The following is a 57,671-nucleotide window of genomic DNA, read 5'->3' as shown; positions in this document are numbered from 1 at the left end:
AGAGTCTAGCAAAAAGGAGCCAAGTGAATATATGGAGCCGCACGGGGTATGTAACGAATAGGGGGTTTGTTGGGTGTATTTCTTATGGTCATTGATACAGTTTGAATAAGATATCCGAAAATGCACTGGGATACATAAGTGGAAAAAATAATTGTGGTTCCTGAAACCCCCGGTAGAGTAAAGAGTTCGTTTACCGGGGAAGGAGCCTTTTCTCTTGATGCATTTTCATTAATGAACGCAAAATTCAATACTAACAATATGAAATCAAAGGCAAAGGAAGCGTCGTCATAGTTTCCTAATCAATAATCGAAATAATCGGCGGCTTTTCTAAGTATTGAAAAAAGTTCTGCCCATCTTCTTCTGCTAGTTTTGCTTCTGGGCTTGCAAATGCTTTTTGTAGCTTCTCCATATTTTCAAATTCTAAAATAGTTATAAGGTATAAGTTTAACTGAGTATTTTGCGAGCCAACTACTCGATGCACAGAATCTTTAATAATATTTGGGATATTCCTGCCAAGTGGAACATGCACATTAAAATAATGCTCGTCAAATTTTTCCTTATCCTTTGGTTCCTCATACATAATCACCATTTTTGCCATATCCCATCACTCCTTTTATAGGTAAAATATATTACTTAGAAATCAATTTATTCCTCTTTCAGTAACACTGATGGGTGGATCTGAGGACCGAGGGGACGGTTCTCTTGGACTCAACTTAATGTTAAATAATTTCTATTCCATGAGACCTTCCCACTATTAGATAGATTCTAGGGGGACTAAAAGAAATTATAGGAACCATCGCTATGGTTTTCCTAATTTTTTTGCAATTAATTCTGCTGGTTTTTTTGGATTAAAACGGTATAAAAAGTCCATTAGTTTAGCATCTGTTCCTGCTAATACTCGGAACTCTTTATTTTCCATTCCTCTAATAATGATCTCAGCTTCTTCTTTTGGGCTCAGCAGTTTATAATAACGATTTTGACTTTCATCTCTTTCTCTTTCAGCGCCAGTATTTTCTACAATGTTTGTGTGTACCCCACCAGGAATAACGGCGGTTACGCCAACTTTCGAATGTTTAAGTTTAGAGTGAAGTCCTTCTGTAAACATCTTTACTGCAGCTTTTGAAGCACAGTAAATCGCTTGACGTGGCACCGGAAGAAATCTACCCATGCTAAATATATTTGTAATGTGGGCTTCTGGTCTCCGCAAAAGGTGTGGTAAGAAGGCTTTACATATATAAAGAGTACCGTAGGAAAAGTGGCCCAATGAGGAAGAAAATCCTATGGGCCTACTAGTTTTTATTTCTCTTTATTATCTCGATCCATTTGATCCCAACGAGGCTTACCTTCAGACTCAAGCATTTCATTTAACGCTCGCCAGGATGCTTCTAATTCTCACTTTTCTTCAATTTTAAAATATACAAAATCAAATAATAAGGTTGCTACTAAACTTCCTAAAATTGCCCAAACAAATATCATGATGTTTTTGCTCCTCACTGTTCCAATTAATACATGGAACCAATATTTCACATGACCCTAGACAGCATTTTGATTATAAAAATATGGAGGAAAGTTACAATTTTTGTATTACCTGAAAAAGGGGAATACGCCACGGTGGAGACATGAAAATGTCGGAACACATACAGGAATATATCAACTACGATCATGACTAAGGTATCAATTAATAAATGAAATAAACATAGAAGTATCTTTTGTAAGAACATTGATCGTTCCTTGCTGAATTAGAAAAACACGATTATTTCTTCTCAGTCATTTTTTCAATAAAACACGATTATTGGCATTATTTGTCGAATAAAAAATATACTTTTGACACTTGCAGGGGTTGTCTTATGAGTAACTTTGTATTTAAATCGTTTCTCGAAGAGGTTGAAAAGATATTTTATAGGAATCAAAACTTGGATGAACCGGAAGAGTTAATAATGGGACCAATATCCAAGAAATGCCAAATAATGAGTGGACCATGAGATATAATTATGGGGAAAAAGACGAAATATTATGTAGTGTGGAAAGGTATTAAAGAGGGGATATTCACAACTTGGGATGAATGTAAAAAACATACACATGGTGTCCTAGGTGCATAATTTAAATCATTTTCAACACTAGCTTTCGAAAATGGGTGGTAGAGTAATTCTGCAACCTAGGGAAAGGTCGTAGAAAAAGATCAGCAAGCTTTGAATCTATTAAAGGATACAACGTTTATTGAGGAAAGTATTTGCGTTGATGCAGCCTGCAGTGGGAATCTAGACGCAATGGAATATAAAGGTGTTTATACAAAAACTGGAAGGATGTTTTTTCACTAAGGACCAATTCTTGGATTAATAATATTAGTGGATTTTCTTAAAAAGGGAAACTGTTGGTGGGGTGAAGTGAAGGATGATGTTGGAGGAAGTAGACAATAAATAATATCAATAATTGGATAGATTGAAAGAGTGAAAAAAGGAAATTTGGATATACTCACCTTAATAAAAAAATATTAAAACTAAAATCCTGTTCTTGCTAAAGTATCGGTTCGACCCCGACCACCGGTATTTTTAGTTTAATATGAGATAATTTATGAAATGAAAAACACTTGAAAAATGTTGATATAACAATATTTATGGGTGTTTTTTGTTTACCAGAAACAAGCTAAAAGATAAGATTTGAATTTGATTCACATATTTTTTCCCATGAAAGGTTGTTGGTTCGTGAAAGGTGAGTAATAAGTGGAGTCGTTTTCGGAATAAATACGATTTAGATGTTCAAAATTTGGTGAACGTGTCCCCTGTTGCGTTAAAAACTTTAACACTCCGGAGGCACGCCCAAATTTTAAAACTAGAATACTTCAATATCGATGATTATTAATACTCGTAGCTCCCATTTCGCCTTTTACTTGTCATATAAGCTTCATAAACTTGGTCTTCTTCGTATTCCCTCTGTTCTAAAGCTATTTTAAGCTTTAACTTTAGTTTTTTTTTTCGACGTCGGGACGTTTAGCACTGGTTCCTTTTATTAAGAATTCGTTTAATCCAGCTAAGAATGGTACCACGTTTTCATTGTTAATATCCATGATGTTAATTTGGCTTGAACGTCCCTTTGAGGAGAAGTCAATGTACTCTATTAATAGATTATGTTTAGTTGTATCAAACTGGTCATCCTCGTGCTCAATAGAAGTTATTTGGGCTTTAGATATGTCAGTTAACGGAATCCTATTCAAACTATATTCTTGATATATTGTCCCTTCGTTATCTAGCTTTGAATTTAATGTTATCAAATTTAGATATTGGTTATAAAGTAAGAACAGATACACCCCATCATACTTGAGAATTAGGTAATCTAAAATATTTTCATCAAGTATAAGTTTTTCAAAATTCTGAACAAATACCCCTTTTGGATTCAATGGGTTACTATCTTCAAAAACTTCATTCAACTTTAAAATCAGTTCATCCATTAATCCATCTTCATTTAACACTTTATCTGGCATACTACAACTCAACTCCTATTAATAAAATGATTTCTTTATTATTTATCTCTATTACATTAATGAATTTTTATGAGTAATATTACCTGATAGTTTGCAATAAAATAAAATATATATGTTATATAAGGAGCATTCCTGTTAGAAGGATTTTCGGGGACTTGAACAAAAAAGAGCCCTCTTGGTATGATATGGGGTGTCAAATCGTGGCGAAATGACCCCTAATTTGTTAACCAAGGAGGACTCCATAATGGATTTTAAACAAAATCAAAAAATAAATCAAGTCACCGAAAAAACACTCGTAGTCGGTATCGACATTGCGAAGCGTACACATTTTGCTTGTTTTGTGGATGAACGAGGACGGGTGCTCCAAAAATCATTCTCTGTTTCTCAATCTCGTGATGGCTTTGAACTTTTCTATCAACGGATTCTGACAGCGATGAAGGAAGATGAGAAAACAGAAGTCATCGTTGGAATTGAACCTACTGGACATTATTGGCTCAATTTAGCCTATTTTCTTGAGGAACGAGGCATTCCACTTGTCATGGCGAATCCGATGCACGTCAAACGGTCAAAGGAGTTGGACGATAATCTACCAACCAAACATGACCGTAAAGATGCGTTGGTAATTGCTCGTCTTATAAAAGACGGACGCTTCAGCTATCCACGGATTTTAAAAGATGTGGAAGCAGAGTTGCGCGTTGGATCCACGTTTCGAGGCAAGTTAACTGAGGAACTAGGTTCTGTCAAAAACATGATGATTCGATGGTTAGATCGCTATTTTCCTGAATTTACTCAGGTATTTCCGAAGTTCGGTAAAATGGCACTGGCTGCACTCGAATGTACCCCTTTTCCGAGTGATCTTCATCAGAAACAGCCCGAGGAAGTGCTCATTAGGTACCGCCAAGTAGAGGGGATGAAATCTCCACAGAAACCGAAAGCTACACGTTTGATTGAAGTTGCAGCTGACTCCATCGGAGTAACAGAAGGACGAGAGATGGCCCGTTTTGAAATCGCCACACGCGTTCGTCGTTTCAATCAGTTAGAACAAGAAATCGAAAGCATTACACAGCACTTAGTTGGGCTGGTAAAAACGTCTGTAGAGTACGAATGGCTATCAACGGTTCCAGGGCTTGGAGATACTACGATTGTTGACCTATTAGCTGAAATCGGAAGCTTTTCACACTACGAAGATCCACGCCAACTAATCAAACTTGCGGGATTAACGTTACGAGAAAATTCCTCCGGTCTGCACAAGGGGCAAAAACGCATCTCTAAACGGGGCAGAAGAAAGCTACGTGCCCTCCTGTTCCGAGTAATGATGCCGATGATCCGTCACAATGAAGCCTTTAGAAAGCTACACGAGTATTACACAAACCGTCAGGTTAATCCGTTACGCAAGAAGCAATCCATCGTGGTTCTATGCGGTAAGCTATTAAAAGTATTACATGGAATTAGCACTAAGCACAAAGCGTTTGACGCACAGCGAATGATGAGGGATATTCCTAGTCTCGCAGAGGCTATGTAAGTTCTACATCCCCTTAAATGACCTAGACAACAGGATGACACGGAGAAGCTGGCACTATTATTTCCATTCGACCTTGAGTCCCTAAAGGAGCTTCGCTAGCCTCTGCCTTATGACTAGACCGAACGAAGGAATGTAGGCACTTAGATGCCCAGAGACATGGGAGGGTACGTCATCATAAGTTACGCAGAGATCCATTGTGCATCGCATAATTCACTAGCACTACTTACCATCTTTTTCCAGTAGTGACCACGAAGCGTACCCAGATGTTGGAATAGATTCACATAATATGAAAGTATTGTTAGGAAGCGTGTCGAAAAATATTTTTTTGACACCCCACGAACGGGTCAAACCGTTGATAAATCAACATTTATAGAGGGAGGAAGTAATAATTTGAGGATTAGTGGACATACCCTTCAAAAATTTATTAGTTTAGAAAACTATGAGAGATTCCTTTGGTTTAAAATACATAAAAAGGAAACAGAAGAAGAGTATAAGAATTTTGGTTTGGATTTTGAAGAGGAAATGCAGAAAGACAGCTTAAGTAAACTAATTGAAGATATAGGCAATTAGGTTGAACAACATATCATAGCATTTTTAAAAATGACGAGTGATAGGCACCAAATGGATGGTGCTTGACACTTGATTTCGGCAACTTGAAGTCTTGATACTAAAGTAAGAAGGAGATATTGCTCATTAAAATTATCGTTCTTTATTAACCAAAGTTTATCATATTACAAAATCCTCATCTTTTTCATATTTCTACCATTCTTTTTGAAAAGAATTCCAATAACTGATGAATGTTTGCTATCATAATATAATAGATTATTTTCATATCATATCATTTTTAAAAAACACTAGGCTAAATTATTTAGTAAGTATGGGTTGAAACTTTTAAGCTTAATAAAAAGATTAAAGACTAAGACTTATATTACAGAAGAATTTCTAGTAAACATAAATTTTGTTAAAAAGACAATTTACTTCAAATAGCACTATAACTACTTTTAATTAATAGGGAGAAAATTTATGAAAGTTAAGAATATGTCAGCTGGTTTTAAACTGTATAAAAAAGGAGCAAGTCTAGGTGGAGACACTAGTTTCTTTGAAATGGTGTCTGGTAAGAATACTGAAACAAAACAAACTAAAAGTTTAGCTTATATACTTACTCACTGTCCGGAATTTCGGCAACAGTTATTTTCACTACCACAAATAAAGGGGAAAATAGGAAAATATATTAAAGATTGCGATTATATTAGAATTGATGGGGAGATGTTGTCTATTGATGGAAAATATAGGAGAGACATTACAATCACCTTCTATAGATCTGATCAGCCCCAACTAACAATTGTTATTGAAGCTAAAGGCTTAGATGTTACTGCGAAGGGAAAAACTATTGAAAAACAACTCTCAAAATATCTAACTAAAAAAACTTTCCAGACTTTGCAAGTAAGCCCAAAATCGTGATTGCTTTAACTAAAAATAAATTATTACTCAAAAAAAACTTTCTAAGTTTAACCTGGACTGAAATTGTAAAGGTTTTAGTGGAAACTAAAAATAAGATTAAAAACAAAGTAGAATCTATACATGAATATACTCTTTTGGATGAGTTTCTAAAATCGATTATTGGAGTGAAAAAGATCATGTTTTTTTATGAAGAAGAAGTACTTTCTGTTGGTGCAAAGAATACAATAAAAGCAATACTGAAGTATAATATTCACTCATGTCCAGACTCTTATAGTTATAAGGATGCTATGTTTATTACTTTCAGAGCAAGAGGAGGTGTAATGGACACCCTTTATAAGATTGATGATATTCTTATAATTGATGTAGATTTACCTTCATTTAGTACTATAGTAAAAAGAACATATCCCATGTATGCCGATAGAATAATTGATTATTATGAAATGATAAAAAAGGAAAAATGGGCTAGGGTAAAGCTACACTTTTATATATTATCAAATGACGAGAAAGTAATCTTGAGTCATAAACCTAAAGCACCAAGGCGTCAAAGCCATACATATTTTAAGTTATACGAATTATTAGATAGTAGTAAACTAATACATTAAAATAAAAATTATTAGATGTTGATTGTAAACGAGCACAATATTCCAGATACTCTTTTCCAATTTAATTCGTGAGGAAATCTGAAATAATATTGTGCTATTTTTTCATTTAATTTCGGAATGTACAAAATCTTTCTAATGCCTTGGTTGTTATGGCTAATCCCGGCAGCTGCAGCCCCAATATCCTAGCTTATACCTCTCAGATTAATCAAGATAATGTTAGAAATGTACCTTATGTACCAGTTAGAACTGATCCAACACAACAGCAATTAATGAGGCTGATGAAGCTAAAGAACAGGAATGTTATCTTATATGTAATTTTAGTGACCTGTGTGCGGGTAATATGCTTGAATTGCAGAGAAGCTTAGCCATGTAAAAAATACTTTTTCAAGATTCACTCCTATTTTCCGATGATAGAGCTACTGAAAGGGAGGTTCTGTTTCGCATACTCCTGCAATAATCATTCTAGCATGGAGGAAGCATCCAAAATTTAGATGCTTCCAATTAACTATATTTATTACTTTTTGATATGAAATTTCGCAAAACAGTTCGTAATTAGACTACCGATCAATTATACCCTGCTTACGGATTGCAAGCATCGAACATTATGTAAAAGACAATGAACAAATCCCATTCATCGTGGATGATATCCTCGTCCACTTTGACGACGAAAGATCAAAATAAACATTAAAAGTATTACTGGAACTATCAAAACACACGCAAATCATATTCTTCACGCATCATTATCGCTTGATAAAACTAATGATAGCAGTAACGACTGATAGTTCCTTTTATTAGTTAAAAGAACTAAACGTTGTAACCGTCTAGTGTGTACTGTACAAGTACGATTGGCATAATTTCTTTACAAGGAAGCATCTGCCGGTTGGCAAATGCTTCCTTGTAGTTATTATTTATACAATAGGGAGGAATAATAGCTGTCTGGCTGATCATCTATTATTTTCCTCTTAAGAAAATGATAGTAGTCAAATTGACTGCTATCTTTGTTTTTTGGGTCTGTATTAATTGTATTAACGAAGATTATTGGAGGAAAACTGGAAATAACTGAAAAATAGATACTAAATTAGGTAGACCAGCATATATTCTTAATAGTCCATTTGTAGGAGTATTAAGTCAAGGAGGTCTGTTATGGAAATATTAATAGGATTAAAGTGTGGTAATGATTGTAATTGTGAAAAGCAAATCACCTACTATTCAAATAGTGGAGTAATAATTGAAAAGAAATATTATTGTAGAACGGCTTTACTTCGTGTGGAGAGCGTTCCAATGACAATTAAAGATATTTGTTATGCATTAGAACAACATGCAATTTCTTATCAGACTAATGATTTGGTGGAAGTTATTTGCAATGAGGATAACTTTTATCTCCAAATCCCACAACCGTTTTATGAACAATGTGAAAAGGAAATAAAAAGGTATATTGGAAATATTCCACAATCAATTCATGAGTTATTAATATCAAATATAAAGGATGATTTCGCTACGGATAATATCCGCATTGTAAGAAGTTGGAATAAACAAAATGCCGAAGAGATCGTGAATGAGGTAATTGCCGATGTATTGAATAGATATGATGAACTTGTTACTGCAAAGGTTTAAGTTGGTCTTCCAAAGAAATCAATGGAAAATAAGGAGAATATATGCTAACAAAAACAGATTATCTAGCGTTTAAGCAATGCCCCAAAGCCTATTGGTTAAAGAATAATCCCGATCAATGCATATCCAAAAACAATTCTTCTAATTCTACTACTATAGATAAAGGGAATATGGTTAATAGAGTTGCACGAGGTTTATTTCCGGGTGGGAATCTTGTTAATTATCAAAGTCATCAAAAAATGATGCAAGAAACAAATGAACTTATTAGTAAGGGTGTGTCAATTATCTACGAGGGAACTTTCGTCTATAATGGCTTACTGGTAAGATGTGATATTTTAACTCGTAATAGTGATGGTTGGCACTTGTATGAAGTCAAATCTTCTACCCGAATGAAGGCAAAGTTCCTGGATGATCTTGCAATTCAAACTTTTGTTCTTCAAAACAATCTTCCGATTAAAAGTGTCAATTTAGTCTACCTCAACAAGGAATATGCTAGAGAAGGTAAACTTGATTTAAATTCACTATTTACCATTGCTGACGTTACAGATGAAACTGCGGCACTACTACCAACAGTAGACAAAGATATTGTTACGATGAAAAGCATCGTAGGCCAGCGCAGCTATAAATATGATATTGGTAACCACTGCGAGAAATATGCGAAAGATGATAATCCATGCATTTTTATAGACCTATGCTGGAGTCACATCCCTAGTTATTCTGTATTTAACCTTGCCAGAATCGGCAAGAAAAAATTTGATTTGTATCAAAGCGGAATATTAAAAATTGAAGATATCCCAGATGAATACAAATTAACTAAAACACAACAAATTCAAGTAACTGCTCTAAAAGAAAATAAAGACATAATTAATAAAGCGGTAATCACAGAATTTATGTCGCAATTTCACTTTCCATTATATTTTCTGGATTTTGAGACCTTTCAGCAGCCCATCCCATTATTTAAAGGAGTCAAACCCTATCAACAAATACCTTTTCAATATAGTCTACATATATTGGAAGATGAAAATTCTCTTGAAGAACATAGAGAATTTCTTGCAACAGCTGGGAAAGATCCAAGGAGAGACCTTGCTGAAAGATTAGTAGAAGATATTCCACTTGATGTTTGTTCTATTGTCTATAATCAGAAATTTGAAAAAATGGTTCTAAAAAACTTGGCGGAATCCTTTCCAGATTTGGCCGATCATTTGATGAACATTCATGATAATATCGTAGATTTAATGATTCCATTTGAGAAGAAGTGGGTCTATAGGAACGAAATGAAGGGGAGTTCTTCTATTAAAAATGTTCTACCGGCACTACTTCCTGGAATTGCAGAGCTCGATTATCATAAGTTAACTATACAAAATGGTTCGATGGCAATGGAGGTTTATGAAACATTACATTTGCGAACTCCAGAAGAGATTGAAACAATACGCACAGACCTGCTTTCATATTGTAAACTCGATACTATAGCTATGGTGCGATTATGGCAAAAATTAGCCGAAATCAGACACGATGAGTGATATATATTTTTAGTGATATATATTGATCATAATACTTTTTTGGAAAGAGAGTGCTAACTTGGCAACTTCAATTAATGGAACGATCTATACCGTGAGTTCAATTACTGAGGCAATAAAAAATGTAATTGATAAAAAAAAGGAATTTCATGAAGTAAGTATTCAGGGTGAAATCTCGAACCTAAATACCCATTCCGGCCACATGTACTTTACATTAAAAGACAAAAATAGCAAACTTAGTGCAGTAATGTTTAGTGGGAAAAATAAACACTTAACATTTGACCCAAAGGATGGCCAAGAGGTAATAGTGGAAGGGAAAATTACGGTTTATAAACCAACAGGAAATTACCAGATCCTCGTTAATAAAATGTCTAGTACAGGTAATGGTAAATTATTTAAGGAGTATTTAGATTTAAAGGAAAAGCTAAAAAATGAGGGATTATTTGATGAAAATAGAAAACGAGCCATTCCGAACTTCCCAAAGAAAATTGGGGTATTAACATCACCAAAAGGCGATGCGGTTAGTGATATTGTCAAGACAATTCTAAGAAGAAATAAGATGGCAGAAATTATCCTTTTCCCTATAACCGTACAAGGGAGTTCAGCTCCAGCATCGATTATTGGTGGTCTTAAGATAATGAAACAATACAATGACATTGACCTTCTTATTTTGGGACGTGGTGGTGGTTCTATAGAAGATTTATGGGCATTTAACAGTGAAGAAGTTGCAAGAGAAATTTCAGAATCACTTTGGCCAGTAATTTCTGCAGTTGGTCATGAATCGGACTATACAATATCTGATTTTGTTGCAGATATTAGGGCATCTACACCAACGGCTGCTGGAGAACTTGCCACACCCATAACATATAATGATTTAACCGGGCAAGTAAAGACTCTTTTTTCTAAAATGAACAATGGAAAAAATAGAATACTAAAAGCAAAAGAAAACCAATTAACAAGTTTTAATCGAATGTTAAAAATCTCTCATCCTAAAATGATAGTGAATAATGGTGAGAAGTCCCTGCAGAATACCTTAAACAAATTGAACAATCAAAAGAAACAAATCATCCAAAAGAAACAGGCTAATGTAAGTTTATTAAACCATAATTTTAAACTAGTAAATTTGAAAACCCAAATACATTCCTCGCAAGAAAAAATGCAACAAATAGCTAAAACGTTAAACATAACAATCCACCAAAGAATAAACCATTCTCAAGTAAAAAAACATGAGACGTTAAAAAAAGTAGCATTATCACATCCTGAAAAAAAGCTCTCAAATGAATACGAGAAACTTAAAATATTAAACGACTTTTTGGAAGTGACATACAATCATGTAATGAAAGAAAAAGAACAAAATCTCAAAGAATTAGGTTTAAAATTTGATGGCCTCAGTCCATTTAAGATATTAAGTAAAGGCTACGCTTTTGTACAGAAAGATGAATCTATTATTAACAATGCTTCAGGATTAAAATCTGGAGATCGAATAAAAATATCATTCGAAAATAATTATGCAATATGTAAGGTTGAAAAGGTAGAAGGAGGAGAAACGGATGAATAGTGATATTAGTAGTTTAACGTTTGAAGAAGCATTAAGGGACATGGAAAAGGTAGTGGAAAAACTAGAGGAAGAAAATGTTACTCTAGAGGACTCGATTGATTTATATCAAAAAGGAATGGAACTATTTAAAGTATGTAATCAAAAACTCAAGGAAGCAGAAAAAAAAATATCACAATTAGTTGAAGAAAATGGAGAAATAAAGAAGGTAAGCGTAGGGAATTAACCACAAAGTTTTCAAAAGTAATACAAAATTAGATTAGAAGCTCTTGTGGATGCATCTATTGTTTCTAATTATTAAAGTGCTTCGATAAGGTTCTATAAAAAAATGGCGGTGAATTTTCATGAAAAAAACCCTTGTAGTTGAATACTTCAGTAAAATAGAAGATACCTTAATCAATCAAGTAATTTTGGAAATAGAGAAGGCAGCAGTAAATGGATTTGAAAGGGTTGTTCTATTAATTGCTTCTACTGGTGGCGATACAGATGCTGGCATAAAAGGATATAATTACCTTAAATCGATGATAGATAAAATTCAGATCATTACTTTTAACGTTGGATTTGTTGAATCTGCAGCTATCTCCTTATACTGTGGGGGGGAAGAGAGATACGCGGTACCAACCTCTCATTTTCTCATTCATCAAGCTAGACAGAATTACTCTAGTTACACAGTAAATAAAATAAAAAATGAAATTAAACTTATCAAGGAAAATAATAAAAGAAGTATTTCGGTCATAAAAGACAATGTAGTACAAAGTAATCGTAAAGTTTTGGAAGCATATTATGCTGGAACAACTTTATCCCCTAAAGAGGCTGAAAATTGGGGATTGATCAATGCGCAAACGAATGGGATAGATGATAATTACTTTAAAGCTATTGGTTCCAACTACGAATATTTTAGTCTATACAAATAGTCTGGAGGATACAAAATGAAAGATCTTTTTATTGATTTCAATGCAAATTGTGAATTAAATTCTATTTATAAACTTTTTGAAATAATAAATAAAAATCCTTCCACTAAGATCGTTCTTAGAATTAGTAGTATAATAGGCAACTGTTTTGCAGGTATTCTGGCCTTTAATAAACTTAATGCTATTTCACATAACATTGAACTTGTGACCTATAATTCTAGCTCTATTTCAGCATCTGCATTGCCAATTTATTATGCAGGAAATAAAAGATATGCTGCTAGTACATCTAGTTTTCATATAGGTTTTAATCAATGGTCATCTGAAAATAGAGATGTGGATGAATTGGTGGAAGATTGTAATCGATTCATGGCTTTTGATGAAACAATCATGCGAATCTTCAAAATTCGCAATGATTTAGTGAATTTTGATATAGAGAATAAATTCTATAATAGTGAGACAATATCAATTGAAGAAGCACTAAATACAAGATTGGTTCATGAAATTAGAGAAAATATTAATGACGAGCTTGTAAATATTGATTATTCCCATTTTATTATTAGTCAAGATATTAATGATAAATTAGTTGTTGATCAGTTAAGATAAATTCCTAGTTCAATATCGTCAGTTGAAAAATTGGAGTGTTTTTTAAGAAATGCTTACAGTCTAGAAGTGGCAGGATACCTCCTGCCACTTCCTATCTTGAGAAACCGGTTTTACATTAGTTTATTTTTTATCAGATTATCTATTTCCTTAATTACTAGCTTTTTGGCTTTTTTCGGGTCCTTTTCCGCTAGGGACCAAAATAGTAGATAGATAGTTTTTTTTCCAATGGTAAATTTAATTTCTTTATCAATGGTTGTTTTACTAAATGCAATAATAATCCCTAGTTCGGCATGAAAGATATCAATATACGCAGAAAGCTGATACAAATCAGATTCGGCTACTATTTGATTGGTATTGATGTCATATAATTTATATTTAACATCAAGGACAAATTTTTTATTCTTGTACTCAATTAAAATATCAGGGGTCGCATTTTTGCTTGCTTTAGTATCTATTTTGTCATCTATTATGGCATTTATTTGTTTTGTTGATTTTGAAACTTTTAGGGTTTTTGTAGTTTTAAAGGATTCCTTAATCATTTCTCTTAGCCCGTCTTCGATTAGGATAGGACTATCAATCAAGAAAGATACAAACGTATTATTTCCAGAATGATGAGGATAAAAATATGTATGTTTTAGGATAATAATCGATATATCAATAATATTTTTTAATAGTATGTTATTTGACTTTCTTGCAAGTGTTGTTGCTTCCGAAAAATCGGAAATCTCTAACTTATCATCAACATCATTAAAATGCTGCAATATTCTGGTTGTAAACAATTTCTGGATAGCTGTTTGCACAAACTCTGATTTCCTAAGTTTGAAAAGGACTTGCCTTATTAATCTGTTTACGGGAGTATTACCGGTTAATTCAAAAAAACTTACATTAAATTTTGTTTGACCTCCTAGTATATCTAAATAGGTATCTACATAATTAATCTTTCCCTTAAGAAAATGACTTTTTTTATAAACTTTCTCATATTTTGTATGAATGCCCCATGACCTGATATATTCATTTACGGAATTTAAATATACTTTTATTAAATAATTCAGGAGAAGGCTATTTTGATTATGGTCAGTATATTGTACCTTTTCATTTTTACTTCTCAGACGAATTTGTAATGATCGATCAATAATAAACATAAAATGTGTTTCATTTATTTTAGGGCGAATGGAGATGGGTTGTTCACCAGTGTGTAATATTCCAACTTTATTTTCAGTTTTAAGTTCTATATAAGGAGTGCCATCATGTCTCCTAATATTTTTTATTATGATAAAGTTTGAAGTATCAGTATTAAATTTATTTTTACTAAAGAAATTGGTAGAATTAATAATCTGTTTATTAGAACCCAAATAATAGTTAATTTGTTGAATATGTCTTATTTCATCATCAGAAAGTGATAATTCACCAAACTTATTTTCTATTAAGAATAGATCATTCATTGTTATCACTTTTATTTTTTCCATAAATTAGTAAATCATCTTTGTCGATATTATTGATTACTTTGCTAAAATCAATCCCAAATCGAGACACATATTCCTTCAATAGGGGTCTAATTTGGTTTTTGATTAGTCTTTGTAGTAAAAATTTAGAATCTGGACCCTTGTGATATTCAGGTTTCATAAAAAAGCTATGTCCAATTCCTATCTCCTCTCCTTGCTCATTGGCTATAATTCCATTTAAATCATCAAGTAAATTTATGTCCAATTTAGAATCAGTACGAAGTTCGTTAATAATCAAGTAGGTTTCTAATTGTTCCTTTGACGGTTTGCATTCGATAAAGTCAAACCTTCTTCTCAATGCAAAGTCTATTTCAACTGTAGATTTATCAAGTGGATTCATAGTTCCAATAAAGAATAAATTTTTGGGAATAGAATAATTAGGTCTATATTGCGTATTAATAGACTCTCCACGGTATTCCAGTAAATAATAAAGCTCTCCAAAAATAGTTGGAAGGTTTGCTCGATTAATCTCATCTATGATCATTATGTAATTCTTATTTTCATCCTTATTTTTTGGGCTAAGAATTTCTTCAATAAATTCGGTTAATATACCAGGTGTAACTCTAAAACTAATATTATTCTTTTTATTTACGTGTCTTCCTCCTTTTGAAGTAGTTGGTTTCATAGCCATGTCAGGCTTGATACCATATATGAATTCCTCGTATCCGAAACTAGGATGAAACTGAACTGTTTTATGAGCACCAATATCTTTTGAAAACTTAACTACCTTCTGCGCTAGATATGTTTTACCAGATCCTGGAGGACCAGTTAAAATAACTTGTCGGTTATCTCGTAGTGTATCAATAACATCAACAAGTAATTCAAAATCACAACCGATTTCTTTATAGATTAAAATTAATAATGTATGCAGTAGATCTATCGTATCTTTGATGATTTTCTCAAAGTTTGATTCTATTTTACTCATTTTTTCATAGGAAAGAGGGATTAAAAAAGGACTATTTAAGAAATATTTGTTGTTGTGCTTTTCTGAGTCTGGATGTTTATTTAAATCGAACTCAGGGAAAAGAAACATGTTTATATCCTGAGATGAATTAAAGTTTTTATTGATATATCCAATAATTTTTTTGAATTTTTTTTCAAGTGGGCTTTGATTTTTAATGATTGCTGACATTGTAGCTTGTTTAAGAATATCTGTGGCAATATTCTTCTGATTTGAAGACTTTTGATCGCTACCAAAAAACAACCCCGCAAAAAAATTACTATCCTCACTAAGGTCATCCGGTCTACGAATAGGAAAAAAGCCTATGTATATATCTTTAGATAATATATTTTTATGACTGTTAAGTTTGAAAATAAAGTAAAACGGAAGTGGTGGATGTCCCTGCTTAGCAAAAACAGATTTATGATTATTCAATTTAAATTTATCTAGGTCACCCTTTAAAATATTATATATTGCTCCAGAATATTCTTTATCTTTATGTTCCGTATATTTATTAAAATAAAAATCAAATTTCTCTTTTAAGTTATTACACTTGGAAATTTCTTCAAAGGTGTAATCCTTTGAACCATTCATTACTTGGGTACTTTCTTTGACATTCCCAGCAATTAAATTGTTAATTTGAAGTACCGTTTTATTTTCTAATTGCTCTTCACTATCTTTAGGTATATCTTTCTTTTTTTTTGCCATAAATGGTTTCCCCCAATTGAAGATTTATCACTATATAATAAATATTATAAATATTCCTTCTTTTTGTATACCATAAATTAATAGAAAGTAACAGTAATAAGATGAGACATAATCATGTAAGCAAAGAAAGGATTCGTCTCTATAATTATTAATTATTTTAGGGGGGGCTGCATGCCTCAAGGAAGAAAGCAGGGGATTTCATAGAAATGTAACAAGGGTTTAAAACAAAAAAGTAACAGTTCAAATCTGGGAATATATCCATTGCTACGGCTTTTTCTTGTGCCAAGCACCATCCATTTTTCGGTTGGTACCTAGCATGTTTTTGGTCTTTATCATGGAAGTATCTTAAATTTCGGACTGTTGGCTAGTATGAAGAATGAAATTATTAGTGATATAATTGGGTAAATGAACAAAGTGGCTTGTTATTTATTAAAGTTTAGAACTTTCATTAACATAAGAATGGTACTGACTAAAGGAGGAGAAATGAATAACTACATTGTCATGCAAGGTCACACGTATCACGAGGAAAAAGAATTAGGAATCATTTGGTCACCGCAACAAGATAAAGGTGGGAATGTTCCACACTCTTGGCACCGTATGAAAGAGGTGCAAAAAGGAGACCGAATTTTTCATTATGTAAAAGAGTTTATTGTTGCCATAAGTATTGCAACGGAAGATTATAAAACGGCGCCTAAACCTTCCATTTTGCAAAATCATAGCAATTGGAATGATGAGGGCTATATTGTGAAATTGGATTACCATGAGTTAGACGTAGCTTTATATTTGAAAGCGAATCTAAGTGAAATACTTTCTCTTCTTCCAATAAAATATTCCCCATTCCAACAAAACGGGGATGGGAACCAAGGCTATTTATACCTTTGTAATGAGGAACTCGCGATAAAACTGCTTGAACTGATTAGTGAGTTAAATATCTATCAAGTAAACCAAGAACAACTTGAACTATCGATCGATAATGTTAGAAGAATTGAACGAAATACCTTAATACCTGTTATTGCTGAAACAGAATCAGAAATGAAAACTAAGGTTCGTATAGGTCAACAGAAATTTCGCAAGGCACTTATGCCATTGTGGAATTCTAAATGCGCACTTTGTAGTATGACCTACTTGGATTACTTCGAGCGAGCCACTCAAAGCCGTGGAAGTATAGTACGAACGAAGAACGGTTAAATCCGTATAATGGGATACTGCTTTGCTCTAACCATGATGCACTTTATGATAAAGGATATAACGCTTTTGATGGACAGGGGGGACTACACATATCCTCTTTGATAGAACCCGAGAACTACTTGAAATATGGATTAATGCCAAGAACAAAAATAGATATTCAGCCTGAAAATATGAATACAGAAGATAGATTATTGGAGGAATCCCAGGAGTTATTCGTAGCGAAACAAATAATTAAAAATAAACTAAAAAAACTAAGAGAACAACAAGATGAAAACAAAAGAAAGTGGAAGGAACATAGTTCTATAAAAAAATAACAACCGAAAGATACAGCCCACTTGCAGCTGTGTCTTTTTTTTGTTTTTATACTGATAAAAACTTGCAAAACAAGCTGATTTTTGTATGTTTTTGTAAAAACAATATTACTTTATTATGGTATTATGGAGATGGAAATAATGTTGAATATAAGGTAAGGAGATTATTTCATGCCAAAAGTTGCAATTAAATCATTTAAAGATGTTCTTGAATATTTACGATCAATCTCAACATCAGAATCAGATAAAGGTACACGATTTGAATTATTGATGAAAAAATACTTTGAAACAGATCCAATCTATGCAGATATGTTTGAAACTGTATGGACTTGGAATGAATTCCCATTAAACGGTGGGAAGCATGATACTGGAATTGACCTGGTTGCAAAAGAACGAATTTCAGGAAATTACTGTGCTATTCAATGTAAGTTTTATGATGAAAACTATTCGATTCAGAAAAAAGATATTGATTCTTTTTTCACCGAATCGGGAAAGAAAATCTACGAAAACCGGATCATTGTATCTTCAACTGATAAGTGGAGTAACAATGCAGAATTATCACTAGAAAACCAATCGAAGCCTGTTGCTCGTATTCGATTACATGATTTAGATAAATCGGCGATTGATTGGTCTACTTTCATGATTGATAAAATAGATAGCATGGGATTAAAGAAAAGACATACATTACTACCACATCAACAAGAAGCACACGACCATGTTTTAGAGGGCTTAGCAAATGCTGACCGTGGGAAACTCATTATGGCTTGTGGTACAGGTAAAACATTTACTTCTTTAAAAATTGCAGAGAGTGTTGTAACTCATAAGCAAGGGAATAGTATAATTTTATATCTTGTGCCTTCCATTTCGTTATTATCACAAACATTAAGAGAATGGAATAACCAGACGACTACGCCTTTTCATTCATTTGCAGTTTGTTCAGACAGAAAGGTGTCACGGACTTCTGAAGATATTACAGCAATTGATTTGGGCTTTCCAGCTACAACTGATTCTGAAAAGATAGTAGAGAATTTTAAATCACTTTCAAACACAAGTAAAATGACAGTTGTTTTCTCTACGTATCAGTCTATTGAAGTACTTCATGAAGCACAGCAAAAAGGTTTCCCAGAATTTGATTTAATCATTTCAGACGAAGCTCACCGCACAACAGGGGTGACACTAAGCGAGGGACAAGAAAGTCATTTTGTACGTGTTCATGACAATGAATATATTAAAGCTAATAAACGATTATACCAGACTGCAACACCTAAAGTATTTGGAGAAAAGACCAAGAATAAGGCTGATGAGAAGGAAGCGTTACTATCATCAATGGATGATGTATCGTTATTTGGAGAAGAATTTCATAATCTAGGGTTTGGAGAAGCCGTGGAACGCGGATTATTGACTGACTACAAAGTAATGGTTTTAGTAACGGACCAAAACTATGTCGATATCGCTCTTGCTAATGAAATAAAAAGCGAGTCTAACACACTTAATAGTAAAGACTTTGCCCGCATCGTTGGTACATGGAACGGACTATCCAAACGTAAAAGTCATTCGGATGAAGTTGTAGGAAAACCTATGAAACGTGCTGTGGCATTTACGTCTACCATTGAAACCTCTAAACAAATTACACAAAACTTCCAAGATGTTGTCGATACGTATGCATATAATAGTGACATAAGTACAGGTGCAAAAGTAGAGATTCAGCATGTAGATGGAACAATGAACACACTAGAACGGAATAGAAAATTAGACTGGTTAAAAGAAGAAACAGATGATGATAACGTTTGTCGTATTTTATCTAATGCTCGTTGTCTAACAGAAGGCGTAGATGTACCTGATTTAGATTCTGTTATTTTCTTTAACCCTCGTAACTCAGTAATTGATGTTATACAAGCTGTAGGTCGAGTTATGCGTAAAGCGGATGAAAAAGAATATGGGTATATTATTTTACCTATCACGATTAACAAGAGTGACGACATCGAAACAGAACTTAATAACAACAAAGAATACAAAGTTGTGTGGCAAGTGCTTCAAGCGTTACGTTCCCATGATGAACGTTTTAACGCTATGATTAATCAAATGGAATTGAACATGAACAAACCTGCAAATGTTGAAATAATCGGTCATACCGGTGAAAAAAATGATACAGATGGAAACGAAAACGATTCAGTTAACACAACAAAATCAGGAGAAATCACAAAGAAATCCGAACAAATATTCATGACGTTTCCTGATTTGGAAGAATTGCAAGACGCTATTTATGGACAAATTGTTGATAAAGTTGGAGATAAAAGATATTGGGAAAACTGGTCAAATGATGTTGCTGAAATTGCAAGGAGACATTTTGATCGCATTAAGTTAATGCTTCGTGATAAAAAAAGTGAACCATATCAAGCTTTTCAACAATTTCTTTCCGATTTGCGGAATAACTTAAACAATTCCATTGAAGCGGATGAAGCGATTGAAATGTTATCGCAGCACCTTATCACTAAACCTGTCTTTAAAGCTTTGTTTGAGGAGTACAGTTTTGTAAAATATAACCCAGTATCACAAGCAATGGAGAAAATGCTTAGCTTATTAGAAGAGGAAAATCTTGAAAAGGAAACCCGGTCACTTGATAAATTCTATGAAAGTGTAAAAACTCGTGCGAGTAAGATAGATAATTTAGCTGGAAAACAGAAAGTAATTATAGAATTGTACGATAAATTCTTTGGTACAGCCTTTAAGAAAACTACGGAACGCTTGGGGATTGTTTACACACCAGTAGAAGTTGTAGATTTTATTATTAATAGTGTTAATGAAGCACTTAAAAAGGAATTTGGGACAAGCCTAAGTGATAAAAATGTCCATATTCTTGATCCTTTTACAGGGACAGGTACATTTATTGTACGATTAATACAAAGTGGATCAATTCGTCCAGAAGACTTATTACGTAAATATACTCAGGAACTTCATGCTAATGAGATTGTATTATTAGCATATTATATAGCCACTATTAATATTGAAGAAGCATTTCATGATATAACAAACGGGGATTATGTTCCATTTGAAGGTATTGTATTAACAGATACATTTCAAATGACTGAAGGCACGAAATCATTCGAAAGTATGATGTTTCCTGAAAATAACAGCCGAGTAGTAAAACAGAATAATACAGGAATACAAGTAATAATAGGAAATCCACCATATTCTGTTGGTCAAAAAAGTGAAAATGATGCAAATCAAAACGTCAAATATCTTGAATTGGATAGATCGATAAAAGAATCCTATGTAAAATATTCCACTTCCCAGAATAAGAACAGTCTATATGATGCATATATTCGTGCTATACGGTGGTCTACCAATCGAATTAAGGATAAAGGGATAGTTTGTTTTGTAACAAATGGTGCATTTATAGATAACAATTCAATGGATGGATTTAGGAAATGCATTTTAGATGAATATACTTCAGTTTATTGTTTTAACTTGAGAGGAAATCAACGTACATCTGGAGAAACCTCAAGGAAAGAAGGCGGTAAAATATTTGGGTCAGGAAGTAGGGCCGGTATTTCAATTACAATGCTTATTAAAAATCCAGATAGAAAAAATGAAAATAAAATCCATTATTATGATATTGGTGATTATTTATCAAGGGAAGACAAACTACACATTATATCTGAAAAGAGATCTTACTCCAATATAGATTGGGAAATAATTACACCTGATGAACATAATGACTGGATAAATCAAAGAGATACCAATTTTGATACTTTCATGCCTATTGGAGAAAAAACTAAAAAAGGAATTAATTCCGTTTTTGTGAATTATTCATCAGGAGTCCAAACATCTAGAGATGCATGGGCACATAACTACTCATTTGAGAAGTTAGAAGAAAACATGAAAACCATGATTGATAATTATAATAATCAGGTTGAGTTAATTAGTAGAACTGGTGCAGATAATGTATTGGATATTGTTGATAATGATCCTACGAAAATTAGTTGGTCTAGCAGTTTACGGAATTATCTAAGTAGAGGGATGGAATTTGAATTTGATCAAAACTTTATTGTTGAATCAATGTATCGCCCTTTTAGTAAACAATGGCTTTATTTTGACAAATATTTAAACCATCGAACTAGCCAGATTCCGAAAATATTTCCAATTGGAGAAAAAACCAATAATTTAGCTATTTATATTACTGGTGCTTCTTCTAGTAAAGATTTTTCTGCTTTAATATTAGATTGTATACCAAGTTACGATTTGATTGAAAAGGGTCAGTGTTTCCCTCTTTATACATTAGAGAAAGTAGATAATACAAATACGTTATTTGAAATAGATGAAAAACAAACTAAATTTGTACAAAAAGATAATATTTCAAATTTGACTCTAAACCAATTTAAAGAAAAGTATGGAGAAGACGTTGAAAAAGAAGATATATTTTACTATGTATATGGGATACTTTATTCAGAGGAATATAAAAGTAAATATCAAGCAAATTTAAAAAAGGAATTACCAAGGATACCTTTTGTAAAAGATTTCTGGGCTTTTAGTAACGCTGGAAGAAGTTTAGCTGAATTACATTTAAATTATGAATCAGTAGAACCTTATCCTTTGAATGAAACAATAACTGGTCAAAATGATTTAAAGGTTACTAAAATGCGATTTGGTAAAACCAACAAAGTAACTGATAAGTCCATTGTTATTTACAATAATGGTGTTGCCCTTTCGGGTATACCTCTTGATGCATATAATTACGTAGTGAATGGAAAATCTGCTATAGAATGGTTATTTGACCAATATCAAATAAAAACAGATACTGCAAGCCAAATTAAAAAGAATCCAAATGATTGGTCGGATAATCAACGCTATATTTTGGATTTATTAAAGCGTGTAGTTGCAGTTTCAATGGAAACAAATAAGATTGTAAATATTTTGCCTGACTTAGAAATAATTGAATAATTATATTCAGCTTGAACCACTTGTCTTTTGACAGGTGGTTTCTTTTTTAATAAATATATTAATAAAGTAATTTCCTCTAATTTAAGGGTGAAACCTCATAGAAACTTTGTACTCTCAATGTGTCTTTAGCTTATGCAATTTTATCTCCCTTCTCCTTATTCTTATGTAACTCCTCTATGCTATAAGTGATAACTTCGGATGGTTCTTCAAAGTCCCTCCAACCTTTGTTAATTCCGGTAATAGCTGAAACGGATGAAAATGGAGTCGTTACTAGTTTAGTAATTGATGTTAGTCAATTTAGTTTTATACATTCTTTGGTGCTGAAACAGAAATTGATGAAGATGATATTATTTTAAAGGACGGAGTTCTCTGTGAATCTAATATAGAAGAAGAAGATGTAGATTAAAAAGAAACCGCTGACTAATTACAGTTTTGTATACTAATTCTTGGTCTGGTAACTAAAGATTAAACACTGTATAAATGTAAGAAACAAACCAACTGAAAAGAAATGAAATGAATATGAAAAAACTTACAATAGAACTAAATGAAAATACATTATAAATGCTAGAAGAAATCAACAATTTTTATAAAGCTGATGATGGAATCAATTCAAGTATTGAAGATTTAATTGAAGGAATCATTTATGCACATTATGTAGTTGAAGTAGGACCATAAATAGACAGCAAACTTAATAATCCAAAAAAGCCACTGCTAAACTGAGGGCACTGAAAAAGTCCTCAATAAATGTAAAAAAGGTATAATACCTCAGTTTTGAGGGAATTATACCTTTTTTGCTGTATAATTATAGTATCAATCAATTTTTAACGGGTAAAACATTTTTAACCTGTGATATTGCAAAAGAACATATGAATAACTCCAAGAAGTTGTAATTTTTCACTGTGGGTCTTTAAACGATGGTCATCTTAGACTAAAGAATAATTACTCTTGGCAAATTTCATCTGTAAAATACCTTGATTCCTATGAGTTAAGCGATTATGAACTTGTCATACTAGATGAAGCATAATATATAAGAAAAATGCAATTAGATTTATTTTTATTGAGAGTTAAGGAAACGGACGTAAAATGTATTTTCTCTTACGATCCTAAACAATGCCTTGCAAGTAGGGAGATTAAGAACAACATCCCTGATTACATTATGACGCAAGTTTCTCCTAAACATTTCAAATTAACTGACAAAATTAGATCTAATAAAGAAATTACATCATTTATAAAGAATCTGTTTGATTTATCTAAAATAAATCGAAATCAAAAATACTCAAATGTTTTTGTTCAATATTTTTCGACTACAAATGATGCAAAAAAATATTTAGAAGTACTTAAAGACGATAGATGGAAAATAATAAATGATACACCCTCCATGTATGATAGATATCCATATGACAGTTATCAAAATAGCATTGATTCTAGTGCTCATAGTGTTATTGGACAGGAATTTGATAATGTAGCTGCTGTTATAGATGAACACTTTTACTATGCAGACAATGGTAAGCTGTCGACTAAAGGATGGAATACCATTTCATATTATTATCCAACAAAAATGCTATTTCAAATTGTAACAAGAGCTAGAAAGAAACCTAACATAATTATCATTAATAACGAGTAATTCTGGAAGAATGCTTGAAAATTTTGCAATAACAATATGCAGGAAGAAAATATAATATTTTTCCGTCTTAATTAAGGAGTAGAAAATATGGCTGTTAAATTTGTTCCGGTAGAGCTAAAAGAAGAAATAAATCAATTGTTGGATTTCTTTGATGAACATGAAATAGCGCATGACTTTGAATATTTGTCAAATGATTATGAAGAGAAAGAAGAAGAGGAAGATACTTTCATAGACGAAGATACAGAAATTCAGGTTTGGCTACCGCGTGGAGAATATGAAGACAGTTCAATTGCTATAGGCGACGTAATTGAGATGGTAGGGGAAGCTTTAAAACCACGAAAAATGGATGAATATAAGTTCATTGGGAACAGGTTGGCTTTATTTCGTATTGACAGTTATAGTAGAGAATTGTTAAATAGAGCTGCATATGAAATACCTACTGTAACAGAGACTATAGAAGACCAGGAGTATGAGCTTAATATCATTTCAGGCTTAACTAGCTATGGTATTAAGCTTGTCATGGATAAAATGTATAGTAAGTATGTGCCACCTGTCGTTTTTGATGACGTCTTTATAGAAGTCTCTTCCGAAGATAAGTTAGATGAAGAGGTACTTGAAAGCTTAGTAGAAGCGTATTTGTTTGAAATAAAATCTACATTAGGTATAGAAGTTCATCCTTCTCCAAGAATATTCTCTGATCCATGGGAAGAAGAGGAATTTCAATTAAAGGCAAAACCCTCAAGATTAAGACCTTTGTTGTTGGGAAAAGGTGTGCCTGAATTACTTAAATTGTATAACTCATCTTTAGCCACTCAAAATGCCGAAATTCTTATTTTGACTTATACAAAGGTAATAGAATATGTTTCTCAAACAGTTATTCAGCAAGATCTTATTCGTTCTGTTTCCAAGAAACTATCAAGTCCTAAAGCTCTTACCCCTGATGCAAATTACATACTTGAATTAAGTAAAACTTTTGAGGGAAATAGAAATCACAAAAAAGACCATTTAGCAATAAAATTAACAGTTGAGACATGTTGTGACCTTCTTGAAATTGTTTCTATTGCCCCACAATTTTTAAACTTTACTAAGAAACTTACAATGGATAGTAAGCCAGAAGAATTACAAAAAGCCTTTGATGAAGTAGCTAATGCTATTAGTAACACAAGAAACATGTTTGCTCACGCAAAAACAAATTACGAAAAAAAAGGGAAAGAATGTCCAGAAGACCAGTTAGATGATTTTGCAAAATGCTTAGACATAATTGCTCAGCAAATTATTAGATGTTTCGCAAGAGAGCATGAAGACAATAGAATTGTTTGATTTAATTAAAGCAGTAACTCGTATATATTAAGTATGTAGTCAGTAAGGAGGGGATTTTATGTCTTTTAATTTTTTAAAGGCAGCAGGGGAAAAAATGTTATCAGATCACGAAGCTGCTAAAGCTATAAAACACAACGGACAAAAAGGTGCAATCCGTGAAGGAGCCCTTAGAGAAGTTCTTATAAAGTATTTACCAAAGAAATATGGTGTTACAACAGGAGTTATTGTAGACTCTAAAGGGACACAAAGTAACCAACAGGATATTATTCTATATGATATTGCTACTTGTCCTGTATTAGTAAACGAAGAAGAACTTAGAATGATACCAGTCGAAAGTGTATATGCAACTATTGAGGTAAAATCATCATTAGATTCAACAATACTATCTGAAGCGTACGAAAATATTAAGAGTGTAAAAAATTTATACAGAACGCCTTCAACTAATGGTGACCAACTATTTTCAATTCCACTTGGATTTGTATTTTCATATTCTGCAAATACAAAAATAGACACACTAGCTCAGCGTTTTATTGAAATAAACAAAAGCTCATCCAGAGAAAGCAAAGTAAATGCAGTGTGTATTCTTGATCAAGGGATTATAGCTTATTTTGGAAAAGATGGATTTAATAAGATGTCAGTAAGACCACTAGAAGATTATTTCGAATGTTCAATGCTTGGAACAGAAGGTGAAAATTTTATTACTTTTTATTTAGCTATGTTGGCTGGCTTAAAACATCAATCAGTCTCCTTCCCTAACATCTTAGACTATGCAATCAATGCTGGATATTTAAATAATGACAAATATATTGGGGAACAAGAAATGCCAGAAGATGCCTTTTATTTCAATGAAAAGGGAGGAAAAATATTTTTACACACAGAGAAAGAATATAGAAAAAGAGAGGATTTATAATTTTTCCTTTTTTGTTCATTCAAAAAGAAAATAAGACCACTGAAGTTGTTCTTATTTTTTTATTTAAAAATAGAACATTTGTTTGTATAGTGATAACGAAGGGGATGATTCGAAATGGTGATTCGTGACCGTGGTAAAATGAAATGGCAGTCTGCTTCTTTTTTGCCGTTAGCATTCGAAATGACAAGCGATATGTTCAAGGATCAAGCTCGGATTGCTAAGCCAATATTAGACGAATATCAGAAGGAAGAGTTCGATCTGCGTATAGCATACGCCACAGAATACAACTATGGGGTAAAGCTAACGGTTTGGGATGATGGATTTACTCACGACATTACTGGTCTTGTTCATTATGCGGATCCAATAACTCATGAGCTACGGCTTAAACTAAAGCATGGCGAATTTGAACGAGTAGCATTCGAGAGTGTAGTTGGAGTGAAGGTTTTGAATTAATCGGACAATATTTATTGAGTCAGCCTTTTATGGTCAAAAAAAGCAAAGAGCAACCTCTTTGCCTAGAATGATTTAAATTAAATAAAGGTCAGTAAAGTCTCTCTTTTTTAGGTTTCAAGCGTGCGAGATAGCCAGACCTCAACATTCTATGCAGCTCGTCAATTGCTTTTCCTTTTAAGACTGATTTTGCATAAGATTGATCCAGGGTGATTCCTTTGGCATTTGCTTTCTTAACAACTTTTGTAATGCTGTTCGTGTAAGCATACTCCTTGATAATCCATTTTTCTAAGGTATCTGCTCGATATTCCTCTACCAAAGTTGTGTAGTGTTGCAGCCTTCTTATTTCTGCTTCAGCTCTTGGAACAGTAATTAGTTTTGATGCCATAAATTCACCTCCTTATTAGATTAATTTCGACAATGTTCATTTTATTCCTTTCGACAAATTTATGAACGAAATATCTGCTTTAATTGATTCTCTCGAAAATTTACATCATGTATAATAAAAAAGTAAATCTATTTATTATTGTGAAAAGTTTGAATCAATAGGGACTGGAGTAATTTAAAATGAACTATTTTCTTGTTTTCCAAAACAAAAGTTATAAAGAAGAACGTAATGGTGGGTATTTATGGGCACCTCAAAAAAATAATACCGGTCAAACGTTTCATCATTGGACTGATATGAAAATGATTAAAAAAGAGGATATTGTTTTTAATAGTTATAATGGGAACTTAGTTTCTGTTTTAATTGCAAAAGAGAATTGTACAGAGCATGAAAGGCCGACTGGATTAGACCAATTAGACCTTTGGGAAAAAGATGGTTGGTTAGTTAATGCTGAATACATTGATTTAAAGGCACCTATTACATATAAGGATTACATGGAGGATATTTTAAAGCTCCAAGATAATAAATATGCTCCTTTTAATAAATCAGGCAGGGGGAATACAGGTTATCTTTTCAGGGTGTCTGAAGAACTGGCAAACTTCCTCTTTGAAATAATTGAAAGGACAAATGGCGTTTCAAGGGAGAGGTTTCAAATTGAAAACAATCTTAAAGAAGAAATCATAAAACAAATTGAGAATGATTTAGATTCTGCTATTATTTTAGACAAAACAGAAAAAGAAACAATCATTAAGTCCAGAATTGGACATTCGGCTTTTAAAAAAGCACTTCTAGTAATTGAAAAGAAATGTAGAATATGTGGTGTAACAGATGAGCGTTTCCTAGTTGCAAGCCATATCAAGCCGTGGAGTGAATCAAATAACCTTGAGAGGCTAGATGTGAATAATGGATTGTTATTATGTCCAAATCATGATGCTTTATTTGACAAGAGGTATATTAGTTTTGATGAAACAGGACAAGTGATGATTAAGAAAAGTTTAGATGATACAACGAAAATTCTTCTTAATATCAATGAAACAATGCGAATTGGCATGAATGAGCGGCAACAAAATTATATGAAGTGGCATAGAGAGAAATTTTTGAATAAATAAAGGTAGATTTCCGGGGCCAAAAGAGGGGGATTCAAAGATAAGTTATTGTTATTGGAAGTTGAAGAAGGTAAATAGAAAATCTATTGGGAGATAGGGGAAATACAATGGCAAATGTATATAAAGGTTCTGATGCCGCGAACAGTGCGATTCGTGCTCTTTTAAAAAAAATAGGGGAGATTTATCTCACTGAAGAACCAGAATTAAAACAAATGTTCAATAAAAATAAAAGAAAAAATTTTTGGGAGAAAATAAAGAAAGAATTTGGGCACTGTTGCGCTTATTGCGGACTAAAAGTAGGTGATAAGAAATCAGTTAAAAATAAGAAAACAGGTACATTAGAAGAAGTAGTCATTAAGCTTGAAAGAGAACATCTTCTTATGACAAATAAAGACGAATGTGGATTAGATCATCCTGGAAATATAGTTCCATCGTGTGGCCCGTGTAACGTTAATAATCGAAAACTAGGTTGGAAAGAACACCTTTTTGAACAATGTGCCGGAGATTTTAATTTGTATCACCTTCGATTAGAAAAAATAGAGAGTCACATAAAAAAATATAAATACCCCGAAATACCGGAAGAGATTCAGCGTGAAATAAGAAAAAAATGTGATGTTCTCTACAACTATGTTACGAAGAGTGTCTCGGAATCTGAACAGTATATTTCAGACATTGTTGTAAATAGCTTAAAAGCACAAAAATTTGAACTATAAGTTTAGAATTGTTTTTTACATTGGCTAAAAGCGTTGACCTGATAAAAGTTTCTATCGAGCAAAAAACTTTTACCTACATTAAATAATTTCAATCTACCGTTTCTTTTATGTTCTTGGTTCTCCGTTACTGCTATTGGATAATATAATAAATTGTCATAAGTAAATATTTATTCTAGAATGGAGACTGTAGAGGTTGAGGGGTAATGGTCTAAAAAACTAACAAGAGACTGCCGAGACCCCTTGATATTACGGGGAAATTTGTAGCTGATTTGACCACTGGTCCCATACACAGTCTTCAAAACTGCTTGAGACCCGTGTGCCAGGTCTGGTGGATTTGATTCCCACGCAGTCCCGCCAACGTTCTTACTCCCGCGAGGGTTGACGCTGATTGACCGGAGATTGTGACGGATTACATACACAGTTTTCGGCAGTCTAATGCAAGACTGTATAAGGGTGAGACGTAAGACTGTGTCGATAGTCGCGCGGAAACTGTTTAAGTTATTCATTCGTCCTCTTACGCTAATTTTGACTTGCGTAAGGGGATTTTTATTTTGCGGAAAAAATTTAACAACACGGAAGCGGACATAAACGACTGAATTACTGCTAAGCATGACGGTGTGAAATGTTTGAGGAATTTATGCTGATTAAGAAGGGTGAAGGTCTATCAAAACGGACGATCACCGAGCATAATAATAACTTCGGATTTTTTAAGGATTATTTTAAACCGCGAGCTACTAGCGGATGAAATGACGACGGAGTTATTTATGGGATGGATTACGTTTATGCCCGATGAAATGGACTACTCGCCGAGTCGCCGCAACAACACCAAGAATGAGTAGAGATACTGCAATTGACCTTATACGAGGAACTGAACAGTTTAAAGCGTATCATAAACATCTCCTTGGAATTGAATTAAAGTCTTTTGTTACAGATGATAGCTAGATCAAAAAAGTGAAGAATTGGTGGAAACATTTTCATCCAAAGGAATTTATAGATAAACTAAAAGGGGCTGCTATTTAATTTTGCGGCTCTGTTTTAATTAGGAGACTTAACTTCTTTTACCTTGAAATATGAACCATTATTATTCAATAAGTTGGAAAAAATGTGAAATTATATCGAAAATTGTAATTTATTCTTGACATAGAATGTATATCTATGAAAAAATTACATTATAGAATATTTTACATAATACTTAAGGGAATCTTTAAGAGATTATTTAAAGGAGGATTATATGGGTTTGGTTGAAAAATATGTTAAAGATCGAATTGCTGAACTTGATTACGCAAAAATCCCAAAACCTATTAAGTTTTCTGTCTCAATAGATAATGATACTAATTTTAGGTTGCAATACATAGCCAAAATTTTAGAAACTAGTAGGGCTACTTTATCAGCGGATTTCATTCAAATGGCCATAGTTGATGCTGAAAAGGCACTTGGATTAAATCCTTTTGATTTTGAAAGTGAATATAGCAAAGCTTTAATGGAAAGCTGTGGTGGCGCTTTTATTCATGATGACACTGGGTATTATCGTGTTACTTCCAGTGGAGAAAAAATTAAGGTTGTAGATACCGATAGTGAGGATGAAATCAACTATAAAAAAAATTCTATACAAAATGATAAAGAGGAGAAATGACAATGAAAGAAAAAGAAGTGGTTATAAAATTAAGCGATCATTATGGTGGGGGAATTGGAATATCACCTAGAGGGATTGAATCTAACTTTGAAGAAATTGAAGTTGATGAAGTAACTTGGATTGGGGATCAATGTGAAATAAAGACCATTGCGACCATTACTGGTTACTTGAATGCCAAAATTGAAATTGTTGTTAAATGGGATGATGATAAAATAGAGAAATATAAAGATAATAAACTCGTGTTTGCTTTAATTGAGCAGGGTAAAGAACTTATTCTGGGAAACCTAAAAAGCATGGCTGCACATGATGGTATGTATTTAGATGATGAAGACGATGATTTCTATGAAGTGGAAAGCAATGAAGACGGGTATAGTAAATTTGAACTTTCAGCTCAAGATCGTATAGGGAATGATATCCTCATTTCAGTAAATGGTGTCGATGATAACGAACTAGCCCACTTCGGTGGATTAGATTTACATATTAAATCTGTAAAAACTCTTATTAGTAACACACATGGTATTGATTTTGCCAGGGATAATGGAGATTTTGCTATTGAAGGGAAAGTTTTCGCTTTATATCTCAATGAAATTGGAGAATTAATGAGAAACCTTTCTCCAGAAAGAAATTTGTTAAAAGATGTTTCTAATATGGATTTAGTTAAGCATTTTATAAATCATTGGAGCGAAGATAAGGAATTGGTAGCGATTATTGATAAGGATAATAAAGAAATTAGGAAAGAAACTGAAGCAATAAGAAAAGAAGAAGATGAAATATGGAACAATATGCAAAAACAAATAAATAACAAATTAAACTAAGACGAAATCTTCGGCATTTTGTTTGTTTACTCTGTCAATTTTAAAAAACATTAGGGAATAAAATTCCTGTTTTATTATCAAAAAAGGACCATTTAGGTCCTTTTCAAAATACGTTCTCTTAGTTGTTCTAGCGTTAAGTAGTCACCATTTTCTTTTCGATGAAGCATTGCATGGCAGTTAGGACAAACAGGAATGAGGTCTCGAATGGGATCTACTTCATATCCTTGTTGTATATCGTGAAGAGGTACTATGTGATGGACATGAATAAAATCTTTCCCCACTTCTCCATATAGGTTTTCAAAATATAAATCACATACTTTAAATTGAACACCATAATGTTTTATAGATTGCTTGCGAGCAATAGGGTTACGCTCATATACGTTGACTATAACAGATTTACGCTTCCCTTCTTCTAACGATTCAGGGACTTCGTCAGGATAATAATCTTTTGTTAAATCATGATCAAAGAACAACATGATATAATCTCGGAGTTCGCCAGTAACTTTCTGTGGGCCTTGTATATTTCCTTTCACACCATGTTCACGTAAGTGGGCTAACGATAATTCAGTAGTATCAACCTGATCTATTAAGCGAAAACGTGACCAATTCCATGTTTTTGATTGCTTAAATTTCTCTTCATCTTTCCAAAACATTTTATTGTATTGGACTTCATGAGGTAGTACTTATCATTTGACTACTTCAACTTTATAACGTACTTTTTGTACGTTGTTAGAAACGTAAATAAATATAATATCGCCATTTTCATAATTACCGGACCTTCTCCAGTGTATTGTATCAAAACGACTAAATGCACCCGCTAAGTCAAATTCTTCTGGATTAGATGGAACAAACCAAAAACGACGAGCATTATGATGGTCTGTTTCCTCAAGTTCTTTCCGTCGATTGGCTGCAATTTCTTCTGGTGCAACAAAACAAAACTCGTCTTCATTCACATAGTAAGGAATGTTATATACATAGCCACGTTCGATTGGATCATAGCACCTAGATATTGTTGTATTGAGGTGCTCCGCTAGGAATCTTGCAGCTTCTTGAATATTTGTTGCTTCAATTAATAGCTCATCATTTTTCATAATAGTTATTGGGGTAGCCATTTAAATGCCTCCATTTATAATTATATCCTTTATTTTACTTTATAAAGGCGCACCTAACATGCATTTTTTCATTAACTTGTTCTTAGTTATGTAGTATAAAATTCTCCGCTTATAATAATCGAACATTGGTATTGCCAAAAATGAGATTCAGGAGATATTCTAGAAGTATGATGGATTATCATGTTCATATTGAATAATCGGGGGAGAGATTGAAATTATGAAAGAATTTAAAGAAATACAAGTAACGAAAAAAATACCCACATCAATTACATGCAACAAATGTGGCAAGACGGAAAAAATAACTGAATATGGTTTTGAGGAAGATAAATTTCATTCGTTCAACATATCTTTTGGATATGGCTCCATGTATGATGAAGAAAGATGGAAATTTGATGTATGCGAAACTTGTATCGTAGATTTTGTAAGAACTTTCAAACATTCTCCTGGTATCACCGGAGCCTAGCTATAATGCTAGGTTTTTTCTTGGATTAAAATCAATTTTTTATATTGTGTACGAATTATATAGATACTTTTTCAAAAAGAAAAAGACCACTGATTGTGGTCTGATTTTTAAAACTAAAGCACTGGTAGCTTAATCAAGAATTATTTCTCAATCATTATGAGAGAAGTCAATGGTGCCATGATATTCATATTTGGTTACCGCGATTGATTTAAGTTCATCCCAACTTTTTAGAGCCTCAGCAATATGTTGGTATGCTTTGACATATTCTTGTGAAGAGTTACTACTTCTAATTCTTGAATATCTGTGTACATCGAAGCTTTCTTTAAATATTACTATATTAGCTATTTTAAGGGGTATATCGGGATTTGAAAGTTGAGAAAAAATATGAGCAGCAGAGTTGAGGTGTTCTTCGAAATTCCAGAAAAGCGAATTAAGCCCATAGTCATAAAAAGGACCTTCATTTGTTATTCTGTAATATTCAAAGCAATCAGAAAATATTGACCAGCCATCGTGAATTGTGTTTGATTGCTTAACATATCCATCATATTTTTTTAATTCAAGAATTATCTTGTTCAGGTTAAATACAGTGTTATATTCATAGTTTGCTAATTCTTGCATAGTTTGCTTAGCAACATCGCTATCTAATGTGGAAAGCTTTTTCTTTGTATCTACATAGATTTTACTCTTAATAGTTTCAATAGTTTCAAAAATTACTTTTCTGTCTTTGATTCCAATAGTTAGGATAACTACTCCAAAAGCTAATAATGTAACAACCTCGGAAGGGACGGTCAGTATATCGATACTGAATAACTTCTTCATACCTTTAGTTGTAAAAGACAAAATGAGGAAAACTATTGCTATGATATCAAGTGTAAGTATAATTTTTTTACCTCTTTTTAATTCCAAACTAAAATCAACAAGAGAATACATTAAAGCAGCAACCGATACACAAAGCATTACTAGTATACTAGGAGAAAAAGCTCCAACGGCTCTAAGAATAGCTAGAATTATTATAGCTGTACCCGTTAGTATGGTAAAATTCCTGTAATATTGATTATTCATTAATCTCCTCCTAAAAGACTTACTGATTATATTATTTTACCATATTTTTCTTTCGCAAATTCTTCTATTGTTGTATTGTTGTACTTTTAAAATAAAATTCTCATTATATTACTAATGTTTATCGGTCAAATAACTGAGCAAACCGTTCAACTATTAAACTGTGCTTTATCTAAGAGATCTCCTAAACCCAGCTTCCTCAGCCTCTTCCTCTGAACAGAACCATTTCTCACCTGATTGATTAATTTCAGTAACATCATAGTACTGATCCTCCGGCAAGTGATAAATTTTTTCCCCAGTGTTGTAGCTAATATTCCCTTTAATATCACAAGGAGTACCAACACCTACCTCCTTACCACAAGCCGATAAAGTGAATGATATTATGACTGCTGCTACTAAAATCCCTATTCTCATTCATACTGCCCCTAACTTTTTTCCTATAATTATATCAAAAATGTAAAAATATTCATCTAAATTTTCCAAAAATATGATAAAATGTTACTAAAATCAAAAAGGTGAAATTTATGGGTTGGTTTATATTTCATGAAATAGTAATCAATTTGAATTTGGAAAAAGCTAGAGTTAGTTTTTAGGATGAAATCTACTTAAAAGGACAATCAGAAGAAACTCTTATTTGTTAAGAAACAATTAAGAGTTTTTTTGACTCTAAAATCGTACTGTAAAATGGGGGTGTAATATTGAGAAATATTAAAGAATGGGAAAAAGCATTAACAATTGATGAAACAATATATCCCAAAGGCAATTATTTTATTGATGAGAAATTTGAAAAACCAGATTACAAGACTCCATATCATGTTATAAAGAAGGAATTAAGAAACAAAAATCTCTCGTATTTTTCCATTATGGAAAGTTTCATAAATAAACAAGAAAAAACTAGCAAACGAAGAGGTGCAGATCTTCCTTTTATAGGAGAGGGATTTTTACAGACAGAAAAGGAATAAGGATTATGATGGTAACACAAGACTCGGATGCTCTTCGTGCGGGAAGTATTGCTCCTTGCTGAAAATTACACAGATGTAGAGTATCGTTTAATTAAGAATAAGTGCAACAAATTTCTTAAACCAAGCCAATTTCATGCAGGTAGCTACCGTCATGCAGTAGAAACTCTTGCGTTATGGCATATTGATATTTCATTAATGTACCTTACTGATGCAAGAAAAATCCATCTTCTTAATGGCGATGGATATAACGAACAATTGTCAATTGAAATGATCCATAATGAAATCAAGGCAGTGTCACCAGACATACTTGTTCCAGCAGGGGATGTTGCATATGAATTCTTACGGGAACTTAAAGAAAATGAAAATTCAAAAAACAATGGAGAGGTGTTTTCTATGTAGAGAACATTCCCGTTGTACGAGCACCATTTTTTACAGGCCGAGGTAGGCAAGGGAATTTTGAAGAAAAATCGAAAAAAACAAAGGAAACTTTAGCAGAGCTTCAAAAAGATTTCGAAAGGAATGACTCTAATGTCTAAGAAATACCCAGATTATGTTAAGGTACCGACTGAATGTGATCCACAACCGATACCTAATACTCAATATAAAGTTAGATATTATTTATCCGCAGAGCTAGATAATAATTATAAGAATAAATTGCTATTTATTTTAATGAATCCAAGTCATGCAAGTAAAACAGTTTCAGATGAAACTATTAACTATTGTGCTCATATCGCATTTAAGGATTTAAAAAAAATAAAAATAGGGTCAATAACAATTGTAAACATACATCCATACTACGAGCCAAAGTCATCTAAATTACAAACAATTCTTGATGACTTAAAAAACAATCATCAAATTCAATATGAAAGTACTATGAAAGAAAACAAGAGAACAATTCTACAAGAAATAGATAATGCTAATTATGTATTTTTGTGTACTGGATTAGTGCCAAAAAAAATTGAAGATAAAGCTTGTTACCGACGATTAATTAGATCAATACACGATTATTTAGAAGAAAATGATAAGATTGTATACCTATGCAAAGGAGAACATAATAAGAAATTCTTTGGAACTGGTAATTTGTCATACCATATTAATCCTCTAGGTGGTAAAAATATCAATAAAGCAAAAAGATTCCATATTCGAAGTACAAAGTTTGTTGAAATACCTAATGAGCATGAAGTAGCGCTTACCCATTTTCTAAAAGGCTGATGTTAACTTGAGCTACGGACAAAATCCATATATGTTTAGCTATTTGTGTTTTGAATTTTCTATCAAAGGATGATATTTAATGAAAAATCATTTTTTTACAATAGAAGGGGATAGAATATCAGGAAGGTATATTGTTAGTGAATGGAAAGATGGGAATTTCAATTTAATATCTGAAATTAGTGGAAGACATTACGGAGGATTCAAATAAGCGAGACAAATTATCGGTGAATATTTAAAGAGAAGTTGTCATCAAATAGATAAAATTTTTCAACATCAATGTATTAAACCAGGTAGAAAAAATAATCCTTCACATGAATGGACAGTTGATGAATATTTTAAGGGAGTTCTACTTTAGTTGAAAGTGTAGTGATAAATAGTGACTAAAAAGATTGCATTGGTAAGTTGTACAAAGAGTAAACAAAATTACTCTTATGAAGCATAAGAAATGTACAAACCCTTTGATTTGTTTAGTAAAACAAACTTATGTATACAAAAATTTCGATTTGATGATTGGTATATTTTATCTACAAAATATGGATTATTGAAGAAAGATACAATAATTTCTCCATACGATGTAACTTTAAATAATATGAAAGTTGCAGAAAGGAAGAATTGGTCAGAAAATGTATTTGATGAAATTCAGAGAGAACTTCCATATGAAAGCCACATTTACATTTTTGCTAGTGAAAAGTACAGACAATACTTACTTCCTAATCTGGAAGAGGCCGGATTTACTTGCAACGTGCCATTAAAAGGAACGGGGTTTGGAGAGCAAATTCAATATTTGAAAAACAGATATTAGATACGAAGGTGTAGAAATGAATGCAACATATTTAGATGAAAATTGGGCTGGGTTGAATTGGACTCCTTGGTATTCATTTGCGAAAATAATGGAGACAAAGAGGATATTACCTACTTTTCCTGGAATGTATCGTATTAAACCAGTAGGTCATACTCACCTCATGTACATAGGACAAACAGGTAGAAACTTACGTGAGAGGCTTACTGATCTTATAAGAAATGCACTTAAAGAACAAATGCCCTTTAATGATCCACATACTGCATCACCCTCATTATGGGCTTGGAAAGATTCTAAAGGATGGGATTTTGAGATTTCAGTATCCACAATAGAACTTTCAAAAGAGGATCGTGAAGGATTAGAAAGCTTTCTATTATGGGATTATCGAGTGCAATATGGAGAGTCAACATATTGTAATCATGGACGTTTTCATCAAGATTATATTAAATCAAGGGGTAGCACAAGTCGTTTTCGCGGAAGAAAATTACTTGAGTCTGAAAACCGTAACATTGCATGGGGAAATAGCTGTAAACCATTAAATTTTCAAGGCACTCCTACTTCTTCCACTTTTATGGGACTTTCATGGTCAGACTATTTAGGAGAAGAAAGTTTGTCTCAAATGCCTAATAATCCAGGTGTATATCGTATAAAAGGACTTGAAACAAATACTATTCTTTACATTGGGCAATCTCAAAAATTAAGAAATCGATTAAGAGAACATGCTAAAAAGGATTGGGGTCAGACAATAGGTTATTCTTTTACTTTAATTAAAGACGCAAAGGACTTTCAATTAAAAGAAATTGAGAATGATTTAATTGGTGGCTTTTTCTCAATTAATCAAACTGTCCCCATTTTTCAATTCAAGAATTTAAAGAATAAATAATGTGTAATCATTATTGATCACTTAAAACATTTTCTCTTGTTTTCTGGAAAATTAATGTAATTTTAAAATATTAATATATAGCAGGGGGCCCAAGTCATGGGTTTTGGATTTAGGAAAAGCTTTAAAATTGCTCCTGGAGTACGATTAAATGTAAGCAGTAGAGGTGTAGGTGCAAGTGTAGGTGTGAAAGGATTAAGATATTCTGTTAATTCCAGAGGTCAAAGACGAACAACAGTATCCTTGCCGGAGACTGATCTTTCGCATACATCAACTTCTGGTGGCAAAACAAGAAGAGGCAACAGTTCAAGAAGTTATAAAAGTGCTTCCTACCAACGACAAAGAGAACTAGAACTCATCAAAAAGAAAGAGAAAAGCTTGAGGAATTACAACGTAACAGATTTGAAGTAGAAATGTTTGAAAACAAATTAGAAATGATAAAGTCCATTCATAAAGAATGTGGGATTTTGTTGATTGGGCAGATATAAAGAATACAGAACCACCTTTTATAATTAGAAACCCGGGACCTAATGAAAGAGTAGCATTAGAAATTTTACAAAACTATAAACCAGGTTTATTTACGAAAATGTTTAAGCAGGAAGAAAAGAAATTAGATGAATTGCGAAATAGTGTATTAGAAGCGAGAAAGAAAGATGAAGAAGAGTATCAGGAATGGCATACCTTAGTACAAATTGCAACGAGAATTTTGGATGGGGACTTGGATGCCTACTTCGAAGCAATTGAAGATTTTGCTCCTCTTGATGATCTAAGTGAGTTCGGTAGTGGTTTTGAGTTTTTCCTTGAAGCACCAAATTACATGGAAGTTGAATTTGACATTAATTCTAAGAATGTAGTACCTAACGAGATGAAGACCTTGACAAGCACAGGTAAGGTCATTATCAAGAGCATGCCTGTTTCGGAATTTATGATATACAACAAGATTATGTTTTTAGTTGTGTGCATCAGATAGCTAGGGATATGTTTGCGCTACGTCCTCTTGATACAATTTATATTCACGCACTCGATAATCAATTGGACACTACAACTGGACATCTTAAAAAAGTAGTTGTACTTTCGGTTAAGATAGATAAGCTAACATTAAACCGATTAAATTTTGATAGCATTGATTGTTCTGATTCGATGGTAAACTTTGAACATAGAATGAATCTCCGTAAGACAAAAGGATTCGCGCCAGTGGAACTTTTACAAGCATCCCCTTAATGGCTATGATTCTTCAATAATCATTTGAATTACGTGTGTATATTTGCGGCAATAGACTTTTATTTTGGTTGTTTTGAAATCTAAAATTGAGATATGCCTTGGAAATTGCTTTTACAAGGGACTTTGTTGTAAACCTATCAGAAAACTCTAATAAGAGACACGAGGATAGGGATTTACTACAATTAATCAAAAATAATTCAGCGTGCTGAAAATTATTTTGGTAATAATCTTAATGAAACTCTTGAAATTATTTTTTCAGGAGTTTTATTAATGTTGTAAATAAATTAATTAATAATATGGATATTTTTCATTCAGCGCGCTGAATGAAAAACAAAGCGGTTATTGTTTTTATTTAATCTTAATTTATTTTATTTTTTAGCATGCTTGTGGAATTTTATCAAAAGTACAAGTATTAATATTAAATTGGCGTGTTTTTAACTGCATAATTAAATTTTTTTGAAAAAAACAAATAATTTTTATTGACGGCGATGACCAGCGCGCTGTATATTGTAATTAACAATATAAAAGCGAGGCGGTTGGGTATGAATACATCAAATATTGAAATTGGAATTAGTTTTTCAGGTGCGGCTGGTAATCAATTCGGAAAAAGAATATATACAACAATGATTCCTTACAAATCAATTGAAAGATTTCTAGTTGTATTTCAGGATGTACAACGTAACGTTAACAAGGCAAGAGTAAAAGAAATAGCTGAATATGTACTTAAAGGTGTTAATAAAAGAAACTATTGTTTTTTAAGTGCTGTGACAGCAACTTGCCGTGGAGAAATTCAGTATGATGATCAATCAAAGGCAGTGACCATTGATATAAATTCTGTATTAAGTATTAATGATGGTCAGCACAGGATCGAAGGAATTAAACTTGCCTTAAATAATATGCGAAAACAAGTTAAAAACGCGAAATCAGAAGAAGAAAAGGTAAGCTTAAAACAAAAGCTTGAATACTTAGAAAATATGTGCATCCCTGTTGTTATTTTCGAAAGCATGGATACTGAATATGAACAACAATTATTTCATGATTTAAATAACTTGGCTAAAACGCCAACGAAGTCAACTTCATTAAAATTTGATAATAACGATCCATATACAACTATGGCTAAAGAGTTAGCAAGGGAAAATGAATACTTAGTTAAATATGGAGTAGAATCAGAAAAGACACAACTACGCGAAAATAATACTAACTTAATGTTGCTTTCCACTCTACGTAATACAATTTCTTTTATGATTTCAGGAAGCGATAATGATAAAAATAATACTTTAAATTTTGAAAATTACAATGACCTAAAAGTAACTGTTAATGATGTATTTAACGAGATATTTAAAGCACTTCCTGCTGATTGTAATGACCGTAAAAAGTATATCATTGGTACAGCTGTTACTCTTCAAGGCATTGGTAAGTATGTTAATAATCTCCTTAATAGCGAGGAAGTTGTTAACTGGAAGTTATATATTTCTGGTTTACAGAATATCAACTGGAGACATGAAAATAAGATGTGGAATGGCTATGGAGGAAGTTTTGACTTAGAAAAAGGAAGATTTGTATTTGGAGGAACTGGCGGCGGTATAAATGGAGTCAGAAATGCTTTAATTGAAAATAATCGTCCTGTGTCTACTTTGTCGCTTTAAGAAGATTTAGCTGGAAATACAAATGACTTAGATTTAATCATGATTATCCCGAAAAAGCTTCCTTGTTAATGAAATCTTTTTAATGTTTGCTATGAAAAACGCACAACCTATTCTTTAACTTCAACATATATTTTGCTCTCATTTATGACTATCTATGCCACTTTTACATGGGATAGAGGCTGTAGGGGCATTTAGACATGTGTTTATTTTTGCAGAAATGTAAAATTTTAAAAAAACAGTAAGAATATTCTAGGAGGCTGAAGTAGTTGACAAGTAAAGAAAAGGAAATGCATAGAAAATTTATTGATGAACTGGCCCATTGTGAAGTAAAAGTTCCAAATAAATATTTAGGAGGTGTTACAAAGGAATATTATCCAAATTAATGCTATCAAAAAGCTGATGAGTATATATTAAATAATCCACAATTATCTGATATAAAATTAGTACATGGATTATACTTGGATTTTCAATTTCCGCATGCATGGATTGAACTACCAAATAACATTATCTTCGATGGTGTTCTTCAACAATTTTATGATAAACATGGATACTATGATACTTATAAAATAACAAAAATTAATGAATACACACCAGTGGAAGCTCGGGAGTTTATGCTGAAAACCGGAAGACATGATTTTTGGGTATTAAAAAATAATTTAGAAAGTTGTGACGTATAACGTGTATAGATTATTTATCTAGGTTAAATCAACTTTTTATTACAAGGGGGATATTTAAAATGAGTTGGAAAACAATTAGTTTAGATTACCTTAATGCAGTGGAATTAGAAAATGGGTATATTGTAATGACCACAAAAACTAGTGCATTAAAAGATGTTGTGATCCCTTTGGGTGCCAATCCCCGAAAACCCTCGAAAAAAAATAAAAATGTAAAATCGATGATTACACAGTTAGAAAATGACCCTTCAAATTTTAGAAAGAAAAATGAAGGGATATCAATCATTGCATATAAGGCTGTAATCGATAAAGAAACTAGAAAAGTAATATTTGAGGTTAATGAACGACAAGGTATCATTAATGGTGGGCATACTTATTTTGTGTTAAATCAACATGGAGTTGCAGATGCAACAGTTAGAATTGAAATTAACACAGGTGTTCCAGATGAACTTACCGCTGAAATTGCTTCATCAAGAAATTCTTCAAAAAAGTTGTCTTCTGAATCTGAATTAAATCATATTGGTATGTTCGAGTGGATAAAAGAAAGTGTTTCACCGGAACTAAGGTCTGATATTAGTTTTCATGAGGGAGATGATGGAAGTATAGAAGTTGGTGAACTTCTTCAGGTTGTAAATATTATTAGCCCAAATAAAAGTACAATAGAGAACGCTAAAAGGTCGTACAATTCAAAAGGTGCAATTTTAGGTTCTTTAAAGAATCATAAAATGAATGCTTCTATTGTTCGTACTAGAAATCATATCGAAGAAATGTGGGAATTATATAATTATATTCGAAATGATCAAGATTTAAAGGAACGTTTTATGCCTATGATTTACGAAGGGGATCAAATGTATAAAGGTGTTGCATTCTTTATTTTAGCAGGGGTCCTACAAAAACGTACTGAAATTGTTGATGGATATGTCATAATCAATACAAGTATTGAGGATCTAAAAAAAATGGTGCATGTTAAGGCAGATGCAGTAAATAACAAAATTATGAGACTAGGTCAACACTTTGTTGGGGCAATAGACTCAATGGTTGCTTCAGATACATTCGTAGATGGAATCGAAGTTGTGTTTTTAAAATAGAATTCCTGTAGGTAGCTATTTTTACCGTTTGAAAAAAATAGAGCCCCTCCATGTAGCCAAACTGTGAACAACTCATTTCATCGGTCCCCAAATTTTTATTTAAGTGCTTTGAAATCCTACGAATAAGTGAGTATTCGAGACATAATCGTATCTAACTGAGGGAGCTTAAATAATTTGAAAAAAGGCTTTGTAGTTTTCAAAAAGTAAAATACATAGCCTTGTTTCCATCATTGGGAAATATTTTCTTAATAAAAGTTGAAGCTTGGTAATTCTAATAGATTATCAACAATATTAAGTACGCGAGCTCCCAAAGCTCGTTTTATTTGGCTATTCTTAGACACTTAAATGTATTATGTGCGATTATCAAAATTTGGTAAAATGAATTAATAAGTTAATTTATTTGTTTCCAAAAAGAGTATAGTGGGAATTTACATAAATTGAATAAAAGATCATTTTACTTATGGTGCGTTAATCCTCCCAGTATTAACGCATTTTTTGTTGAAAACAAAAGGCAGTTTATAATTCAAATGGCAAAGGATAACTTCAACACCTTCCCAAAATTTCAGGAAACAACAAAAGCCAGCTTAAAAGCTGGCTTTTACACATAACACGTAAGGAAACAGCACCATTTTTCCATCACTACCTAATGGAAATGAGCATAGAAAACGAATTGATTTTTTCGATAAAGGAGCAAAGAAGCTCTGGGACTATGATGAAAGTGAGTCAGGAAACTGATTGCTACTATGCCGATGAATAAATGGAGTGGCAGCACAAAAGGATTGATTTCATCCGATAACTATGTGTTTCAATTAAACCTTGATGTCGTTCAGGATGATGAAGAAATCCTCTATCATTGGAATAAAGATATATGTGAATATCGCCTTCATTATCATTTAGAGAGGAAGGCAATTAATCCTCCTGTTCATTAGAACGGGAGGTTTTGATATACATTGGCATAACCTGTCATTGTATATTGCTAGATGTTATAATGTGAATAAAGTACTATTATTTTAATATTTTAATATCAGTGTATATATTATTTAAATGGATGAAACGTAAATATGGTTGTTTAATATTGGTATTTTAATACAATGATTTTTCTGTGGGGGATGAAACATGAGTACCTTTTGGAATTTCCCGGCTGCTGTTGGAGGTATGATTAATTCAATCAATAATGCCGGTTTGGAGACATTTAGAGGAAATGCCATAGACTCTTTAACAAGAGAGATATGTCAAAACTCACTGGATGCAGTGAAAGATAAGAATAAACCAGTAGTGGTTGAGTTTAATAGTTTCTCCATGCCAATCAATAATTTTCCTAGAAGATATGAACTAATTAATGTTTTTAAACTTTGTAAACATACCTGGGAAGGCCACAATCGGAAAAGTGAAGATTTTATTGATCATGCATTATCAATCTTAGGTCGAAGTGAAATGAAAGTCTTAAGAATAAGCGATTTTAATACAAAAGGATTAGAAGGGGCAAAGGAAGGCGAGTTAGGTTCACCATGGTCTTCCTTGATCAAGGAAGCAGGATCCTCCAATAAAGAAGGAGATTCTGGAGGAAGCTTTGGAATTGGAAAATCAGCACCATTCCTCAATTCAAATTTGAGAACGCTTTTCTATTCCTCCTTTGATACCTCAGGATATCAATCGCATATTGGTGTGGCCAATATCATGTCATTTATGAAAAACGATAATCAAATTACTTTAGGTAATGGCTACTATACACAAAATAATCAATCTTCAGCGATTCCTGGTTTTTTACATCTAGATGAGAACTTCCAAAGAACAGAAACGGGAACGGACATCTATGTCACAGCCTTTGAACCAAAGGATGATTGGGAAATTGAAGTGAAAAAATCCGTACTCTTTAACTTTTTCATTACCGTCTTTAAGGGGAAATTGGTTGTTAAAATCAATGATTTTGAAATCAATGAACAAAATATCGGCCAATTCATATATGAGCTTGAGGACAATGAAGAAAATCGGATTTTGAAAAATTACTATAGTCTTTTAATCTCAAATAAAACGATTAGAGTCCCATATCCTACGATGACCTATCCAAAAGGCTTTCGCTTCGAAGAGGGAGAAGCAGAACTATTCTTGCTTAATGGAGAAGATTTGAACAGAAGAGTATTGATGACGCGGAAGACAGGTATGCGTATTTTTGAGCAAAAAAATATTAGCGGTAGTATTTCCTTTACTGGACTCGTGTCGATAACAGGAACGCAAATGAATAATATCTTCAAACAAATGGAGAATCCTGCTCATAATGAGTGGGCACCTGACCGTTATGAAAAGGACCCAAAGTTAGCTAAAAAGGTATATGCTGATTTAAGAAAATTCATCCGTGACACTGTTAAAAGTACCTTTCAGGAAAAAGTGACAGATGAAATGGATGCCGTTGGGTTAAGTGACTTTTTACCGAATAAGGATCTAAGTGAGTCTTCTTCTATCAGTAAAACTGAGTCTCTAAATTCATCAATAAAAGCGATTATCACGAAACAAATGGAAAAAGCGACACCTAAAAAAACGAAGAAAAAAGGGAAAGACACAAAGGACTTCGAACAGCAGTTAGCTGGAGAATTTGGTATCTCTCCAACAGGTGAAGAGGGTGGCAATGGCACAGGTGAACACAGCGGTGGTGGAACAGAAGGTGCCGGCACAACAAATCCTGGTGGGAATAATGAGATGGATGAAAAACAGCCTGGAGATAAGGGAAATCGTAAAGAGCGGAAACCGAGTAAACATCCTGTACAGATTAAACAGAGATATGTTTGTGTTGATCGAAATAACGGAAAATATAGGTTTAATATTGTTCCGGAAAAGACGTTATCAAGAGGTCGTTTAGTTTTTAGTGTAGTTGGGGAGCAAAGTGATTATGATTTACCGATAAAAGCTGCAGCTACTGATGATCAGAATGTAGCGATTGAAAAAGTAAATTCCAATACCATCTACCTCAACTCACTTCAGAAAAATAAGGGTTTTATGGTTGTAGTTGAAATTGATTATTCCAATTATTGTGTAATGGAGGTAGAACTATATGAAGATTAATACCTCCTATCCTTACCCAGTGTTATATATGAATAACGATGATTATTTGAATTCGAGCTTTAACACAAAAATACAAGTCTATGAGTCTTTTGGAGAAGTAAAGATTCATGCCGACTTTGCGTTGGATAACCAAGGAATCCAAGACTTGATTCAAAAACAGTTAACCCATTATCTGATTCACATCGAATGTGGCCAGACTAGTTTTCGCCAGGCCTATCATACGAGTAACATGACGCTGGATATCTCAATTCCAACTAGTGAACTTCGGGGGAAAATATCCATTCATTCCTTTATTATTGCAAGAGGGAAAATTGAAAACTATCAAAGTGAACTTTTAAATGAGTGGTTTAAAGATGTTCCTATATCTTTTGAAAAGGGGAATTTACTCGCAATTGGAGATGCAATTGAAACGACGTTATTCGAAGAAAACTTAGACCAGTTAAATCTTCCTTCGATTGCTAAGGTCACGAAATCAAATAAAAATGAATTCATGGAAGTGGATATTCATTCTGATTTTATTACGATTTCACTACCGGAATATGAATATAAGCAGTATGCATCGAATGCCAATTCAAGATTGAAAAATTCCATTTTATCCACAGTCATTGTTCCAAGTTTAGTATACGTCTTTTCGAAACTTCAGGATAACCGTGAAGATTTAGAAGGATACACTTGGTACCAAGTATTGGAGAAGATCTTTGCGGATAATAATTTGAACATTCAAGATGTCGGTACAGATTCCTTATCCGCCTTAAAAGCAGCACAGATGGTATTAAGAAAACCATTAAGAACGAGTTTCGAAGAAATCGCGAAACTAACTACATTGGAGGATTAAAGTGAAGTTATCATTTATTTCTGATGAAACGCTAATGGATTTACGGACGAACTATGAATTTTATAAAGAGCATTACCATAACAAAAATAACGATTGGTTTAACGAGTATTTTCGTGAAGAGGGTAGAGTGATAGAGTCAAAAATTGACTTTGATATGCCCGAGTTTAATTTTGATAATGATTATGCGGTAAGTGACCGAATGAACGTAAAAATCATCTATGACGCAATGAAGCACTTGACTGTCTCTCAAGCCACACAAGAAAAGCTTTGGTCAGGATTAGCACATCTTCAGTTTAGAGACTTTACCTATTATCGCTTAAATAATGAATTAAAAGATAAGAAAGATCAGAGAATCAATACCGCACTCTTCTTTAAAAACGGGAGTAAACGCTCTTTATTTGTCCACATCCTTTCCCGTTTATGGTGGGTAGGATATATGACCTACGATGAGTCTAACCCTAGTAATCCCTATTGGTTAACAGACTTCTTTACTGAAAAGGACTACTCTGCAAGAGCTGTGGTCTTTTTCTCTAGTAACTTTACCTCTAATCGGAATATAACAAAAGGCATTCTAAAATCTATTATCAAGATGGAGAAAAGAGGCATACAAATCAAACGAGATCACTTTGTTCAGGCGAATAAATATCTAAATGTCGTGGGTGGTGCCATGATTCTAGATATGCTAACGATGGCTGAGGTAGAGGAAATGATAGATCAGTATTTGATTAAGTATTATAGGTTGGAAGCTGTAAGAAATCATGAGGATTGTACTAGCATAATTAGATAATCGGGACCGAGGCTACTTATTAAGTAGCCTTTTTATTGTATTTTTGAGTCACGACATCCGGATCAGTCCCCCGATAAAATAAAGGTTTAACTCACCGGGGACTGAACCCAATGTCCCAGTTATTACTCAAACAAGTGTTTAAAAAATGTAAGTTTATTATTTCATTCGCTATAATATAGGTATATTCCCATTCTTATTAGGAGGTAAATTTAATGCCTGTATATAACAAACTTGTCCGTGATCGCATACCTGAAGTAATTGAAAGTACTGGAAAACAGTTCTCTACAAGGATATTAGAGAATGTTGAATACATACAAGAACTTAAAAATAAAAGTTTTGAAGAACTTGAAGAATACATAAACGCTGAAAATGATAATGAAGCAATTGAAGAGCTGGCAGACCTATTGGAAATTATCCATGCGCTTGCTGAATGTCATGGTGCATCTTTTGAGAAGGTGGATGAAGTACGGCAAAAAAAGGTGCAAAGGCGTGGTGGATTCAAAGAGAAAATCTTTTTAATAGAGGTTGAGGATGAGTAAGGTTCAACTGATTACCACAGATCTCGGAAATCATTTATTAGAGAAGATGGAAGGAGCATTTACTATTTGTGTGCTATCTTCCTTTGTCATGAAGTCGGGAGTGAGGTATTTAAAGGAGGCATTAAAAAAGGCAGCCCATAATGGTGCAGATATAAAAATATGTACGGGCGATTATTTGTACATCACACAACCCGAGGCTTTGGAAGAGTTACTTTCCATCGATGAACGGATTTGTATTCGAATTTGGAAAAATAATGGTGTCTCCTTTCATCCAAAGGCTTATCTGTTTCAATCTAATGAACATGATGTTCTGTTTATTGGTTCGTCTAATCTTTCGAAATCAGCGTTAAATCATGGTGTTGAATGGAACGTAGCGGTTAGTGACGAAAAGGAAGTCTTTGATGAAGCTATAACGGAGTTTCTAACTATCTATTATGCCGATCAAACAGTCCCGTTAAATAAGGAAACACTTGAGGAATATCGAAAAAATTATTATGAGTATCAACATAAGCACCCTAATCTAGCTCGAAAATGGACAGAGCTTGAGGAATTAGATTTAATGCTTCCAACAAAAAAGGAAATCCCAGAACAGCCAGACTTAGTACTCGATCCACCGGTCTCATATGGAGAGATTCTACCTAGATTTGCACAGATTGAAGCGCTGGAGGAGTTAAACAAAACACTGGAAGAAGAGTATACTAAAGCCCTTGTCGTGATGGCTACCGGTCTAGGTAAAACCTATTTGGCTGGATTTTTTGCTCAAAATTTTAAAAAGATACTCTTTATTGCTCATCGGGAAGAAATTCTCTATCAAGCAAGAGATTCGTTTAATAGAATTATGCCCGATAAACAGTATGGTATTTACAATGGAAAATATAAAGAGAGTCAAGCTGATGCCATTTTTGCGTCGATATATACACTTAGTATCAAAAAGCATCTTGAGCAATTTCGCCCGGATGAATTTGATTTAATCATTGTAGATGAATTCCATCATGCTGCAGCTGATTCCTACCAGCGGGCACTAGATTATTTCCAACCACGCTTTTTATTAGGGATTACTGCTACGCCTGATCGGAATGATAACAAGGATGTTTATGCGATTTGTGATGGTAACGTTGCCTTTAGATTAGATTTCTTAGAGGCGATTAATCGAAAATGGCTGGCGCCATTTACATACTTTGGTGTTTATGATGATACAGATTATAGTCAGATTACTTGTCTGGGAAATCGCTATGATGAAGAGGAATTACTTCAGGCACAACTAAGAGAAGAGTTGGCTCACAAGGTACTTCGAGCATGGGAGAATAAAAAACAAACCAGAACTTTAGGATTTTGTTCTTCCATTAGGCAAGCAGACTTTTTATCCAATTATTTTAATGATCACGGCTATCACACAGTAAGTCTTCATTCTCAGCAGACAGGTGTTAGTAGAAACGAGGCAATTTCCCAGCTTTCTAGAAGAGAGATTGATATTATTTTGACCGTTGATCTCTTTAACGAAGGCGTGGATATCCCAGCTATAGATACATTATTATTTGTCCGACCGACAGAGTCATTGACCGTATTCACCCAACAAATAGGGCGTGGGCTTCGTTTACATCCAGATAAAGAAACGTGTGTGATCATCGATTTAATTGGTAATTATAGAAATGCCGATGTTAAGCTAAGCTTATTCGATACTGAACCTAGCGAAGGGAAAACTAGAAATATACAGCCTACATTGCCAAATTTCTGTGAAATCAATCTTGATGTGAATGTCATCGATCTTCTCAAAGAAATGTTCCGGAAGAGGCAGCCAAGACGTGAGAAGCTGTTCCATGATTACATGGATTTAAAACGAGAAATTGGAAGGAGACCCACTTATTTAGAGTTGCATTTAAAAGGTGCGTCTGATTCTCTGCAGTACAAGCAGGAATTTCATTCATACTTTGGTTTTCTTATGTGGGCAGAGGAATTAACTCAACACGAAGTGGAAGTGTTTGAACGATATGAAAAATGGCTGGTGGAAGTAGAAAAAACAGGCATGGCTAAAAGCTATAAAATGGTTGTTTTGCTAGCAATGCTGGAGCGGGGTAGCTCTGATTGGAATAAGCCTGTTATATCAAAAGAAGTAGCACCGTTTTTTCATCATTACCTTATGGAGAAAGAGCACCGTAAAAGAATTGATTTCTCCGATAAAGGTGCCAAAAAATTATGGAATTATGATGAAAAAGGCGTAAGCAAACTAATCGCTACAATGCCGATGACAAAATGGAGTGGCAGCTCAAAGGGATTGGTTTCTTATGAAAATGACCTATTTAGATTAAATTTAGATGTCGATAAAGAAAGTGAAGATATACTATTCAAATGGACAAAAGAAATATGTGAATACCGCCTTCATTATCATTTTGAGCGGAAGGCTAAAAATCCTCGGGTCCAATAGTGGACGCGAGGATTTTTGGGTTGAAAGTAAATTATTTAAGCAAATTCACTCTTTTTCCTTAATACTCCTTACTTTGCGAAGTTACCGATAATAAACCTCCGTATATTTTAAGAGCAGAAACTTCATATTAACTCATTCAACCATTTTATGGTTCGGTGTTTTTAAATATTAATGTGGGGCAGTTGAATGCCACGCCAGCTACTTACATCGCATTGGCCATATTCATTATCACCCACAGCCACCACGTTGCCATCCGATTTAAGCCCGACGGTATGAGCGCAACCCGTTGCAACCGCGACAATATCGCGCCATTCGCTTACTTCACATTGACCATGCTTATTCAATCCCACAGCCACCACGGTCCCGTCTGATTTAAGTCCGACTGTATGATAACTACCCGCCGCAATCTCCACAATACCGCCCCAACTGCTTACCTCGCATTGGTCGTGCTTATTCAAACCTACAGGTGCCACCGTCCCATCTGATTTAAGCCCAACGGTATGAAGGTAACCCGCCTCGATCGCCACCATGTCGTGCCAACCGCTCACATTGCATTGGCCATACCGATTATTACCTGTAGCCAACACGATGCCGTCCGATTTAAGCCCGACGGTATGCCAATCACCCGCCGCAACACCCACTATATCACGCCATTCGCTTACATTGCATTGTCCTTCTTTATCTCGACCCACAGCCACCACCGTTCCATCCGATCTAACCCCAACGGTACGACGCCACCCTGCAGCAATCGCGACAATATCGCGCCATTCGCTTACCTCGCATTGGTCATGCTTATTCCAGCCCACAGCAGTCACCGTGCCGTTCGATTTAAGTCCGATGGTATGAGCATTACCCGTGTTCGGTGCCATATGAACATTGCCAGTCGCGACTGCCACCATATCACGCCAGCCGCTTACCTCACATTGGCCATATTTATTATCACCTATAGCCGTAACTGTACCGCCAGATCTTAGCCCAACGGTATGACGAGGACCCGCCGCGATACTAACTTTAGGCCACCGTTTCGCCTTTAACACCGCATCTTTCGGAGAATTGTCATCCATGTTATACCTGGTAACAAAAAACGTACAAAAGCGTACCATTTTCCTTTTTTATTACCAGGCTTCACCTCCATATTTAGGATTTTATAACCAATAGATTTTGTTAAATCGCCATAATAAAGTTAACCTTGAAAGACCATATCTTTTCAAAACTTTCCCCTCTATTGTGGTCATGTTACATTGATTTTTTTCTGGATAAAGAGCGGTGATATATGCCAAATAACTTTCTCCATTGCGTTTGGTATATTGAACATAATCCCTGTGATGAAAACCATTTACCGACTCTATTTTCTTATTAGAGTGTTTTCTCATTGGTTTTATCACCCAATTATTGATTTCACATTGTTCAGGTCTAACTTTTGAATGACAAATAACAATCGCATCATTGGCGTGTGTCTTCTCAATTCCCCAATCAATGCGTTTGTTTGCAGTATCGCCTCCAGTGGTTATGGATAATGGGGCAATTTTCTTTAATTCATTTTGAAGATAGGTCTTCCCTTGCATCACATGCATGGCATCAATGTAATAGATCCTTCTGCCATTTACTTTTTGATAGAATCTCTCACAATGGTTTAACTCATCTCCCGTTACCTTTTGATGGCATGTGGAACATAGCGTGATTAAGTTATGAATGGAATCACTGCCATTTAGTCGTCTTGGGGTAATGTGGTGAACTTCCATTCGGGCATTTGCCAATCCACAATCCTGACAGGTATTATGATCACGAAGCACTACTGCTTTTCGAATGTTTTCATCTAGTCGATTACTTTGTTGATATTCCCATTTGTATGGTTTATAGCCTTTCTCCAATGCTCGAATATCAATTAAGACATCTTCTAAGAAAATACCGTCGATTCGTATCCACTTATGCAGTGGATTAATCACTCTTAAAATAGAATCCTTCTTTTGTTTAATACTTGGCGGAATTCGCTCTTCACGATTGGAAGATGATCGATTATCATATCGAGCAGGTCTGTATCTTTTATGCTGCCTTCTGTATCGACGATATCCTCGTCTTATGGCGATTTTTTCTTTTACATCTGTTCGTTGTTCAATGGTTCCTTTGAACACAGGTTTATTTTTGGTTTTACATTTTTGTACTAAAGCAATTCCAACAAACTTTGAACCATCATCAATTCCTAGAAGAATCGGTGTAGTGTCAATTTCTTCTACGGAGATTTCCTTTTTTAGTTGAATCACCATTGGAAATTTACTTTTCAAAGTGGCTTTCTGTTTCCGAATTAAATACCATGCACGATTTTCTCTTGTTGGAGACAACTTGTTGCCTTGCGCATCTAACACAAAACAATGGGTCATTTCTGACCAACCTCCATTACGGGTATTTTCCTCCTTGCCAAAGTCAATGGACAGGACATGCTATTTCGGTGTTTGGTTTCCAAACCCTAGGAAACGGTCTTCCTCGTAGCTAACAGAGCAGCAGACTGGTGTACACATCCGCAGGTGTTTCTTTACCTTATCCACTAACGTAGTTCATCGTGCTATTTCCTTTTCAGGAAACTACACTCACTGAGGCTTGAAAGCACGAACCTGTCTCATACAAAATGATTGGGTTTCATTTGGTTTGATTTAGATCTTTTTGTTACGATTTTTCACTGACTGTTTCGAGCTCCCTGAATATAAGCAACTCTGCTATTGCGGTAAAGTATAAGTAACTCTAATGTTGCTCGTCAAATGTATGGTTGTGTGATAAACGAACCATATCTAACTCTCAACATTATTAACTGAGCAAAAGATAATCGAAAAATTCCTTGGTTCGTTATAGTAACCAAGGAATTTTTCTATTTTCTAGTTAAAACTCCTTTTTTCACAAGATTAATAAGCGTACCCTTATTCTTATAACGATTATAGGCAACTAATCTATTTAAATCTTTAATTGTCAGATTGGACGGTTCTATTGCCAGTTCAAATTCATCTTTTACTTTTTCAATCAACGAAAGCGCATACTCGATTTGCTTTGCTGATAACGTATAATCCTCATCCTGGCTGAGAACTTGGTTTCCCTTTTCAGCGAGAGTGGTTTCTAATGCAGCAGCATGTTCTTTTAGCTTTGCGTCCACTAATGCCTCCACGTCTGCTTGACTTATTGATTGAGTTTGAGGAGTACTAGTAGGTTGAGTTGATTTGAAAAACTTTTCTATTATTCCTTTTAACAATTCATTCACTCCGCTTTCTGTGAGTCCTAACATTTTATGCCTGGTCATATTTTCCTATAATACTATTAATAGAATAAGATATAGTAAAAAACAATACTTTTGGGAGAATTTTGTTAATTTTGGTAGAAAGTAGTCAAAGCATAGCAGTTGTTTCTTCCGTAATTAGAAGTTTTTGTAATATCATGGGTGAAATGTCCTAATTGTAGTATAATGGAGGAAATTACAATTTTTGGAGCGATTGTTATGGCAATTACGATTCCCGAGACCATTCGGACATCTGCGACAACAGGGGAGAGGCTGTTTTTTCGAACCCTTAAGACCTTTTTACCGGATGATTACATTGTTTATTTTGAACCTGATATTCAAGGACGAAGACCTGATTTTGTGATTATCGGGCCTGACCTTGGCATTGTCGTGTTAGAAGTAAAGGACTATACCAAGAATACCCTGTTTCAAATTAACCATGATGAATGGCATATTATTACTACCTCTAGAGATCAAGCGGTCATAAAAAGTCCGATGAAGCAGGCAAGGGACAATATGTTTCATGTGGTTGATACGTTGAAAAAAGATAAAAGTTTGATTCAATTAGACGGAAAATATAAATTTCAATTAAAGTTTCCTTACGGTCATGGTGTTGTTTTTACTAGATTGTATTCGAAGGATTTTATAGAAGAGGGTTTATATTCAGTTATTGAACCGACTCTTTGTTTAACTAGGGATGAAATCGATCCTGAAAAAGAAGCATTTTCTGAAGAAGTCCTAATGGAAAAGATCCTGAATATGTTTGTTGTACCATTTCGATTAAAGGAACCACTATCCTTTGAAGATATTAATGCTATTCGATATCACTTATTTCCAGAGGTACGGATTAGTGCTGAATACAAATCGCCTGTACCTTATCAGGACCAGCTTCTATTATCCTTGCATGATATTAAGACCATGGATCTGCACCAGGAGAATTTAGCTAAACAGATAGGGGATAAGAATCGCTTAATACGTGGAGTTGCGGGAAGTGGCAAAACGATTATCTTAGCAAGTCGAGCAAAAATGTTATCAAAACAGAATCCAGACTGGAAGATTCTCATTCTCTGTTACAATATATCGCTTTCAAATGCGATCCAGCAAATGATCCATCATATGCTCAATGAACCTGAGGATTTATTTGATTTTGATCCAAATGCTAAGTCTGTGCAAAATGAGAATATTATTGTAAGAAATTTTCACTCCTGGTTAAAGAATGATTTAAGGATAAGGGAGCAGCAGCTTCCAGATATCATAGAAAAACTAGATAGAAAAGAAGCGATTCTACCTACATATGACGCCGTTTTGATTGACGAAGGGCAGGACTTTGAAGCGGACTGGCTCCGACTAGTAAGTTTACTGATTAATGCAGATACACAGTCTTTATTATTAGTCGAGGACCGCGCTCAAACAATTTATCAGCGGAAGCGTTCCTATGTGCAGGATACGGGCTTAAGTTTTCAAGGGAGATCAAAGGTTCTGTCCATCAATTATCGCAACACCCAACAGATTGTAAAATTTGCTTGGGACTTTTACCGCAAGCATTCGATGTTTAAAAATAAAGTGGTCAATCGTGAACTCGAAGGTGAGATTATTGCCCCCCAGAGCACAAAACGAAAAGGTCCAGAGCCTGGCATCGTAAAGGCAGCTAATTTTTTTGACGAAATGAGAATTGTTGCTCGCTCCATCAAGAAATTACATATGGAGAAAAAAGTCCCGCTAGAGGACATCTTAATTCTTTACCGTGTTAAACGGACTCATAAATATCCTATAATTGATATTATCAAGCGTAATTTGAAGGATGAAGGATTACCTTACTATTGGATCACGGAGAACGACGTTTCAAAACGTTCATATGCAAAAGATGATGGTAAAGTTAAAATTAGTACCATCGATAGCAGTAAAGGATTAGATTTCCGTGCTGTATTTATAGTTAATGTGGACTCCATGCCGTTTCCGCTTGAGGAGAATAAGGAAAGGGAAGTTTCACTGTTGTACATAGGAATGACGAGAGCAAAAGAATACTTATGTCTTTCCTATTCTGGAGAATCTGAATTTACACAATATCTTGATATTATTATGAAAGAGAGAAAACAAATCAAACCGGGAATAGAGAGAATCAATAATATAAAATAAACAAGCCTAACTATGTTAAAAGGCTTGTTTATTTTTGACCATTTTAAAGTTTGAAATTTTCAAAATGGACAAAGTGTTTTTCTGCAATGTATCTGTCATATACTTCAATTATCTCATTTTAACATCTCATTGAAATGTGCCACCTTTGATATATAGCATTTACCATCAAATGGCAAAATGGTGAACCAAAGAATGACAGACTGTTACCACTGCCCATCCTTGTGGTGATAAAAGATATAAACCGTATTTTTTAGAATCAAAAGTGTTGTAAAAATTCGATTGATTTTCAATTAGGTCAGTCATATGCTATGCAAACCCGTGAGATTAACTCTTGTATTACGTAGTAGACTCATACTGCGTAGTAAAGATCTCATTATTAGAAGACTTTGTGAAAGAATGTACTTAAGCTAAAGATGCAGGTATGTTTAATAATATTATTTGGAAATGGAGAATTTATATGCAGAAAAAATTGTGGATTGAGATTTTTGTATACTCGTTATTATTAGTAACTTTTATTTATCTTGATTTAAAAAACGATATGCCAACTGTTTATTTAATCACACTAATAGTTGCTTATTTATCTGTAATTATTTACAAAATAAACCGATTGATAAAATTGAAATCAAGTGATGTTAATTAAAACTACGAGTTTTTGCGTAGCAGCGTTATGTCACTAACGAGGTGCATTACTGGAACAACGGTAATGCTTTTTTCTTATTGAAGTAACGAGCAGTTTAGTTTAACAAGGAGTACAGTCAGTTTTTGCGGACTTTTAACTCTAAGTAAAAAAACGTTCCCAAACGACGCTTTGGGAACGTTTATCTACTTTATTCCAAATCGTTAAATATTTTTGTAAAATTCATTATTATAAATTTATTTTATTGTATACTGAGAATCTTGATATCAAAATATACATAAGGAGTTTAGCAATGGAAAAGTGGGATTTATATGATAAGCATCGTAATAAAATAGAGAAACAAATAACTCGTGGAGATGAAATGACATCAGACGAGTTTCATTTAGTAGTACACGTATGTATATTTAATTCAAAAGGAGAGATGCTCATTCAGCAGCGTCAGCCCTTTAAGCAAGGATGGTCGAACCTTTGGGATATCACTTGTGGTGGTAGTGCGGTTGCAGGCGATACAAGTCAGCAGGCTGCTTCAAGAGAGTTGTTCGAGGAGTTGGGGATTCATTATAATTTTGAAAAGATACGTCCACAATTTACTATTAACTTTGAACGTGGCTTTGATGATTTTTATTTAATTGAATATGACTTTGATTTGAATGAATTGAAATTACAGACTGAAGAGGTACAAGCAGCCAAATGGGCTTCAAAAGAGGAAATCTTAAAGCTAATCGAACTAAAAAAATTTATACCTTATTATGAGAGTATCATTGCGTTTCTTTTTGAGGGTCGACATCATTATGGCTCTATTCGTCTTTAAGATGGTGTAATTTTGCATTGATAACGCATTTAAGAAATTAAGTTTATAAAGGCGTAAAAATGATTGTGAAGTATTGTACTTAAAGTAATTGGGTGCTTTAATTGAAGAAGTTGTAGCTTCTTTATTCACAAATATGTAACAAGGTAACCGTTAGCGTGCTAACTAACAGATTGACAATGGTTATTGTCACTCTTGAAATTTAGGTGCTAAAATAGGTGCTAATAACTAAGATAATTACCTTTCTAATTAAATGAGGTTAGAAGATA

The 57,671-nt window shown here is 33.6% G+C and carries 55 protein-coding genes and 2 pseudogenes (1 of these 57 running past the window's edge); 43 read left to right on the top strand and 14 right to left on the bottom strand.

Going from position 1 to position 57,671, the window contains the following annotated elements:
* Positions 1-95, top strand: partial view of a thermonuclease family protein gene (locus BLR86_RS21750; RefSeq protein WP_090766658.1) — the 3' end only. 526 nt of this gene lie to the left of the window's left edge; only the last 95 of its 621 coding nucleotides appear in the window; the start codon falls outside the window, past its left edge; it ends in the stop codon at positions 93-95.
* A 200-nt stretch (positions 96-295) separates the two neighbouring features.
* Here the strand turns inward: BLR86_RS21750 and BLR86_RS21745 are convergent, their stop codons facing one another.
* Both BLR86_RS21745 and BLR86_RS21740 read right to left on the bottom strand, forming a co-directional pair.
* Positions 296-598, bottom strand: a complete 303-nt coding sequence (locus tag BLR86_RS21745; protein ID WP_090766653.1) for an EthD family reductase — start codon at positions 596-598, stop codon at positions 296-298.
* Between the two features lie 201 nt (positions 599-799).
* Positions 800-1,264 carry an SDR family NAD(P)-dependent oxidoreductase gene (locus tag BLR86_RS21740; protein ID WP_175493006.1) on the bottom strand — a complete coding sequence of 155 codons (465 nt, stop codon included), beginning with the start codon at positions 1,262-1,264 and terminating at the stop codon, positions 800-802.
* Between the two features lie 583 nt (positions 1,265-1,847).
* On the opposite strand from BLR86_RS21740, the gene BLR86_RS26880 reads away from it, so the two are divergent.
* The 3 genes from BLR86_RS26880 to BLR86_RS26875 all read left to right on the top strand — a co-directional run bounded on the left by BLR86_RS26880 (position 1,848) and on the right by BLR86_RS26875 (position 2,318).
* Positions 1,848-1,982 carry a hypothetical protein gene (locus BLR86_RS26880; protein ID WP_302847241.1) on the top strand — a complete coding sequence of 45 codons (135 nt, stop codon included), beginning with the start codon at positions 1,848-1,850 and terminating at the stop codon, positions 1,980-1,982.
* 9 nt (positions 1,983-1,991) lie between these two features.
* On the top strand, positions 1,992-2,099 hold the full coding sequence (locus BLR86_RS26975) for a ribonuclease H1 domain-containing protein (RefSeq protein ID WP_090766647.1): 108 nt from the start codon (positions 1,992-1,994) through the stop codon (positions 2,097-2,099).
* A gap of 90 nt (positions 2,100-2,189) precedes the next feature.
* On the top strand, positions 2,190-2,318 hold the full coding sequence (locus BLR86_RS26875; protein ID WP_302847240.1) for a ribonuclease H family protein: 129 nt from the start codon (positions 2,190-2,192) through the stop codon (positions 2,316-2,318).
* Between the two features lie 641 nt (positions 2,319-2,959).
* Here the strand turns inward: BLR86_RS26875 and BLR86_RS21730 are convergent.
* Positions 2,960-3,478, bottom strand: coding sequence for a hypothetical protein (locus tag BLR86_RS21730; RefSeq protein WP_090766645.1), 519 nt, complete (start codon positions 3,476-3,478; stop codon positions 2,960-2,962).
* Between the two features lie 244 nt (positions 3,479-3,722).
* Between BLR86_RS21730 and BLR86_RS21725 the strand changes: the two genes are divergently transcribed.
* The 4 genes from BLR86_RS21725 (at position 3,723) to BLR86_RS21710 (ending at position 7,063) form a co-directional block, all read left to right on the top strand.
* Complete coding sequence (locus tag BLR86_RS21725; RefSeq protein ID WP_090766643.1) at positions 3,723-5,000, top strand: IS110 family RNA-guided transposase; 1,278 nt, start codon at positions 3,723-3,725, stop codon at positions 4,998-5,000.
* Positions 5,001-5,390: 390 nt separating this feature from the next.
* Complete coding sequence (locus BLR86_RS21720) at positions 5,391-5,570, top strand: hypothetical protein (protein WP_090766640.1); 180 nt, start codon at positions 5,391-5,393, stop codon at positions 5,568-5,570.
* A 453-nt stretch (positions 5,571-6,023) separates the two neighbouring features.
* The gene (locus tag BLR86_RS21715) at positions 6,024-6,461 is read left to right on the top strand and encodes a hypothetical protein (protein WP_090766637.1); all 438 of its coding nucleotides are present in this window, start codon (positions 6,024-6,026) and stop codon (positions 6,459-6,461) included.
* Entirely contained in the window at positions 6,458-7,063 is a 606-nt protein-coding gene (locus BLR86_RS21710) for a hypothetical protein (protein ID WP_090766634.1), read from the top strand. The genes BLR86_RS21715 and BLR86_RS21710 overlap by 4 nt, the downstream gene beginning before the upstream one ends.
* 804 nt (positions 7,064-7,867) lie before the next feature.
* On the opposite strand, the gene BLR86_RS26270 is transcribed toward BLR86_RS21710, so the two are convergent.
* Positions 7,868-8,011 carry a hypothetical protein gene (locus BLR86_RS26270; RefSeq protein WP_175493005.1) on the bottom strand — a complete coding sequence of 48 codons (144 nt, stop codon included), beginning with the start codon at positions 8,009-8,011 and terminating at the stop codon, positions 7,868-7,870.
* A gap of 195 nt (positions 8,012-8,206) precedes the next feature.
* Between BLR86_RS26270 and BLR86_RS21700 the strand changes: the two genes are divergently transcribed.
* From BLR86_RS21700 to BLR86_RS21675, 6 genes are all read left to right on the top strand, one after another.
* Complete coding sequence (locus BLR86_RS21700) at positions 8,207-8,677, top strand: hypothetical protein (RefSeq protein ID WP_090766631.1); 471 nt, start codon at positions 8,207-8,209, stop codon at positions 8,675-8,677.
* Positions 8,678-8,718: 41 nt separating this feature from the next.
* The gene (locus BLR86_RS21695) at positions 8,719-10,194 is read left to right on the top strand and encodes a DUF2779 domain-containing protein (protein ID WP_090766628.1); all 1,476 of its coding nucleotides are present in this window, start codon (positions 8,719-8,721) and stop codon (positions 10,192-10,194) included.
* 91 nt (positions 10,195-10,285) lie between these two features.
* Positions 10,286-11,749 carry an exodeoxyribonuclease VII large subunit gene (gene xseA, locus BLR86_RS21690; RefSeq protein WP_217642420.1) on the top strand — a complete coding sequence of 488 codons (1,464 nt, stop codon included), beginning with the start codon at positions 10,286-10,288 and terminating at the stop codon, positions 11,747-11,749.
* Positions 11,742-11,972, top strand: a complete 231-nt coding sequence (gene xseB / locus BLR86_RS21685; RefSeq protein ID WP_090766622.1) for an exodeoxyribonuclease VII small subunit — start codon at positions 11,742-11,744, stop codon at positions 11,970-11,972. Before xseA ends, xseB begins: the two co-directional genes overlap by 8 nt.
* 118 nt (positions 11,973-12,090) lie before the next feature.
* On the top strand, positions 12,091-12,660 hold the full coding sequence (locus BLR86_RS21680) for an ATP-dependent Clp protease proteolytic subunit (RefSeq protein WP_090766619.1): 570 nt from the start codon (positions 12,091-12,093) through the stop codon (positions 12,658-12,660).
* 15 nt (positions 12,661-12,675) lie between these two features.
* Positions 12,676-13,260 carry an ATP-dependent Clp protease proteolytic subunit gene (locus tag BLR86_RS21675; RefSeq protein ID WP_090766615.1) on the top strand — a complete coding sequence of 195 codons (585 nt, stop codon included), beginning with the start codon at positions 12,676-12,678 and terminating at the stop codon, positions 13,258-13,260.
* 110 nt (positions 13,261-13,370) lie between these two features.
* On the opposite strand, the gene BLR86_RS21670 is transcribed toward BLR86_RS21675, so the two are convergent.
* A complete protein-coding gene (locus BLR86_RS21670) occupies positions 13,371-14,726 on the bottom strand; it encodes a 5-methylcytosine restriction system specificity protein McrC (protein ID WP_090766610.1) in 1,356 nt (451 codons plus the stop codon).
* Positions 14,695-16,410, bottom strand: coding sequence for an McrB family protein (locus BLR86_RS21665; protein ID WP_090766607.1), 1,716 nt, complete (start codon positions 16,408-16,410; stop codon positions 14,695-14,697). The genes BLR86_RS21670 and BLR86_RS21665 overlap by 32 nt, the downstream gene beginning before the upstream one ends.
* Positions 16,411-16,893: 483 nt before the next feature.
* Here BLR86_RS21665 and BLR86_RS21660 point away from each other — a divergent pair.
* The 6 genes and pseudogenes from BLR86_RS21660 to BLR86_RS21635 form a co-directional block, all read left to right on the top strand.
* Positions 16,894-17,768 (top strand): annotated as a pseudogene (locus BLR86_RS21660) (HNH endonuclease); the annotation flags it as partial.
* A gap of 312 nt (positions 17,769-18,080) precedes the next feature.
* Positions 18,081-22,850 carry a DEAD/DEAH box helicase gene (locus BLR86_RS21655; RefSeq protein ID WP_254782409.1) on the top strand — a complete coding sequence of 1,590 codons (4,770 nt, stop codon included), beginning with the start codon at positions 18,081-18,083 and terminating at the stop codon, positions 22,848-22,850.
* Between the two features lie 1,036 nt (positions 22,851-23,886).
* Positions 23,887-24,474, top strand: coding sequence for a hypothetical protein (locus tag BLR86_RS21650; RefSeq protein WP_139185696.1), 588 nt, complete (start codon positions 23,887-23,889; stop codon positions 24,472-24,474).
* A gap of 87 nt (positions 24,475-24,561) precedes the next feature.
* Complete coding sequence (locus BLR86_RS21645; protein ID WP_090766601.1) at positions 24,562-25,794, top strand: hypothetical protein; 1,233 nt, start codon at positions 24,562-24,564, stop codon at positions 25,792-25,794.
* Positions 25,795-25,852: 58 nt separating this feature from the next.
* The gene (locus BLR86_RS21640) at positions 25,853-26,704 is read left to right on the top strand and encodes a DUF6602 domain-containing protein (protein WP_090766599.1); all 852 of its coding nucleotides are present in this window, start codon (positions 25,853-25,855) and stop codon (positions 26,702-26,704) included.
* Between the two features lie 114 nt (positions 26,705-26,818).
* Positions 26,819-27,157 (top strand): YolD-like family protein, encoded by a 339-nt coding sequence (locus BLR86_RS21635; protein WP_090766597.1) that lies wholly within the window; start codon positions 26,819-26,821, stop codon positions 27,155-27,157.
* Between the two features lie 88 nt (positions 27,158-27,245).
* Here the strand turns inward: BLR86_RS21635 and BLR86_RS21630 are convergent, their stop codons facing one another.
* On the bottom strand, positions 27,246-27,542 hold the full coding sequence (locus BLR86_RS21630; protein WP_090766594.1) for a hypothetical protein: 297 nt from the start codon (positions 27,540-27,542) through the stop codon (positions 27,246-27,248).
* A gap of 179 nt (positions 27,543-27,721) precedes the next feature.
* Between BLR86_RS21630 and BLR86_RS21625 the strand changes: the two genes are divergently transcribed.
* The 5 genes from BLR86_RS21625 (at position 27,722) to BLR86_RS21610 (ending at position 31,806) form a co-directional block, all read left to right on the top strand.
* A complete protein-coding gene (locus tag BLR86_RS21625; protein ID WP_090766591.1) occupies positions 27,722-28,648 on the top strand; it encodes an HNH endonuclease in 927 nt (308 codons plus the stop codon).
* 104 nt (positions 28,649-28,752) lie between these two features.
* Positions 28,753-29,358, top strand: coding sequence for a hypothetical protein (locus BLR86_RS21620; RefSeq protein WP_090766588.1), 606 nt, complete (start codon positions 28,753-28,755; stop codon positions 29,356-29,358).
* A 789-nt stretch (positions 29,359-30,147) separates the two neighbouring features.
* Complete coding sequence (locus BLR86_RS26520) at positions 30,148-30,300, top strand: hypothetical protein (protein WP_217642419.1); 153 nt, start codon at positions 30,148-30,150, stop codon at positions 30,298-30,300.
* 289 nt (positions 30,301-30,589) lie between these two features.
* A complete protein-coding gene (locus BLR86_RS21615; protein ID WP_090766585.1) occupies positions 30,590-30,991 on the top strand; it encodes a hypothetical protein in 402 nt (133 codons plus the stop codon).
* Positions 30,992-30,993: 2 nt separating this feature from the next.
* Complete coding sequence (locus tag BLR86_RS21610) at positions 30,994-31,806, top strand: hypothetical protein (RefSeq protein WP_090766582.1); 813 nt, start codon at positions 30,994-30,996, stop codon at positions 31,804-31,806.
* Positions 31,807-31,898: 92 nt separating this feature from the next.
* Here the strand turns inward: BLR86_RS21610 and BLR86_RS26695 are convergent, their stop codons facing one another.
* Positions 31,899-32,459: an HNH endonuclease gene (locus tag BLR86_RS26695; RefSeq protein ID WP_254782408.1), complete on the bottom strand. Its 561-nt coding sequence runs from the start codon at positions 32,457-32,459 to the stop codon at positions 31,899-31,901.
* A 33-nt stretch (positions 32,460-32,492) separates the two neighbouring features.
* Positions 32,493-32,918, bottom strand: a complete 426-nt coding sequence (locus tag BLR86_RS26690; RefSeq protein ID WP_254782407.1) for a hypothetical protein — start codon at positions 32,916-32,918, stop codon at positions 32,493-32,495.
* 217 nt (positions 32,919-33,135) lie between these two features.
* Here BLR86_RS26690 and BLR86_RS21600 point away from each other — a divergent pair, with 217 nt between their 5' ends.
* The gene (locus BLR86_RS21600) at positions 33,136-33,381 is read left to right on the top strand and encodes a hypothetical protein (protein ID WP_090766580.1); all 246 of its coding nucleotides are present in this window, start codon (positions 33,136-33,138) and stop codon (positions 33,379-33,381) included.
* 147 nt (positions 33,382-33,528) lie between these two features.
* Here the strand turns inward: BLR86_RS21600 and BLR86_RS21595 are convergent, their stop codons facing one another.
* Both BLR86_RS21595 and BLR86_RS21590 read right to left on the bottom strand, forming a co-directional pair.
* The gene (locus BLR86_RS21595; protein WP_090766577.1) at positions 33,529-34,443 is read right to left on the bottom strand and encodes a hypothetical protein; all 915 of its coding nucleotides are present in this window, start codon (positions 34,441-34,443) and stop codon (positions 33,529-33,531) included.
* 165 nt (positions 34,444-34,608) lie between these two features.
* Positions 34,609-34,854, bottom strand: coding sequence for a sunset domain-containing protein (locus BLR86_RS21590; RefSeq protein ID WP_217642418.1), 246 nt, complete (start codon positions 34,852-34,854; stop codon positions 34,609-34,611).
* 284 nt (positions 34,855-35,138) lie between these two features.
* Between BLR86_RS21590 and BLR86_RS21585 the strand changes: the two genes are divergently transcribed.
* The 15 genes and pseudogenes from BLR86_RS21585 (at position 35,139) to BLR86_RS21510 (ending at position 50,562) form a co-directional block, all read left to right on the top strand.
* On the top strand, positions 35,139-35,402 hold the full coding sequence (locus BLR86_RS21585; RefSeq protein WP_090766574.1) for a hypothetical protein: 264 nt from the start codon (positions 35,139-35,141) through the stop codon (positions 35,400-35,402).
* 36 nt (positions 35,403-35,438) lie between these two features.
* The gene (locus BLR86_RS21580; protein WP_090766571.1) at positions 35,439-35,801 is read left to right on the top strand and encodes a hypothetical protein; all 363 of its coding nucleotides are present in this window, start codon (positions 35,439-35,441) and stop codon (positions 35,799-35,801) included.
* Between the two features lie 129 nt (positions 35,802-35,930).
* Positions 35,931-36,614 (top strand): DUF1643 domain-containing protein, encoded by a 684-nt coding sequence (locus BLR86_RS21575; protein ID WP_175493003.1) that lies wholly within the window; start codon positions 35,931-35,933, stop codon positions 36,612-36,614.
* 445 nt (positions 36,615-37,059) lie between these two features.
* Positions 37,060-37,416 carry a DUF6884 domain-containing protein gene (locus BLR86_RS21570; RefSeq protein WP_090766564.1) on the top strand — a complete coding sequence of 119 codons (357 nt, stop codon included), beginning with the start codon at positions 37,060-37,062 and terminating at the stop codon, positions 37,414-37,416.
* 16 nt (positions 37,417-37,432) lie between these two features.
* A complete protein-coding gene (locus BLR86_RS21565) occupies positions 37,433-38,296 on the top strand; it encodes a GIY-YIG nuclease family protein (protein WP_090766561.1) in 864 nt (287 codons plus the stop codon).
* 96 nt (positions 38,297-38,392) lie between these two features.
* A complete protein-coding gene (locus BLR86_RS26685) occupies positions 38,393-38,704 on the top strand; it encodes a DUF4236 domain-containing protein (RefSeq protein WP_254782406.1) in 312 nt (103 codons plus the stop codon).
* Positions 38,705-38,750: 46 nt separating this feature from the next.
* Entirely contained in the window at positions 38,751-39,263 is a 513-nt protein-coding gene (locus tag BLR86_RS26680) for a hypothetical protein (protein ID WP_254782405.1), read from the top strand.
* 793 nt (positions 39,264-40,056) lie between these two features.
* Positions 40,057-41,160: a DNA sulfur modification protein DndB gene (locus tag BLR86_RS21555; protein ID WP_090766558.1), complete on the top strand. Its 1,104-nt coding sequence runs from the start codon at positions 40,057-40,059 to the stop codon at positions 41,158-41,160.
* 736 nt (positions 41,161-41,896) lie between these two features.
* On the top strand, positions 41,897-42,922 hold the full coding sequence (locus BLR86_RS21545) for an AIPR family protein (protein ID WP_090766552.1): 1,026 nt from the start codon (positions 41,897-41,899) through the stop codon (positions 42,920-42,922).
* Positions 42,923-43,526: 604 nt separating this feature from the next.
* Positions 43,527-43,851, top strand: a pseudogene (locus BLR86_RS26970) (DNA helicase); the annotation flags it as partial.
* A 187-nt stretch (positions 43,852-44,038) separates the two neighbouring features.
* Positions 44,039-45,979: a hypothetical protein gene (locus BLR86_RS21535; protein WP_090766546.1), complete on the top strand. Its 1,941-nt coding sequence runs from the start codon at positions 44,039-44,041 to the stop codon at positions 45,977-45,979.
* Positions 45,969-46,814 (top strand): hypothetical protein, encoded by an 846-nt coding sequence (locus BLR86_RS21530; protein ID WP_090766543.1) that lies wholly within the window; start codon positions 45,969-45,971, stop codon positions 46,812-46,814. Before BLR86_RS21535 ends, BLR86_RS21530 begins: the two co-directional genes overlap by 11 nt.
* Before the next feature lies 1 nt (position 46,815).
* Entirely contained in the window at positions 46,816-47,601 is a 786-nt protein-coding gene (locus BLR86_RS26670; protein WP_254782404.1) for a DUF6339 family protein, read from the top strand.
* A 212-nt stretch (positions 47,602-47,813) separates the two neighbouring features.
* Positions 47,814-48,140, top strand: coding sequence for a nucleoside triphosphate pyrophosphohydrolase (locus tag BLR86_RS21515; RefSeq protein WP_090766540.1), 327 nt, complete (start codon positions 47,814-47,816; stop codon positions 48,138-48,140).
* Positions 48,133-50,562 carry a DEAD/DEAH box helicase family protein gene (locus tag BLR86_RS21510; RefSeq protein WP_090766536.1) on the top strand — a complete coding sequence of 810 codons (2,430 nt, stop codon included), beginning with the start codon at positions 48,133-48,135 and terminating at the stop codon, positions 50,560-50,562. Before BLR86_RS21515 ends, BLR86_RS21510 begins: the two co-directional genes overlap by 8 nt.
* Before the next feature lie 161 nt (positions 50,563-50,723).
* Here the strand turns inward: BLR86_RS21510 and BLR86_RS21505 are convergent, their stop codons facing one another.
* From BLR86_RS21505 to BLR86_RS21495, 3 genes are all read right to left on the bottom strand, one after another.
* The gene (locus BLR86_RS21505; RefSeq protein WP_090766840.1) at positions 50,724-51,626 is read right to left on the bottom strand and encodes an RCC1 domain-containing protein; all 903 of its coding nucleotides are present in this window, start codon (positions 51,624-51,626) and stop codon (positions 50,724-50,726) included.
* 81 nt (positions 51,627-51,707) lie between these two features.
* Complete coding sequence (iscB, locus tag BLR86_RS21500) at positions 51,708-52,940, bottom strand: RNA-guided endonuclease IscB (RefSeq protein WP_090766533.1); 1,233 nt, start codon at positions 52,938-52,940, stop codon at positions 51,708-51,710.
* A gap of 482 nt (positions 52,941-53,422) precedes the next feature.
* Positions 53,423-53,830: an ABC transporter ATP-binding protein gene (locus tag BLR86_RS21495; RefSeq protein WP_254782403.1), complete on the bottom strand. Its 408-nt coding sequence runs from the start codon at positions 53,828-53,830 to the stop codon at positions 53,423-53,425.
* A 210-nt stretch (positions 53,831-54,040) separates the two neighbouring features.
* Between BLR86_RS21495 and BLR86_RS21490 the strand changes: the two genes are divergently transcribed.
* Together BLR86_RS21490 and BLR86_RS21480 are read left to right on the top strand one after the other, a co-directional pair.
* A complete protein-coding gene (locus tag BLR86_RS21490) occupies positions 54,041-55,957 on the top strand; it encodes a 3'-5' exonuclease (protein ID WP_090766834.1) in 1,917 nt (638 codons plus the stop codon).
* 929 nt (positions 55,958-56,886) lie between these two features.
* Entirely contained in the window at positions 56,887-57,405 is a 519-nt protein-coding gene (locus BLR86_RS21480) for an NUDIX hydrolase (RefSeq protein WP_090766527.1), read from the top strand.
* Positions 57,406-57,671: the final 266 nt, after the last annotated feature.

It is taken from the genome of Bacillus sp. OK048 (assembly GCF_900103525.1).
GTDB lineage: Bacteria > Bacillota > Bacilli > Bacillales > Cytobacillaceae > Neobacillus.
This window is presented reverse-complemented; position numbering and strand designations above follow the sequence as displayed.

What these genes read in the sequence shown, in the direction of transcription:
- BLR86_RS21555 (WP_090766558.1), top strand. Translation starts at nt 40,057, where the DNA reads ATGAATACATCAAATATTGAAATTGGAATTAGTTTTTCAGGTGCGGCT.
- BLR86_RS21680 (WP_090766619.1), top strand. Translation starts at nt 12,091, where the DNA reads ATGAAAAAAACCCTTGTAGTTGAATACTTCAGTAAAATAGAAGATACC.
- BLR86_RS26685 (WP_254782406.1), top strand. Translation starts at nt 38,393, where the DNA reads ATGGGTTTTGGATTTAGGAAAAGCTTTAAAATTGCTCCTGGAGTACGA.
- xseB (WP_090766622.1), top strand. Translation starts at nt 11,742, where the DNA reads ATGAATAGTGATATTAGTAGTTTAACGTTTGAAGAAGCATTAAGGGAC.
- BLR86_RS21725 (WP_090766643.1), top strand. Translation starts at nt 3,723, where the DNA reads ATGGATTTTAAACAAAATCAAAAAATAAATCAAGTCACCGAAAAAACA.
- BLR86_RS26695 (WP_254782408.1), bottom strand. Translation starts at nt 32,459, where the DNA reads ATGTTTTGGAAAGATGAAGAGAAATTTAAGCAATCAAAAACATGGAAT.
- BLR86_RS26975 (WP_090766647.1), top strand. Translation starts at nt 1,992, where the DNA reads ATGGGGAAAAAGACGAAATATTATGTAGTGTGGAAAGGTATTAAAGAG.
- BLR86_RS26270 (WP_175493005.1), bottom strand. Translation starts at nt 8,011, where the DNA reads ATGATCAGCCAGACAGCTATTATTCCTCCCTATTGTATAAATAATAAC.
- BLR86_RS21510 (WP_090766536.1), top strand. Translation starts at nt 48,133, where the DNA reads ATGAGTAAGGTTCAACTGATTACCACAGATCTCGGAAATCATTTATTA.
- BLR86_RS21730 (WP_090766645.1), bottom strand. Translation starts at nt 3,478, where the DNA reads ATGCCAGATAAAGTGTTAAATGAAGATGGATTAATGGATGAACTGATT.
- BLR86_RS21505 (WP_090766840.1), bottom strand. Translation starts at nt 51,626, where the DNA reads ATGGATGACAATTCTCCGAAAGATGCGGTGTTAAAGGCGAAACGGTGG.
- BLR86_RS26880 (WP_302847241.1), top strand. Translation starts at nt 1,848, where the DNA reads ATGAGTAACTTTGTATTTAAATCGTTTCTCGAAGAGGTTGAAAAGATA.
- BLR86_RS21645 (WP_090766601.1), top strand. Translation starts at nt 24,562, where the DNA reads ATGGCTGTTAAATTTGTTCCGGTAGAGCTAAAAGAAGAAATAAATCAA.
- BLR86_RS21635 (WP_090766597.1), top strand. Translation starts at nt 26,819, where the DNA reads ATGGTGATTCGTGACCGTGGTAAAATGAAATGGCAGTCTGCTTCTTTT.
- BLR86_RS21700 (WP_090766631.1), top strand. Translation starts at nt 8,207, where the DNA reads ATGGAAATATTAATAGGATTAAAGTGTGGTAATGATTGTAATTGTGAA.
- BLR86_RS21490 (WP_090766834.1), top strand. Translation starts at nt 54,041, where the DNA reads ATGGCAATTACGATTCCCGAGACCATTCGGACATCTGCGACAACAGGG.
- BLR86_RS21600 (WP_090766580.1), top strand. Translation starts at nt 33,136, where the DNA reads ATGAAAGAATTTAAAGAAATACAAGTAACGAAAAAAATACCCACATCA.
- BLR86_RS21615 (WP_090766585.1), top strand. Translation starts at nt 30,590, where the DNA reads ATGGGTTTGGTTGAAAAATATGTTAAAGATCGAATTGCTGAACTTGAT.
- BLR86_RS21575 (WP_175493003.1), top strand. Translation starts at nt 35,931, where the DNA reads ATGTCTAAGAAATACCCAGATTATGTTAAGGTACCGACTGAATGTGAT.
- iscB (WP_090766533.1), bottom strand. Translation starts at nt 52,940, where the DNA reads ATGACCCATTGTTTTGTGTTAGATGCGCAAGGCAACAAGTTGTCTCCA.
- BLR86_RS21630 (WP_090766594.1), bottom strand. Translation starts at nt 27,542, where the DNA reads ATGGCATCAAAACTAATTACTGTTCCAAGAGCTGAAGCAGAAATAAGA.
- BLR86_RS21715 (WP_090766637.1), top strand. Translation starts at nt 6,024, where the DNA reads ATGAAAGTTAAGAATATGTCAGCTGGTTTTAAACTGTATAAAAAAGGA.
- BLR86_RS21565 (WP_090766561.1), top strand. Translation starts at nt 37,433, where the DNA reads ATGAATGCAACATATTTAGATGAAAATTGGGCTGGGTTGAATTGGACT.
- BLR86_RS21515 (WP_090766540.1), top strand. Translation starts at nt 47,814, where the DNA reads ATGCCTGTATATAACAAACTTGTCCGTGATCGCATACCTGAAGTAATT.
- BLR86_RS21665 (WP_090766607.1), bottom strand. Translation starts at nt 16,410, where the DNA reads ATGGCAAAAAAAAAGAAAGATATACCTAAAGATAGTGAAGAGCAATTA.
- BLR86_RS21620 (WP_090766588.1), top strand. Translation starts at nt 28,753, where the DNA reads ATGGCAAATGTATATAAAGGTTCTGATGCCGCGAACAGTGCGATTCGT.
- BLR86_RS21545 (WP_090766552.1), top strand. Translation starts at nt 41,897, where the DNA reads ATGAGTTGGAAAACAATTAGTTTAGATTACCTTAATGCAGTGGAATTA.
- BLR86_RS21695 (WP_090766628.1), top strand. Translation starts at nt 8,719, where the DNA reads ATGCTAACAAAAACAGATTATCTAGCGTTTAAGCAATGCCCCAAAGCC.
- BLR86_RS21675 (WP_090766615.1), top strand. Translation starts at nt 12,676, where the DNA reads ATGAAAGATCTTTTTATTGATTTCAATGCAAATTGTGAATTAAATTCT.
- BLR86_RS21535 (WP_090766546.1), top strand. Translation starts at nt 44,039, where the DNA reads ATGAGTACCTTTTGGAATTTCCCGGCTGCTGTTGGAGGTATGATTAAT.
- BLR86_RS26690 (WP_254782407.1), bottom strand. Translation starts at nt 32,918, where the DNA reads ATGGCTACCCCAATAACTATTATGAAAAATGATGAGCTATTAATTGAA.
- BLR86_RS21625 (WP_090766591.1), top strand. Translation starts at nt 27,722, where the DNA reads ATGAACTATTTTCTTGTTTTCCAAAACAAAAGTTATAAAGAAGAACGT.
- BLR86_RS21480 (WP_090766527.1), top strand. Translation starts at nt 56,887, where the DNA reads ATGGAAAAGTGGGATTTATATGATAAGCATCGTAATAAAATAGAGAAA.
- BLR86_RS21590 (WP_217642418.1), bottom strand. Translation starts at nt 34,854, where the DNA reads ATGAGAATAGGGATTTTAGTAGCAGCAGTCATAATATCATTCACTTTA.
- BLR86_RS21570 (WP_090766564.1), top strand. Translation starts at nt 37,060, where the DNA reads ATGTACAAACCCTTTGATTTGTTTAGTAAAACAAACTTATGTATACAA.
- BLR86_RS21745 (WP_090766653.1), bottom strand. Translation starts at nt 598, where the DNA reads ATGGCAAAAATGGTGATTATGTATGAGGAACCAAAGGATAAGGAAAAA.
- BLR86_RS21670 (WP_090766610.1), bottom strand. Translation starts at nt 14,726, where the DNA reads ATGGAAAAAATAAAAGTGATAACAATGAATGATCTATTCTTAATAGAA.
- BLR86_RS21530 (WP_090766543.1), top strand. Translation starts at nt 45,969, where the DNA reads ATGAAGATTAATACCTCCTATCCTTACCCAGTGTTATATATGAATAAC.
- BLR86_RS21655 (WP_254782409.1), top strand. Translation starts at nt 18,081, where the DNA reads ATGCCAAAAGTTGCAATTAAATCATTTAAAGATGTTCTTGAATATTTA.
- BLR86_RS26520 (WP_217642419.1), top strand. Translation starts at nt 30,148, where the DNA reads ATGAAATGGACTACTCGCCGAGTCGCCGCAACAACACCAAGAATGAGT.
- BLR86_RS21610 (WP_090766582.1), top strand. Translation starts at nt 30,994, where the DNA reads ATGAAAGAAAAAGAAGTGGTTATAAAATTAAGCGATCATTATGGTGGG.
- BLR86_RS26680 (WP_254782405.1), top strand. Translation starts at nt 38,751, where the DNA reads ATGTGGGATTTTGTTGATTGGGCAGATATAAAGAATACAGAACCACCT.
- BLR86_RS21595 (WP_090766577.1), bottom strand. Translation starts at nt 34,443, where the DNA reads ATGAATAATCAATATTACAGGAATTTTACCATACTAACGGGTACAGCT.
- BLR86_RS21640 (WP_090766599.1), top strand. Translation starts at nt 25,853, where the DNA reads ATGTCTTTTAATTTTTTAAAGGCAGCAGGGGAAAAAATGTTATCAGAT.
- BLR86_RS21650 (WP_139185696.1), top strand. Translation starts at nt 23,887, where the DNA reads ATGCAATTAGATTTATTTTTATTGAGAGTTAAGGAAACGGACGTAAAA.
- BLR86_RS21495 (WP_254782403.1), bottom strand. Translation starts at nt 53,830, where the DNA reads ATGTTAGGACTCACAGAAAGCGGAGTGAATGAATTGTTAAAAGGAATA.